General features: G+C 38.3%; 56 protein-coding genes, 7 tRNA genes, 3 rRNA genes, 5 pseudogenes and 1 riboswitch (1 of these 72 only partly in view). Of the genes and pseudogenes, 55 read left to right on the forward strand and 16 right to left on the reverse strand.

Annotated elements, in window-relative coordinates:
* Window positions 1–509 precede the first annotated feature (509 nt).
* The 8 genes and pseudogenes from MHH51_RS01800 to MHH51_RS01835 all read left to right on the forward strand — a co-directional run bounded on the left by MHH51_RS01800 (window position 510) and on the right by MHH51_RS01835 (window position 6554).
* Window positions 510–680, forward strand: coding sequence for a TnsA endonuclease N-terminal domain-containing protein (locus MHH51_RS01800; protein WP_260053236.1), 171 nt, complete (start codon window positions 510–512; stop codon window positions 678–680).
* Window positions 680–820 carry a hypothetical protein gene (locus tag MHH51_RS01805; RefSeq protein WP_260053237.1) on the forward strand — a complete coding sequence of 47 codons (141 nt, stop codon included), beginning with the start codon at window positions 680–682 and terminating at the stop codon, window positions 818–820. Before MHH51_RS01800 ends, MHH51_RS01805 begins: the two co-directional genes overlap by 1 nt.
* A 225-nt stretch (window positions 821–1045) precedes the next feature.
* A complete protein-coding gene (locus tag MHH51_RS01810; protein ID WP_339284167.1) occupies window positions 1046–1606 on the forward strand; it encodes a GNAT family N-acetyltransferase in 561 nt (186 codons plus the stop codon).
* 369 nt (window positions 1607–1975) lie between these two features.
* Window positions 1976–2497, forward strand: a complete 522-nt coding sequence (locus tag MHH51_RS01815; protein ID WP_339284169.1) for a GNAT family protein — start codon at window positions 1976–1978, stop codon at window positions 2495–2497.
* A 904-nt stretch (window positions 2498–3401) separates the two neighbouring features.
* Window positions 3402–3746: a DUF1428 family protein gene (locus tag MHH51_RS01820; protein WP_260053240.1), complete on the forward strand. Its 345-nt coding sequence runs from the start codon at window positions 3402–3404 to the stop codon at window positions 3744–3746.
* Window positions 3747–3874: 128 nt separating this feature from the next.
* Window positions 3875–4591, forward strand: a complete 717-nt coding sequence (locus MHH51_RS01825) for a DUF899 domain-containing protein (protein WP_339284170.1) — start codon at window positions 3875–3877, stop codon at window positions 4589–4591.
* 180 nt (window positions 4592–4771) lie between these two features.
* A pseudogene (locus MHH51_RS01830) lies at window positions 4772–5220 on the forward strand (DUF1569 domain-containing protein).
* Window positions 5221–5699: 479 nt separating this feature from the next.
* On the forward strand, window positions 5700–6554 hold the full coding sequence (locus MHH51_RS01835; RefSeq protein ID WP_339284171.1) for an aldo/keto reductase: 855 nt from the start codon (window positions 5700–5702) through the stop codon (window positions 6552–6554).
* A 177-nt stretch (window positions 6555–6731) separates the two neighbouring features.
* Here the strand turns inward: MHH51_RS01835 and MHH51_RS01840 are convergent, their stop codons facing one another.
* Window positions 6732–7583, reverse strand: a complete 852-nt coding sequence (locus tag MHH51_RS01840) for a LysR family transcriptional regulator (protein ID WP_339284173.1) — start codon at window positions 7581–7583, stop codon at window positions 6732–6734.
* Between the two features lie 124 nt (window positions 7584–7707).
* Between MHH51_RS01840 and MHH51_RS01845 the strand changes: the two genes are divergently transcribed.
* From MHH51_RS01845 to MHH51_RS01855, 3 genes are read left to right on the forward strand one after another with little or no spacing between them, the layout of a single operon-like run.
* Window positions 7708–8331 (forward strand): HAD family hydrolase, encoded by a 624-nt coding sequence (locus MHH51_RS01845; protein WP_339284175.1) that lies wholly within the window; start codon window positions 7708–7710, stop codon window positions 8329–8331.
* 44 nt (window positions 8332–8375) lie between these two features.
* Window positions 8376–9017, forward strand: a complete 642-nt coding sequence (locus MHH51_RS01850; protein ID WP_339284177.1) for an HD domain-containing protein — start codon at window positions 8376–8378, stop codon at window positions 9015–9017.
* A gap of 44 nt (window positions 9018–9061) precedes the next feature.
* Window positions 9062–9724, forward strand: coding sequence for an HAD family hydrolase (locus MHH51_RS01855; RefSeq protein ID WP_339284178.1), 663 nt, complete (start codon window positions 9062–9064; stop codon window positions 9722–9724).
* A 266-nt stretch (window positions 9725–9990) separates the two neighbouring features.
* Here MHH51_RS01855 and MHH51_RS01860 read toward each other — a convergent pair.
* Window positions 9991–10148 (reverse strand): annotated as a pseudogene (locus MHH51_RS01860) (NAD(+)--rifampin ADP-ribosyltransferase); the annotation flags it as partial.
* A gap of 211 nt (window positions 10149–10359) precedes the next feature.
* Here MHH51_RS01860 and MHH51_RS01865 point away from each other — a divergent pair.
* Window positions 10360–10923 carry a GNAT family N-acetyltransferase gene (locus tag MHH51_RS01865; protein WP_339284180.1) on the forward strand — a complete coding sequence of 188 codons (564 nt, stop codon included), beginning with the start codon at window positions 10360–10362 and terminating at the stop codon, window positions 10921–10923.
* 242 nt (window positions 10924–11165) lie between these two features.
* Here the strand turns inward: MHH51_RS01865 and MHH51_RS01870 are convergent, their stop codons facing one another.
* The 3 genes from MHH51_RS01870 to MHH51_RS01880 are packed head-to-tail and all read right to left on the reverse strand — an operon-like array spanning window position 11166 to window position 13815.
* Window positions 11166–12209 (reverse strand): hypothetical protein, encoded by a 1044-nt coding sequence (locus MHH51_RS01870; protein ID WP_339284182.1) that lies wholly within the window; start codon window positions 12207–12209, stop codon window positions 11166–11168.
* 54 nt (window positions 12210–12263) lie between these two features.
* Window positions 12264–12728: a CBO0543 family protein gene (locus tag MHH51_RS01875; protein WP_339284184.1), complete on the reverse strand. Its 465-nt coding sequence runs from the start codon at window positions 12726–12728 to the stop codon at window positions 12264–12266.
* Window positions 12649–13815, reverse strand: a complete 1167-nt coding sequence (locus MHH51_RS01880; RefSeq protein ID WP_339284186.1) for a DUF2515 domain-containing protein — start codon at window positions 13813–13815, stop codon at window positions 12649–12651. Before MHH51_RS01880 ends, MHH51_RS01875 begins: the two co-directional genes overlap by 80 nt.
* A gap of 83 nt (window positions 13816–13898) precedes the next feature.
* Between MHH51_RS01880 and shc the strand changes: the two genes are divergently transcribed.
* The 4 genes from shc to MHH51_RS01900 are packed head-to-tail and all read left to right on the forward strand — an operon-like array spanning window position 13899 to window position 17278.
* Window positions 13899–15776: a squalene--hopene cyclase gene (shc, locus tag MHH51_RS01885; RefSeq protein ID WP_339284188.1), complete on the forward strand. Its 1878-nt coding sequence runs from the start codon at window positions 13899–13901 to the stop codon at window positions 15774–15776.
* A 50-nt stretch (window positions 15777–15826) separates the two neighbouring features.
* Window positions 15827–16105, forward strand: a complete 279-nt coding sequence (locus MHH51_RS01890; RefSeq protein ID WP_339284189.1) for a LysM domain-containing protein — start codon at window positions 15827–15829, stop codon at window positions 16103–16105.
* Window positions 16056–16775: a hypothetical protein gene (locus MHH51_RS01895; RefSeq protein WP_339284191.1), complete on the forward strand. Its 720-nt coding sequence runs from the start codon at window positions 16056–16058 to the stop codon at window positions 16773–16775. Before MHH51_RS01890 ends, MHH51_RS01895 begins: the two co-directional genes overlap by 50 nt.
* A 41-nt stretch (window positions 16776–16816) precedes the next feature.
* Window positions 16817–17278, forward strand: coding sequence for a stage III sporulation protein AH (locus MHH51_RS01900; RefSeq protein WP_260053248.1), 462 nt, complete (start codon window positions 16817–16819; stop codon window positions 17276–17278).
* Between the two features lie 333 nt (window positions 17279–17611).
* Here the strand turns inward: MHH51_RS01900 and MHH51_RS01905 are convergent, their stop codons facing one another.
* Window positions 17612–18595, reverse strand: a complete 984-nt coding sequence (locus MHH51_RS01905; protein ID WP_339284193.1) for an NAD-dependent epimerase/dehydratase family protein — start codon at window positions 18593–18595, stop codon at window positions 17612–17614.
* Window positions 18596–18650: 55 nt separating this feature from the next.
* A complete protein-coding gene (locus tag MHH51_RS01910; protein ID WP_156989093.1) occupies window positions 18651–19310 on the reverse strand; it encodes a sigma-70 family RNA polymerase sigma factor in 660 nt (219 codons plus the stop codon).
* A gap of 285 nt (window positions 19311–19595) precedes the next feature.
* A riboswitch (guanidine-I (ykkC/yxkD leader) is annotated at window positions 19596–19695 on the forward strand.
* A gap of 79 nt (window positions 19696–19774) precedes the next feature.
* Between MHH51_RS01910 and MHH51_RS01915 the strand changes: the two genes are divergently transcribed.
* From MHH51_RS01915 to MHH51_RS02000, 18 genes are all read left to right on the forward strand, one after another.
* Window positions 19775–20116, forward strand: a complete 342-nt coding sequence (locus tag MHH51_RS01915) for a multidrug efflux SMR transporter (protein ID WP_339284194.1) — start codon at window positions 19775–19777, stop codon at window positions 20114–20116.
* Window positions 20116–20430 (forward strand): multidrug efflux SMR transporter, encoded by a 315-nt coding sequence (locus MHH51_RS01920; RefSeq protein ID WP_339284196.1) that lies wholly within the window; start codon window positions 20116–20118, stop codon window positions 20428–20430. The genes MHH51_RS01915 and MHH51_RS01920 overlap by 1 nt, the downstream gene beginning before the upstream one ends.
* A 732-nt stretch (window positions 20431–21162) precedes the next feature.
* Window positions 21163–21705 carry a hypothetical protein gene (locus MHH51_RS01925; protein ID WP_147212673.1) on the forward strand — a complete coding sequence of 181 codons (543 nt, stop codon included), beginning with the start codon at window positions 21163–21165 and terminating at the stop codon, window positions 21703–21705.
* Window positions 21706–21828: 123 nt separating this feature from the next.
* Window positions 21829–22116: a hypothetical protein gene (locus MHH51_RS01930; RefSeq protein WP_186813747.1), complete on the forward strand. Its 288-nt coding sequence runs from the start codon at window positions 21829–21831 to the stop codon at window positions 22114–22116.
* Window positions 22117–22457: 341 nt separating this feature from the next.
* Window positions 22458–22934, forward strand: coding sequence for a regulatory YrvL family protein (locus tag MHH51_RS01935; RefSeq protein ID WP_156989091.1), 477 nt, complete (start codon window positions 22458–22460; stop codon window positions 22932–22934).
* 2 nt (window positions 22935–22936) lie between these two features.
* Entirely contained in the window at window positions 22937–23077 is a 141-nt protein-coding gene (locus MHH51_RS01940) for a hypothetical protein (RefSeq protein WP_339284198.1), read from the forward strand.
* 694 nt (window positions 23078–23771) lie between these two features.
* Window positions 23772–25334 (forward strand): 16S ribosomal RNA (locus MHH51_RS01945).
* Between the two features lie 253 nt (window positions 25335–25587).
* A 23S ribosomal RNA gene (locus tag MHH51_RS01950) occupies window positions 25588–28508 on the forward strand.
* A 60-nt stretch (window positions 28509–28568) separates the two neighbouring features.
* Window positions 28569–28684 (forward strand): 5S ribosomal RNA (gene rrf, locus MHH51_RS01955).
* Together the 16S, 23S and 5S rRNA genes with 7 tRNA genes alongside form the textbook arrangement of a ribosomal RNA operon.
* A gap of 129 nt (window positions 28685–28813) precedes the next feature.
* Window positions 28814–28888 (forward strand) — tRNA-Glu (locus MHH51_RS01960).
* A 5-nt stretch (window positions 28889–28893) separates the two neighbouring features.
* Window positions 28894–28969 (forward strand) — tRNA-Val (locus MHH51_RS01965).
* Between the two features lie 22 nt (window positions 28970–28991).
* A tRNA-Met gene (locus tag MHH51_RS01970) sits at window positions 28992–29068 on the forward strand.
* A 4-nt stretch (window positions 29069–29072) separates the two neighbouring features.
* Window positions 29073–29149 (forward strand) — tRNA-Asp (locus MHH51_RS01975).
* A gap of 95 nt (window positions 29150–29244) precedes the next feature.
* Window positions 29245–29320, forward strand: a tRNA-Phe gene (locus MHH51_RS01980).
* A 10-nt stretch (window positions 29321–29330) separates the two neighbouring features.
* Window positions 29331–29404, forward strand: a tRNA-Gly gene (locus MHH51_RS01985).
* Between the two features lie 10 nt (window positions 29405–29414).
* Window positions 29415–29488, forward strand: a tRNA-Ile gene (locus MHH51_RS01990).
* Window positions 29489–29876: 388 nt separating this feature from the next.
* Window positions 29877–30110: a hypothetical protein gene (locus MHH51_RS01995; protein ID WP_339284200.1), complete on the forward strand. Its 234-nt coding sequence runs from the start codon at window positions 29877–29879 to the stop codon at window positions 30108–30110.
* Between the two features lie 228 nt (window positions 30111–30338).
* Window positions 30339–30929, forward strand: coding sequence for a DNA-binding protein (locus MHH51_RS02000; RefSeq protein ID WP_339284202.1), 591 nt, complete (start codon window positions 30339–30341; stop codon window positions 30927–30929).
* A gap of 193 nt (window positions 30930–31122) precedes the next feature.
* Here the strand turns inward: MHH51_RS02000 and MHH51_RS02005 are convergent, their stop codons facing one another.
* Together MHH51_RS02005 and MHH51_RS02010 are read right to left on the reverse strand one after the other, a co-directional pair.
* Window positions 31123–32058, reverse strand: a complete 936-nt coding sequence (locus tag MHH51_RS02005) for an aminoglycoside phosphotransferase family protein (RefSeq protein ID WP_339284204.1) — start codon at window positions 32056–32058, stop codon at window positions 31123–31125.
* The gene (locus MHH51_RS02010; RefSeq protein ID WP_339284206.1) at window positions 32055–32942 is read right to left on the reverse strand and encodes a nucleoside hydrolase; all 888 of its coding nucleotides are present in this window, start codon (window positions 32940–32942) and stop codon (window positions 32055–32057) included. Before MHH51_RS02010 ends, MHH51_RS02005 begins: the two co-directional genes overlap by 4 nt.
* Window positions 32943–33574: 632 nt before the next feature.
* Between MHH51_RS02010 and MHH51_RS02015 the strand changes: the two are divergent.
* From MHH51_RS02015 to MHH51_RS02025, 3 genes and pseudogenes are all read left to right on the forward strand, one after another.
* Window positions 33575–34467: pseudogene (locus MHH51_RS02015) on the forward strand (hypothetical protein).
* A gap of 15 nt (window positions 34468–34482) precedes the next feature.
* The gene (locus MHH51_RS02020) at window positions 34483–35133 is read left to right on the forward strand and encodes a Vat family streptogramin A O-acetyltransferase (protein ID WP_339284208.1); all 651 of its coding nucleotides are present in this window, start codon (window positions 34483–34485) and stop codon (window positions 35131–35133) included.
* Between the two features lie 359 nt (window positions 35134–35492).
* Window positions 35493–35764 (forward strand): annotated as a pseudogene (locus MHH51_RS02025) (CD3324 family protein).
* Window positions 35765–36717: 953 nt separating this feature from the next.
* Here the strand turns inward: MHH51_RS02025 and MHH51_RS02030 are convergent.
* Window positions 36718–37266 carry an MFS transporter gene (locus MHH51_RS02030; protein ID WP_339284209.1) on the reverse strand — a complete coding sequence of 183 codons (549 nt, stop codon included), beginning with the start codon at window positions 37264–37266 and terminating at the stop codon, window positions 36718–36720.
* A 442-nt stretch (window positions 37267–37708) separates the two neighbouring features.
* Here MHH51_RS02030 and MHH51_RS02035 point away from each other — a divergent pair, with 442 nt between their 5' ends.
* The 4 genes from MHH51_RS02035 to MHH51_RS02050 all read left to right on the forward strand — a co-directional run bounded on the left by MHH51_RS02035 (window position 37709) and on the right by MHH51_RS02050 (window position 41458).
* The gene (locus MHH51_RS02035) at window positions 37709–38620 is read left to right on the forward strand and encodes a PhzF family isomerase (protein ID WP_339284211.1); all 912 of its coding nucleotides are present in this window, start codon (window positions 37709–37711) and stop codon (window positions 38618–38620) included.
* Window positions 38621–38727: 107 nt separating this feature from the next.
* On the forward strand, window positions 38728–39096 hold the full coding sequence (locus MHH51_RS02040; RefSeq protein WP_339284212.1) for a hypothetical protein: 369 nt from the start codon (window positions 38728–38730) through the stop codon (window positions 39094–39096).
* Window positions 39097–39350: 254 nt separating this feature from the next.
* The gene (locus tag MHH51_RS02045) at window positions 39351–40595 is read left to right on the forward strand and encodes an MFS transporter (RefSeq protein ID WP_246145023.1); all 1245 of its coding nucleotides are present in this window, start codon (window positions 39351–39353) and stop codon (window positions 40593–40595) included.
* A 425-nt stretch (window positions 40596–41020) separates the two neighbouring features.
* A complete protein-coding gene (locus MHH51_RS02050; protein ID WP_339284214.1) occupies window positions 41021–41458 on the forward strand; it encodes a VOC family protein in 438 nt (145 codons plus the stop codon).
* A gap of 165 nt (window positions 41459–41623) precedes the next feature.
* On the opposite strand, the gene MHH51_RS02055 is transcribed toward MHH51_RS02050, so the two are convergent.
* The 3 genes from MHH51_RS02055 to MHH51_RS02065 all read right to left on the reverse strand — a co-directional run bounded on the left by MHH51_RS02055 (window position 41624) and on the right by MHH51_RS02065 (window position 44956).
* Window positions 41624–42094: a DinB family protein gene (locus MHH51_RS02055; protein ID WP_339284215.1), complete on the reverse strand. Its 471-nt coding sequence runs from the start codon at window positions 42092–42094 to the stop codon at window positions 41624–41626.
* A 96-nt stretch (window positions 42095–42190) separates the two neighbouring features.
* Window positions 42191–42865 (reverse strand): DUF899 domain-containing protein, encoded by a 675-nt coding sequence (locus MHH51_RS02060; protein ID WP_339284217.1) that lies wholly within the window; start codon window positions 42863–42865, stop codon window positions 42191–42193.
* 363 nt (window positions 42866–43228) lie between these two features.
* Window positions 43229–44956, reverse strand: coding sequence for an ABC transporter ATP-binding protein (locus MHH51_RS02065; RefSeq protein WP_339284218.1), 1728 nt, complete (start codon window positions 44954–44956; stop codon window positions 43229–43231).
* A gap of 378 nt (window positions 44957–45334) precedes the next feature.
* Here MHH51_RS02065 and MHH51_RS02070 point away from each other — a divergent pair, with 378 nt between their 5' ends.
* The 14 genes and pseudogenes from MHH51_RS02070 to MHH51_RS02135 all read left to right on the forward strand — a co-directional run bounded on the left by MHH51_RS02070 (window position 45335) and on the right by MHH51_RS02135 (window position 55335).
* Window positions 45335–45937, forward strand: a complete 603-nt coding sequence (locus MHH51_RS02070; protein ID WP_156985928.1) for a class I SAM-dependent methyltransferase — start codon at window positions 45335–45337, stop codon at window positions 45935–45937.
* Between the two features lie 118 nt (window positions 45938–46055).
* Window positions 46056–46151: pseudogene (locus tag MHH51_RS02075) on the forward strand (MerR family transcriptional regulator); the annotation flags it as partial.
* A gap of 171 nt (window positions 46152–46322) precedes the next feature.
* The gene (locus MHH51_RS02080; protein ID WP_339284220.1) at window positions 46323–47222 is read left to right on the forward strand and encodes an ABC transporter ATP-binding protein; all 900 of its coding nucleotides are present in this window, start codon (window positions 46323–46325) and stop codon (window positions 47220–47222) included.
* Between the two features lie 16 nt (window positions 47223–47238).
* Window positions 47239–47985 (forward strand): ABC transporter permease, encoded by a 747-nt coding sequence (locus MHH51_RS02085; RefSeq protein WP_339284222.1) that lies wholly within the window; start codon window positions 47239–47241, stop codon window positions 47983–47985.
* A gap of 33 nt (window positions 47986–48018) precedes the next feature.
* A complete protein-coding gene (locus tag MHH51_RS02090; protein ID WP_147208853.1) occupies window positions 48019–48468 on the forward strand; it encodes a LytTR family DNA-binding domain-containing protein in 450 nt (149 codons plus the stop codon).
* A 1-nt stretch (window position 48469) separates the two neighbouring features.
* Complete coding sequence (locus tag MHH51_RS02095; protein ID WP_147208855.1) at window positions 48470–48880, forward strand: DUF3021 family protein; 411 nt, start codon at window positions 48470–48472, stop codon at window positions 48878–48880.
* 135 nt (window positions 48881–49015) lie between these two features.
* Window positions 49016–49564 (forward strand): hypothetical protein, encoded by a 549-nt coding sequence (locus tag MHH51_RS02100; protein ID WP_339284224.1) that lies wholly within the window; start codon window positions 49016–49018, stop codon window positions 49562–49564.
* A gap of 1 nt (window position 49565) precedes the next feature.
* Entirely contained in the window at window positions 49566–50804 is a 1239-nt protein-coding gene (locus MHH51_RS02105; RefSeq protein WP_339284225.1) for a M3 family metallopeptidase, read from the forward strand.
* Between the two features lie 89 nt (window positions 50805–50893).
* Window positions 50894–51373 (forward strand): DinB family protein, encoded by a 480-nt coding sequence (locus MHH51_RS02110; protein WP_147208857.1) that lies wholly within the window; start codon window positions 50894–50896, stop codon window positions 51371–51373.
* Between the two features lie 73 nt (window positions 51374–51446).
* Window positions 51447–51908, forward strand: a complete 462-nt coding sequence (locus MHH51_RS02115) for a DinB family protein (protein WP_147208859.1) — start codon at window positions 51447–51449, stop codon at window positions 51906–51908.
* Window positions 51909–51995: 87 nt separating this feature from the next.
* Window positions 51996–52415, forward strand: a complete 420-nt coding sequence (locus MHH51_RS02120; protein ID WP_147208861.1) for a VOC family protein — start codon at window positions 51996–51998, stop codon at window positions 52413–52415.
* A gap of 241 nt (window positions 52416–52656) precedes the next feature.
* Window positions 52657–53640, forward strand: coding sequence for a tRNA-dihydrouridine synthase (locus tag MHH51_RS02125; protein ID WP_339284228.1), 984 nt, complete (start codon window positions 52657–52659; stop codon window positions 53638–53640).
* Between the two features lie 14 nt (window positions 53641–53654).
* Entirely contained in the window at window positions 53655–54005 is a 351-nt protein-coding gene (locus MHH51_RS02130) for a DUF2200 domain-containing protein (RefSeq protein ID WP_339284229.1), read from the forward strand.
* A 187-nt stretch (window positions 54006–54192) separates the two neighbouring features.
* The gene (locus tag MHH51_RS02135) at window positions 54193–55335 is read left to right on the forward strand and encodes a 5-methyltetrahydropteroyltriglutamate--homocysteine S-methyltransferase (protein ID WP_339284231.1); all 1143 of its coding nucleotides are present in this window, start codon (window positions 54193–54195) and stop codon (window positions 55333–55335) included.
* A gap of 327 nt (window positions 55336–55662) precedes the next feature.
* On the opposite strand, the gene MHH51_RS02140 is transcribed toward MHH51_RS02135, so the two are convergent.
* The 3 genes from MHH51_RS02140 to MHH51_RS02150 form a co-directional block, all read right to left on the reverse strand.
* Entirely contained in the window at window positions 55663–56643 is a 981-nt protein-coding gene (locus MHH51_RS02140) for an NAD-dependent epimerase/dehydratase family protein (RefSeq protein WP_339284232.1), read from the reverse strand.
* A gap of 199 nt (window positions 56644–56842) precedes the next feature.
* Complete coding sequence (locus MHH51_RS02145; protein ID WP_339284233.1) at window positions 56843–57526, reverse strand: DUF4956 domain-containing protein; 684 nt, start codon at window positions 57524–57526, stop codon at window positions 56843–56845.
* A 1-nt stretch (window position 57527) separates the two neighbouring features.
* On the reverse strand, window positions 57528–57671 hold the final stretch of the coding sequence (locus MHH51_RS02150) for a polyphosphate polymerase domain-containing protein (protein WP_156985922.1). 618 nt of this gene lie beyond the right edge of the window; only the last 144 of its 762 coding nucleotides appear in the window; its start codon lies off the right edge, out of view — the gene reads right to left on this strand; its stop codon occupies window positions 57528–57530.

A 57671-nucleotide genomic window follows, 5' to 3' on the forward strand; every position in this document is an offset into this window, starting at 1 on the left:
TCCGCTTTTGTTCCAAACTGCTTCAATCCCTCGTCATGCATGTGTTCAATATCACTTCCAATATTTTTGAAAGATCAATACCTTTCTTTGTTCATTTTCGGGTGAAAAACGAGTGGAAAATACCGGAGGTATTCCAATTGAAAAACCATCAGAAGGAACGTAATTTTTTTATACAAAAGGGTGAAAATTTGGTACACAAGTGGCTGAAAAGTGGCTAAAATGGAGAATGTAATTATTATATTGAAAAATTTGGAAATGAGAGGCGAGATCATGGGGGAGAAGCGGTTGAGAGGGATTTGGGAAGGGTGCTGGGTGGTAACGTTAATTTTCGATGGGTACAGTAGCTTTAAAAAAAGTTGCACTGTTTTCCCCCTTTGGATATGCTTATTTAAAGGGGCGTTTTTATGGTGAAAAGGAAGAGAAAATGAATTTTTATCAGACCTTGAGAAAAACCGCTTTATTTATCTGAATTTTCCAATCGCATTATAGATATTAGAGAGCAATTCCCTTTGTTGCCCATAGGAGAAACAATTTTAATTGCAGAAGAGTTGGGTATTGAACATCCGAATCACCCTCAAACCTGTGAAGATATTGTCACGACTACCGATTTTCTTCTTACTGTGAATAATGGGAACCAAGTTGTTGATGTAGCAAGCACCGTAAAAGCAAAGATGCCTTGATGGATAAACGTATTATTGAAATAGAAGATGATGCAGTGTTTTTAGTAGACATTGATGCGGCAAGCTCTATGCCGAAAAAAGAGCTAATTATGAATTTAATGTCGGAAATCCAACAATTTTATTCTGATCATTATAAATAGGACGGATTAGTAAAATACCGGATTTGGGATACAAATCGTGTACCTTCATAGTAACCAGTTTTACTATTGATTTTAAAAAATAGAATATTCAAAAAAGTATATTCAGTTCAGAAAAAGTGCTAAGGAATATGATTTAAAGTATCGCCCTTTGGTTAGTGATTCGAAGATGGAAACAAACGGGCCAGATTGTTGGGGAAATAAGGGCTGTATTTGGAGGGGATTTTAATGTATAACGTTGGAATAAGAAGACCACGAATTGAGGACAGTGAAGAGCTGAACCAACTTTTTAGTACAGTGATAAGGGATACATTTGCTAGAGAAGGTTTATCGGAATGGCATGATGATATAGAAAATGAAATAGAAGCCAAGAAGCAATACTTGAAGTATGACCTTGATAGCAACGGGAAGAGTCGCTATTTTTTAATTGCGTGTGATAAAAAAAGTAATAAGGTTATCGGTACAATTGAATACGGTCAAGCCAGTGAACTGATTAATATTTGTACAAATGGAGCTTTAAAAGGGATGTTTGAAATCGGGACTGTGTTTGTGCTCCCTGGTTATCAAAGCCGTGGTATAGGAACTTTGCTTTTAAATACAATGTTTTTGACCTTTCTTGGGAACGGGGTCCAAGAATTTTGTCTAGACAGTGGATATACCAATTCACAAAAAATATGGGAAAGGAAATTTGGCAAACCTGATTATTTACTAAAGGATTATTGGTCACAGGGAACAGACCATATGATTTGGAGGAGAAGTACTAAGGATATGACTATAATATTTAAGTAACACAATACATTAGTTAAGCCTATACAACAAACGAGCGATTGTGGTGCAAAGATTTGTCTTTTAAACGACCTTATTGATACTTCCATAAGCTCCCAGTTAGTAATTATACAAGAAATTAGACAACATTATTTTTACACCGTCCGAAAGTGTGTACGGCGCAATGCGTCTTTTTAGCTTCAAAATAAACAACTTAATTGTCACTCAACAGTAATTTAAAAAAGTAGCGAAGCTTTGCCCCTTTAGATGTAATTTTGTCTATAGGGGTTTTTTATGGTAAAAGTAAAATAAAGATTATACCGAAATCGGAACAAATTGTGTAGTATAATTATGTTAAAGTAGATGAAATTAAAACTTAAAGGGGAATGACCTATGAGTACTTATTTTGTGAAAGTAACTCAACCAACTTCAAAACTTGTAGATATTTTTAATCGCTGGGAGAATGATCCTGATTTGATTCCCCTGACACGGCGCAACTCAAACCAATCTGAATTGGAAAGTCGGCAAATCGTTACGTTGGAGAATCTGGCGCAGCGCTTAAAACGTCAATATCTATATCTTATATACGATGATAACCATTTAATTGGCGAAATGAACTACATGATTGATCCAAACCACCTTTACAAAAAGGAATCGGGAACTGCATGGATAGGGATAACGATTGGCGATTCTGAAGGTCGAGGCAGAGGAATAGGTTACGAAGGACTGCAATATTTGGAGGCAAAGATTAAGGAGAGCGGACTTAAGCGTATTGAATTAGGCGTGTTTGAGTTTAATATAGCAGGACAGAAGTTGTATCAGAAGCTTGGTTATAAAGAAATTGGAGGTATAAAAGATTTTACCTATTATCAAAATAAAATGTGGTCTGATATCCGTATGGAAAAGTATTTATAAAATAAACGCTTTCCCTGATGTAAAACGATCTGTCATTAACGGGCGTGTTTGCGGAAGATCAACAATAGAAAATGATCAATTTTTTTCAAAAACAGGCGCTTCCTTTGTAGTCAAATCAGGTTTTAAAGGCTCTTTTTGATTAAAAATTATTATAAATTAACAACTGTCGTTAAAAGGAAATAAAGTTATTCGAATAGCACTTATTTGTTAAAATGACAATAGGTGCTATTCAATTTGAAAAATAAAGTAAACGGTTACATCGGCTGATAAAAATGCACACTGTTAAGAATCAGAAATTATGATTTATGTTTTTTCAGTAAAGACAAAAGCCTATGTACAGGAGATAGGTTAGGTTAATTAATGGAATATTTTCCCACTTTTGACATTGAAGAGGCACTCCAACTCTTTTATGATAGGATGCAATAGGATTTATTAAGAAACCCAAACGGATAGGAAACGGTAAAATTGAACTATGTGGAAGAGAATTAGCTGGGGCGTTGCTTTATCATAAACTCATTGATCAATTAGTACCAAAGGTTAAACCCATTAGAGTCGGTGAAGATATTTCTCTATTGGAAAGCGTAAAGCCACGCCTTAATTTGAAATTAATGGATATGAAATAATACTCTAATGGAATTTTCAAACCAGCTTCCAATATTATTATTTACATTTAGGGATATCATGGAAAATCCTCTGTCTTTAATTAATTTTCAACAATAAAATTTCAATCAATTGTTCAATAAAAGGGTGCAGTACTGGAACAAAGGATCAGCGCCCAATATCCAAGAATCGGGTCATTTTGTGGAATAAAGAAGTTTAGCAACCAAGAAGAAATTGCTGACGGTTATGTGTGCTAAACTTTACTTTGACAATAACGTTAATAATTTTAATGAAAGGAGCAATCATGTATTTAGAAATTTATCTTTATCCAGTACTGGAAGAAAACAAGGAACAATTTTTAAAAATTAATCGAGAAGCTGAACGTATTTACAAAGAATATGGAGCAATCGACAGTGAAACATATACTGCTGCATCAATTTATCCGGAATATGGTTGTGCAGGGATGATATCGGCAGTTGAACTACGCGAAAGCGAGATTCTAATGTTAGAAGTTAATTGTTATTATAATAAGGATCATCATAATCAGGTTTTGGAGAAAGTTGATAATGATGAACAAATTGAAAGGTTATATAATCAAATGACAAAGGTAATCGATGTTAGTCGTACTGTCCGCGGTGAATTTGAATAGCTATAGCAGAAAATGAATTTGGACATAATACGATATGGCGCAATCGCGGAGAAATCGTAAGAAGTATACGGTGTTACGCCCCAGGGGGACCATAACAATAACATTTACCCAGGAAAGGAGACAGAACGATGTCGGAAAAGAATGTACCATCACCAAAAATTGTATCATGGGATGAGTGGCACGTTGAGCGTGAAAAACTGCTCGTTAAGGAGAAGGAGCAAACTCGTGCATTAGACGCATTAGCTGCCGAACGCCGCAGGCTTCCAATGGTTCAGATCGATAAAGAATATATTTTTGAATGGTCAAATGGAACAGCAAGTCTAATTGATTTATTCGATGGACGCCGTCAGCTCATTGTTTACCATTTTATGTTTGATCCTGATTGGTCAGAGGGATGTGATGGCTGTTCAATGGTAGTTGATAATATAGGGCATCCGGCTCATTTACATGCACGAGACACATCCTTAGCTTTGATTTCTCGTGCACCACTTAAGAAGATTGAACCGTTTAAGAAACGAATGGGATGGACAATACCCTGGTACTCCTCATTTGAAAATGATTTTAATTTTGATTTCGGGGCAACGACAAAAGATGGAGAAACACACCTCTGCAGTGTTTTTTTACGCGACGATGAGGATCGGATTTTTCTTACGTACTCCACTGGTGCCCGAGGGGTTGAATATTTGGGAACTAACTGGAGTTATCTTGATATAACACTGTTCGGGAGACAGGAAGATTGGGAAGATTCACCTGCATGGGTGCCGCAAACACAACCTTATCTGTGGATTCGTCTCCATGACAAATATGATAAATCTGAGGGAGAGAGCTCCTGTTGCAATTCTTAAGTTAACAGCTTGATAAACGATTTAAAGGGACGTTTTGCTTTCCAATAAAAGAATTAACATTTCCAACTCCGAAGGTTATTATATTATTGCTTTTGAGAAAATTGCTATCTACAGAAGTAAGACAGAATAAAATGTTTTAGTGTGGTGATGGAGGGTAACCTGGTAAAGGAAGATGCACAAATGAAAAATATATTTAACCCAGTTTTTATGCAGGAAATCTTAGAGCGTATCGATGAATTAAGCCCAGAGTCAAGAGGCCAATGGGGAAAGATGGATGTTGCTCAAATGTTAGCTCATTGCTCAGCGTTCCAAGACATTGCAATGGGGGATTCTTTCCCAAAGAGAGGATGGTTAGGAATAGTGGTAGGACGGTTTGCCAAACCAATTTTTTATAATGATAAACCGGTAGCTCACAATATGTCCACTATACCGACCATTTTGATTACAGAGGAAAAAGAATTTGAAACAGAAAGAGAAAAGCTGAAACAAAAAATTATAACGTTCCAAAAGAATGGACCCGAAAAGTGTACCACTCACCCGCATGCTTTTTTCGGTAAATTCACCCCGAGCAATGGGGGAAAGGAATTTACAAGCATCTTGACCATCATTTAACCCAGTTTGGAGTTTAGTTAGTATTTATATATATAAATAAAAAAGTTGACCAAAGAGAAAAGTAATAAATTGCATTATCGACTTAGAAATAAATAAATAACATAGACAAACCCGAAGGTCTTCCAAGTATATTTCCGCTGGACCTTCGGGTTTTCTATTGAAGTTACATTTGTTTAAATTTTCAAATCAAATAACATTCAAGATAGGATACAGCTAGCACTTTACTGGTCAGTGTAATCAAGAACTCGCAGGAATAGCCGACAGTTCCAGTTAGTGTAGGATTTTTAAAATTTGGGTATAGTAATTATGGACAACTTAATAAAAGATGAAAATATGAAATACTGGTAAAGTGACCTGAGTTTGATGATTGACCGGCATTTTTTTGCCGGAACCACTGTTAGACGAAGACGACCTGTTGATTTCATATTGGAAGACAGAAATTAACTTTTCTATCAAACTCAACTTACCTTATAAAGGTTTTAAAGGAGATGAGATTGTGACTGTTAATAATAATGGTTTTACTCTAAATGACGGTTCCGTGCTTCCTGCTGTAGGATTAGGCACGATTGGTATCGATGGTGACCAGGGAACATTTGAAATTTTAAATGCCTTAAACCTGGGCTACCGTTTAATCGATACGTCAACAAACTATAACAATGAAGGTATTGTCGGTGAGGCTGTGCGCCGATCCGCGCTTCCTAGAGAAGAAATTTTAATCAGTGCGAAATTGCCCGGCTCTCACCATGAATATGACAAGGCGTTTATCTTTATTCAAGAATCTTTACGCCGCACCGGACTAAAATATTTTGACAAGTATTTAATTCATTGGCCGAATCCCAAAGACGGCAAATATGTAGAAGCTTGGAAGGCTTTAGTGGATGCTCAAAAACAGGGATTAATCAGAACCATCGGTGTTTCGAATTTTGAACCAGAACATCTGGACAATATTATCGAAGAAACAGGTGTGACTCCTGCTACAAACCAGGTGGAGCGTCAGCCGTATTTTAATAATAACCGTATGGTTGAAGAAAATAAAAAACGGGGGATTCTTACGGAAGCTTGGAGTCCTTTTGGCCGGGGTTATCTGAATGATGTGCTGGAAAATGCCACAATTAAAGAAATTGCAGATAAATATGATAAGACTCCGGCACAGATTATTTTAAACTGGAATTATCAGCCCGGCGTATTTGCTATTCCTAAATCAAGTAATCCAATGCATCAAAAAGATAATATCAATAGTACCAGCTTTGAATTAGGTCCTGAGGATATGGAAAAAATGGATTCATTGGATAAAGGGGAAGCCGGCCGTGTAGAAGGGCAGGATCCCTATGAATATCACGAATATGTATAGACTGGAGACCGTATGAACATCGTATTGTGTTCGGTTTGAAGCTGAAAAATACACTACCTGAGTTAACTATTCTTGGGTAATAGATAAAAGGCAGATCTGTTTTAAGCAGACCTGTCTTTTATTTTTAAAATTTTTCCGTTCTTTTTGACCGTTCACACGTAATAAAAATTTTAAGGATTATTTCTTTAACAAATCCAATACTTCTTTCATAGTGGATTCTTTTTTTAGATTTTTTTGAGTGAATATATAAATATGATGAGCAGGCATTTCAAATTCACTTTCTAGGTAATACAGCTTTTTATTATTAATAAATGGCTGAACTATCTTAGAAGGCAGCAAAGTAAAATAATCTTGTTCTTCTATCATTTTTAACAAGATTGCAGTTTGATTCATTGATAGGGCAGGTAAGTGATTAATGCCGGTAAGCTCCATGAACCATTCAAAGAAAGCATCTCCCCAATTGTTTAATATAAACTTTTTACTGCTTAAATCATCAACTGTAATCGGTCTATGCAGCTGGAATCTGGAAACAAATTTAAAACGATCCTCAATGTGTTCATGTATCAGTAAATTTGGATGTGTTGGTTTTGTATAAGATATTCCAAGGTCTATAATGCCGTCTAACACTTTGCTAATGGTATTCTCTGATGAATGTGTTTTAAGTTCTAAGGATACATTTCTATTTTCCATGGCAAAAGTGGATAAGGCGTCTCTATAGATGTAGTTCCATGCTGACGAAGGCCCTCCCAATACTAATCGATCGATATACTGTCCATCTAAAGCAAGCTCTTTTTTACTTTCTGCAAATAATTCAATGATTCTTTTGGCGTAGGGTAAAAATATTAATCCTGAGGGAGTAAGCTCTACGCCTTTGTTTGTTCGTCTTAGCAGTGTTTTTCCCAATTCAAGCTCAAGACTTTTTAGCCTGGCTGAAACAGTTGATTGGGCCACATGTAACATTTCAGCACTTTTTGTAAAGTTTTTATAGTTTACTAATGATAAGAATGTGTCTAATTGTTCTTTATCCATGTCTCTCATTCTCCCGTCTACAATCGAAAAATACGATTATAGCAATCTAATATATTCGTTAAACAAATAATACTATATAGGATACAATTTAAACAAAGATATTATTTTACAGGAGTGATATAGTATGTTCCATTATTTAATTTTTGATGTGGACGGAACGATTTTAGATACCGAAGCAGCAATATTAAAATCTCTGCAAAAAGTGTTGGCGCGTGAAGGTGAAGAATATCAAATGGAGGAATTGAGATTTGCTTTAGGAATACCAGGGAAAGAAACACTACGAAGACTAAAATTGACTGATGTAGAACGCATTCATTTAGAGTGGGCGAAGGAAGTATTAGAATTTTCCGGAGAAGTAAAGGTATTTAAAGGGCTAAAAGAGATACTAAAAGTTCTAGCTGATAAATCTGTTAAAATGGGTATTGTTACTTCCAAAACACACCAAGAATTAAAGGATGAATTTGATCCATTCGGATTAAGCTCTTATTTTCAATACACAATTAATGCGAATGACACCGAGAAGCACAAACCACATCCCGATCCCTTGTTAGCTTGTTTAGAAGGTTTAGGTGCTACTCAACAAGATGCCATTTACATTGGGGACTCCATCTATGATATGCAATGTGCAAAGAGCGCCGGGGTGAAATTTGCTCTTGCCTTATGGGGAGCTAAGACGGTAGAACGATTTGAATCCGCAGACTATATATTAAAAGAGCCGAAAGATATTTTAACTTTAATAAATCATTAAAACTATAAAATATCAAAATTAATTAGAAGGGGAGAAAACTTTCCATGAAATATATATTGGATAGAGAGTATGCAAAAGAGCTAATGGAATGGGCATATGCACAGAACCCGGGGCCCTGGTATAAGCATTCGGTCAATGTTGCAAAAGCAACGGAAAATATCATAATGGAATTAAATAAAAATGGATATGAACTTGATGTTGATTTGGGTTATAATGCTGCTCTCTTGCACGATATCGGAAGGTACAAAGGATTTACTAAATCTGTTATTCATTCATATGACGGCTACATTTATTTTGAAAAATTAGGTTTCCCTAGTAATGCAAATGTTTGTGTCACATATTCATTTCCCAACAAAAATAAACATATAGAAATAGCAGCTGATTGGAGCCTTGTTCCTGAACATATGAAGTTGAAATTGGTTGAAATCCTGGATAAAAACAGGACATACGATATTTACAATAAAGTAATCACTTTATGTGATGCTCTTGCTGATTCGGAAGGATTTACTACGCTTGAAAGAAGATTGATATCAGTTGGTTTACGTCATGGAACCAATTCACATACTTCCCTTCATTGGAAGGGTTTTTATACAATTAAAAATGAGCTGGAAGAACTGCTCGATATGAGCATATACAAACTACTGCCCGGTGTAGAAGATTCAATTTATACTAAAGTAAATTATTAAAGATTTAGGACGTTTATAAAAATTTTAATAAAGGATGTGTAATTATGAAAGCAATTATTTTTGATTTTGATGGTACTCTTGCCGACACTTTGCCAATTTGTTTTTATGCATTTCAAGCTGTATTTAAGGAATTTGATAACATGGAAGTTACTTCAGATCAGATTAAGACGATGTTCGGTCCATCAGAGACGGGAATTATCAGAGAAAATCTTAAAAATTCCAATCATGAAAAAGCAATCGAATTATATTATGAGAAATATAGTGAAAAGCACAGAGAACTTGTTTTGGATAACAAGAAAATGAATGACTTACTTCTGCAATTAAAAAGCGAGGGTTATAAATTAGGAATTGTGACAGGGAAAGCAAGAAGAAGTCTGCTTATTTCTTTAGAATGCCTTTATATGAATGACCTATTTGATGTAATTATTACTGGTGATGATGTTGCTATACCTAAGCCTCATCCAGAGGGAGTAAATAAGGCTTTGGAACAGCTTAACATAAAAAATACTGAGGCTGTTTTCCTGGGAGATAGTGATGCTGACATTTTGGCTGGGAAACAAGCCAATGTACACACAATCGGAGTCCAATGGCTGCCAAACTACCAGACACCAGAGTTTCGTATGCAGCCTGACCAAATGTTTAGTAGTATAGACGATTTCATACAATACTTACAAACTATAGATAGGAACAACTGTGAATGTGAGTAAAGTTATGGACCTGGCTTTTTAGTTGTATTGACAAGGTCTTTAATGGGATATTCTTTCATGACCGGAAAGATTGGACTTGAGTATGCTGCACTGATTGTGTTGGTTGCGCTATAATCCCGTTGGGCAGGCTGATTTTAATTTTTTACAAACAGGTATTGCTGGCAAGACAAGTGCATAGCTTCATTTTTCATTGTACGCATGGGTTGGATATTATTTTGGATCAGATAATTGATGGAGATGCTTTATTTTTACTTTTGCTCATCCTATTTAACGGCATCCAATGTGCCGCTAGAATATCTATAGTTAGCTTTTTTACCTTGGTAATTTGATAATGTTTGCGGTTCTAATAGAACTCCGATTTTTAGCGCTGCTTTCGTACCATGAAAAAAGGCCCTTCACCTAAGGTTTCTTTATTATCATTCATACAGATACACCTCTTATATTTTTAGATTTGTATATAACAGTATAGTCGGAATTGTAGAAAGGATGGTCTATAAACGGTTTATAAATAATGGTATAATTTACTTAATTTAAATGAAAGGTGTGATGGCTTATGGTATATAAACCAAATTTTATTAACGTAGCGATTGATACATTGGCCACTGGAAAAAACTATGCTAAGGAGGCATCACACATTGGAAACAGAAGGGAAAAAACTTCAATCAGAAACGGAAAGATTGGTATTAAGACCTTTACAAAATGAGGATTATAATCGTTGGTTTGAGGGTTGTCGTGACAGGCTTCCTTCCCAGTATAAATACGACAATAATAAAATAGATTTGAGCGGATGGACGCAACAGAAATTCAATGAGGAAGTAGTTTCAAAGTTTAAAGGGTATGCTGATCGGGACAAAGTGTATGTATTTGGTGTATTTCGAAAGTCAGATCAAAAACAAGTTGGTAAGGTTGAAATCGAGACGATTATAAGAGATGAATTTCAGTGGGGGCTTTTAGGATATACTATTCACAACCAATTTTGGCGGAATGGTTATGGAAAAGAAGCGGTAAAAGAGGCGCTTAATATCGCTTTTAAAAACCTTGAATTCCATCGCGTTGAGGCTCATATCAATATTGACAACGAACCTTCCTTAAAACTTGCAAAGAGCGTAGGTATGGAATTTGAATGTATTAGAAAAGGGTTTATATTTGAATTTGACGAATGGACCGATAATATCGTGTATTTTATGAATTCCAAATAAGCGGTTAGTACAGACGTAATTCAATTTATTTGAATTACGTCTGTTTTATGCTTGGAGAGGGATACAAGTAAATAACTCCATCAATATATTCTAAAATTTCATCGGTTTGCTGTTGTTTCTCTTCGAATTCTTCATAGGTGTTGAAATTTTATTTGTTAAACACAATTCAATCACTATCTTTATTAAAAATAAACTGATACACCTATTAGTTTACCCCCGAATAAAAGAATTTATTTTGAACCTTACTTTCCAGGCATTTTTTTAATCAATAGCCACAACAGAAAGAACAACCCCATATAGCCAAACAATGGATACAATACCGACAGTAATTTTCCGTATCCCACCTGACTGATTAAAAAGATGGCAGACAGGATCAGCAAGACAGCATGCTGATAACGAAGATGGAATGCCGACTGCAGCTGCCGTGTTATGCCAAACACATTTCCGACAACCGTATTGAAAATCTCACCGTAAATAACAATTAAGAACAGAACGTGAATAAGCGTTCCAAAATGCTGAACGATCTCCGCCATTGGAATTTCATAAAGAAATGTTTCCGGGAAGACAGATAATAAAAAATGAATTGCTACCAGGAGAAAAAATAAAACCAATCCACCCAAAAATCCGCCCCAGCGCAGGATATGCTCATCCTGGATTTCCTTCCCAAGCGGTACAAGGACAACTTGAGCTGTCATCAGATTAAATGCTGCATAGGCAAAAGGGGAGCCTGCCCACGAAAGGTTGTCCGATAACTGAACAGGGAGAAGCTTTTCTGCCAGCAGATGTGGATGCTCGCCCGCAATGGAACCAGCTACAAACAGGACGAAAAGAATCATTAATGGCACAATGTAGGAGTTGATGGCAAATAATCCATTCAATCCTTTCATTACAACGATATAAGAAAGAATGAGTGTAAGGATAATTCCCATTTGAAACGGAAGGCCAAGCTGTTCATGAAATACAGCGCCCGCTCCTGAAAGCATGACAGAAGTGACACCAATAACGACGATAAAAATAAAAAGGTTAACTACTCTGGCAATGCTTTTTCCGAATAAATATTCATTTAGTTCTTGATAAGAATAGGCCTGGATTCGGGCAGATATAATCATTATTTTTGTTCCAATCAGAATAAACAATATTCCACTGATTGCAATGCCGATGGTCCCTAAAGCTCCATAGACACTAAAAAATGTAACAATTTCTTTCCCGGAAGAAAATCCTGCCCCAATAACCGTTCCAACGTATGTAGCCGCTAACAGCAATATAGAAATTTTTCGATTCCGCATCACGCCACCTCCTCATCATTTGTATGATAAGGAGGACGAGTAAATACCAGCTTTTCAAATTTTCGCCTGAAAAAAGCGAAAAATGCTCCAGACGAGGACGAAAAATAGTATATACCCAAAAAAAGAATAAGTATGATTCCAATCGGTATGATGGATAAACCATCCCAGATGTTCCGAGGCTTTTTCGATAAAAACCACAGCTATACCAATACCAAGAATCATGATGCACCGTGAAAGAAATCTCATCCGATCAGCCATATACAAAAATAGAACGGCAGAGACAGGAAGAACTAGCAGGGTAAATACAATATTAACCGAAAATATTTCTGGAAAGAGCCTCATAGGAAAGTGATACATGCCGATGCCAACAAAAAATAAGTCTAAGTAAGTTCCAATAAGGGAAGAAAAGAGAGCAGATATGATATACGCCTGCCGTTCTTTATTCCTGTCTGAGAAAGATTGCTTTTTTTGCAAGGATGACAAGCTCGATTTTTTCCATTGCTTTGCAGTATTTTTCATGAATTTCCCCACCTGTATTTTTTTCGTCCTTTACTAAATAATCAATCACACTTAGATCGTCAAACCAGTCACCTTCTTCAGCCGGTGCGTGATCAACATCTTTCCATGCATATTTCAACGGAGGACTATAAATTCGGGGAGCGCCTTTTTTACGTTCACAATGCTTTGTCCTTCGCCGGTATACCGTACCCGGAGCAGATTCATTCACAGAGTGGAACAAATCCTCCCAATAATCTGCTCTGGAGCCTGTATGAGGATGCTTTCCTGCCCATAACAGAATATCTTTTAAGACAGATGTTTGTTGAAAAAGGATGGCATATAAACGTTTCCCTAACATGATCCGCTCATGGAGAGAGCTGAAATGGTACAGTGTATCGCCAATCAATGCAGGTTTCTTTTCTATTTTTCCATGCTGATAAAGCGGGAAAATAATATGGTTAAAGCGCAAAAAGTCATACAGTTTAAAACCTAATGTATCTAATACGGTTTCTTTAAAATGGGGATGATGCACCACTCTTTCTTCCAGATAGCTTTGTTCATTAATAATGGTTGCGATGGCTAACAGATAGCGGTCATCATACTCCCAGAAATGGTTCCATATCACTTCCATAAATACAGAGACGTTCAAAAAAGGAAGAAGATGAAAAAGATTTCGATTTATTTTTACACTTTGCTGATACAGCAATAATTGCGGATAAACATCCTGAAATATTAACCAATTACCCCGCTCTAAAAATAAATAGAAGTTATTTTGTTCTTTTTCAGACAACAATCTCGCCAGGAGATCACCCTTCAAATCAGTCATATTCCAGCCGCCGTTTCTTGATACCATATGTCCTAATAAAGCCCAATGGATTTCAGGATGCTGTATATAAAAATCGAAGTAAGCCTGTGTTCGGGTTACGTTATTTTTATTCCATTTATTTGTTATTTGATGAATGCTGTGAATTAACATTCTTTCACCTTTTGGCAGCATGTATAAGGATAGGCCGTTTGCTTTTTGGTTCCTTTTCTTTTTCAGCTTTTTTTTTATATCAAGAATGGATCTTCCGAACGCTTTCTTCTTTTTGAAACAGCCAATCGTCATCCAGTCGCCTCCTTATCTAAGGAATATGCTTACACCGTGTGGCATATGTATAGAAAAATAGTTTCTATAAGAGAGGTTTTCTGATGAAAGAAAAGGTGGATGCAGAAATAAATCAACTGGTTGACAGGCTTATAGAAGAACAGACACTTGACGGATCCTGGACGTATCCCTTTGAAACGGGGATATCAACAGATTGTTATATGATTATTCTCCTACGTACATTGGAAATGGATGATGAGGACCTCATCGATGCGCTGGTAAGCAGAGTTCTTCGTAAACAAGGTAAAAATGGTGCATGGAAAATATTCCACGATGAAGCGGAAGGGAGTCTCACGGCGACGGTAGAGGCCTGTTATGCGCTCCTGTACTCCGGCCGACGAAAAAAGGAAGACAAGGAGATTCGTTTAGCAACAAGATTTATCCAGCGGCACGGCGGCTTAAAAGAAATTAATATGTTTGCAAAAGTTATGCTGGCTCTGACAGGGCAGTACAAATGGCCGCGTTATCTTCCTGTTCCGGTTAAAATCATTCTTTTTCCGGTTTTCTTTCCTCTCAATATATTTGACTTATCTCTGTACGCAAGGTCAAATTTGATCCCTATATTAATTACAGCAGATTATAAATTCAGCCGGAAAACAAAGCGTTCGCCCGATTTGTCTGATTTATTCCTGCAGCGGGGAGATGATGGCGATTGGGAAAAGGAGTTAAACAGCTGGCGTTCCTTTGAAACTCCATTTCAACGGGGGATTAGCAGTCTGATAGGGTTGCCGGAACAACTCCATGAATTGGCCTTGCAGCGTGCGGAGGAGTATATGCTAAATCGGACAGAGTCAGACGGCACGTTTTACAGCTATTTCAGTTCGACGTTTTTGATGATATTTGCTCTGATGGCCAGAGGTTATTCGAAACAGGATCCTATTATTATCAAAGCTGTAGAGGGCCTGAAGTCGTTTAAAACCAACATTGGAAAACAAACGCATATGCAGTATACGACCGCAAACGTCTGGAATACTGCTTTGATTAGTCATGCTTTGCAAAAGGCTGGCTTATCCCCGTCCACAAAGGTAATTGACAAAGCAAATCAATATTTGCTGAAGAGACAACAGATGAAATACGGCGATTGGTTGATCCATAATCAAGACGTGATACCTGGAGGATGGGGGTTCTCCGATATTAATACGATTAACCCCGATTTGGATGATACAACAGCTGCATTAAGATCTATTCGTTCTTTCGCCGGTGAAAATACCGTTTACCGCCAAGCTTGGGACCGTGGGACCCGTTGGGCAGTTTCTATGCAGAATGATGATGGAGGCTGGCCTGCCTTTGAGAAAAATGTGGATAATACATTGCTTTCCTGGCTGCCGATTGAAGGAGGGGGCTCGATGCTGCTGGATCCTTCAACGGCGGATTTAACGGGGAGGACATTGGAGTTTTTCGGAAATGATACCCATACAGATACGTATCAGCCCTTTATTAAACGAGGAGTGAAGTGGCTGCTGCAAAATCAGGAAAAGGACGGCTCCTGGTATGGCAGATGGGGAATCTGCTATATATACGGAACTTGGGCAGCTGTTACAGGATTAGCGGCAGTTAAAACAAATAGCGATCACCCGCAGATTCAAAAAGCAATTAAATGGTTGTATGCCATTCAAAATCAGGATGGCGGCTGGGGAGAATCTTGTAAAAGTGATATAGAGAAAAAGTATGTTCCACTGAAGGTGAGTACGCGTACACATACAGCCTGGGCAATAGATACATTGATCGCTGCAGAAGAAAAAGCAACGCCTGAGATTGAGCGGGGGATTTCGTATTTGCTGGAGAGTTCTGAGAAAGATGATTGGACGACAGCCTATCCGAAGGGGCAGGGGCTGCCGGGAGGATTTTATATTCACTACCATAGCTATGAATTTCTGTTTCCGTTGCTTGCTTTGGCAAATTATCGGGAGAAGTTTTGTTGAAGTAAGCATGCGGATGTGCAATAACGATAGAAATGTGTGAGGTGCTGGATATGATTCATACAGTTAAAACAGGGGAAACACTCCACCAAATAGTAAGGGATTATCGTATATCAATACAGGCGATCATAAACGCTAATCCAACCGTAAATCCAAATGTCATTTATATTGATACAGCGCTATATACCAATGCTAATGCTATAATAATATTAAACGTTTTTCTCATTATTTTCTATCTACTGAATTTAATTATGATATCGTCCAGGATAGGAGAGCTGTCAAATGACAAATTACTATTACTTAGCATCAGATCAAAAGATGGGACAAGGTAATGGCACGCTTGATTTTATAGAAATCAATGAAGTTATTCCAGGGTTTGATTATCCAGTTCAAATCGAAATATATGATGGTTTGGAAAAAGAGTGGGAGCTCCGGGCGTTAGTACAATATATCCGCAATCACACAGAATCTTATAAAGTTTGTACAGTGCAAATAGCACATTTAATCAGCTCAAATCATTTTGAGTTGAAGGCGCGGAGAAAATCAAAAGTACTGTTACATGAAATTGCTGATCCGATACAATTGCTGCTGCAGGAAGGGGATTTATTGACGATCAAAAAAGTCCCGGCAGAAAGATCACTATCCTTAAGTTATTGTTGTGAAAATAAAGAACCCGACGATTTAAAGATGGAAGGAGATATGGGCGCAGATCCATTTTGGTGTAACAGGTGCGGCAGTAATCTCGATATAAAAGATATTCCGATTTCAAGTCAATTAGAAGAAGAATTACTATCTTGGGCAGCGAAGTATGGAGAATGGATAGATTGGGATACTGATAAATTACTTCCTGACGAGATTGAAATGGAAGATAAATTCAACCGCAGAGGCTTTGCTTTAATGAAAAAAGTGAAGCAAGAAATGGGAAGCAGTTATAATATAAGCTTTATACCATCTGTCAGTGCAAGGTTTTATGATCAAAGCGAAAATGATTTTTCAAAATAAGGGGACAACTTTGGATAAAGATTATAAGAAGGAGTATTAAAATGATAGTATTACAAAAAGACGCAAAGGGAACAACGTATCAAGATTTAATAGATGTATGCTTTGATATATGTGATCAATTTCATCTTGTTCTAAGAAAGGATATGGGTCCTTTAAAGAGCTTTGATACGTTTTTAAAAACAATTGATTCTGCTTTAATTACCATGAAAGAAGAGTCCGAGTGGGCAAGTACGATTTTAGGCGATGGGCAAACAGCTAAGGTTTATTACTACCATACAAAGGATGAAAAGGTTAAAAGAATTATTAAAGAAAAAGTTACATCTCTATATGAGTGGGAGATGCCGGAGCATCCTGAAGACTTATCGTTTTTCAAAAATGGGGAAGTCTGGCTTGCCACAACCAGTCATGAAGAAGAGTGTTATATTTTCCCTGGAAGTGAAGAAGAGACTAATAGAATAATGAATATAAAAGGAATAGCTGCTGCGATTGAAGAAGATGAATGATGAAAAGACAGGCCAGACATTCGGACATTAAGAAAAGGAGCTGCCGTCAAAAGTATATCATTCGTTTTGCGGGACTTCTGTAATTTTATTTTTTAACTTCCGGATGCTGTTAAGTGAAATTATATGTGAAAATATAGATGAAATGAATATATTTACAAATGAGGTGTGGCATTTCAACATCAAACCCTATGGCGAATAGCGTGTTCTAATATCGGTGTTGGCTGAGTGCGGAGGCCTTTCTTAGTTAAAGAACCCATTTTGATTATTGTTTCAAAATGGGTTCTTTTCATTGGAAGTATAATACGACTTTGCGAAAAGAATTTGATCAATACCTTAACCAGCGTTATTTCCCGCAGCTTCCAGCACACGTTTCTCCTTCTCGCTCTCAAGCCCTGCTTTCCAGTTTCCATTCCGCTCATGTAAGCTCCATTCGAGTGTATCCAAAATCGTTTCCTGCATTGGACGAAAGCTTAATCCTGCTTCTATAGCCCTCTCATTGTTCACATCCATCATCCCATTCATATTTAAAGAGTCAGGAAGCCAAAAAGGAAGTTCTACCCAGGGCTGCACCTGATTTTCTTGTAAAACAGATTCCTCTGCCCAGCAAAGCTCTGTATTTGCTGGTGAAACTAATTTTTTGCAAGTTAAAATAAAGGCTTTATACCCCAAATTCTCTCTCGGACCAGTTGCATTAAATGTTCCTTTTACTCCTTGTTCAATAGCCTTAATAATCCATGATGCCAAATCACGCACATCAATAAACTGAACTTTTTTATTATCACTGACATTTGGGACGAGTATTCTCCCGCCCTGATTTATTCTCCATGGCCAATAGGTAAAGCGATCTGTCGGGTCGTCTGGTCCAACAATAAGACCTGGCCGGACAATAAGTGAGTTATCATAAAACTCCCTGTTTACAATGACCTCGCAAGTAACCTTATTGCTGCCGTAGTCGCCTTTATCCAGTTCATTGAGTGCATCGGTTTCACACACAGGTCCTTTATTCAGATGCTTATATGCGTTGATGCTGGAGATGTAAATATAAGTATTGCAACGATCCTTTAATTGATTTACCGAGCGTTCTACATCATTTGGATCTGTACCTGGATCAATCACCACGTCCCAGTGATCTGTAAGTTTTTCGATATCGTCTGTACTGCGATCACCAGCAAGATGCGTGACACCTGGTACATCTTTTAGAAATTCCGGGTTTGTTTTTCCACGATTGAATAATGTGATATCCATTCCTTTATTCAAAGCCTGTTCTGCGATATGTTTTCCTAAAAATAATGTGCCGCCCAGAAGTAGTACCCTCATTCGTCTAATTCCTCCCCCTGAAAGACAGTGTCTGTAACCAGCTGTTTTTCAGTAATTAAGCCGTCATTTGGCAATCTAAAGTATTAGTGACTTGCTGCTGTTGAACATATAAGGCTGGAATGCACGCATTGTCAGTAAGAAGATTGGCAATAAGCTGGGTATCCCCATTTTGCAAAGCTTGGCTGTACAGTTGTACGCGAAGTGCTTCTTCTTCATCTACAGAGTGGAGCTCTTCTATATTGTCGCGAACTTCATTTATTACCTTCTGTCTTGCCCGAAAAAGAGCTGCCTTCACAGCTCCAACACTCATATTCGTCAAAAATGCTATTTCTTTCAGACTGCATCTGCATACATCAGATAAAAGAAATAATACTTGCTGGTTTATGGTTAGTCTGGTGACAAGTATATTTAAAACATGTGTGAAATTTAAGGAAGTTTCTAATTCAGTAGAGTCTCCGAACTGCTGATAGTTGTCTTCATATGGAATGGTTGGCAGTTTCCGTTTGCGAGTCTCATCAATCCATGTATTTTTTGCAATGGTGGTAAAGTATGCCCTTGATAGTGATTTAGGCTTCTTTCGCCAACTTATGTAGGCTTTTATCCAGGTTGTCTGCATAAGGTCCTCTGCATCGTGGGGATTGCTGGTAAAATGCAGACAAGCCTTCCATATCGAAGAAGCATAGTCTTCCCAAGCCTGATTAAACTTTTGATTCATGATTTACACTCCTTTTCAAGCGCTCCTTTCAATCCTTTTAACGATAAACAGAAAGAAAAGGATACGATTTGGGGTAAAATATTTGAATACGAAAAAGTTCTGGTGATTATTAATTATATTATCAATATTATTGCGGATATATGTAACATTCACAAGTGATATAGAGCAAGGATGTAAATTTAGTCTGTTACGCTCTTTTATTCGTTACATTTTGTTAAAGTCTGAGAAACTTGAATCATTTTAAAATCTGTGTATAATGATAAGAAATTAAAGGAATAGAGTTAAGCAAATGTTTTCTAGGGTTCCGCAATTCTAATATTGGTCTGGACCGAGAGAAAACACACAGTGAACTGCTGTGTCACGGAGGGATAAAAGCCCGGGAGAAACTGTATCTACAGTTATCTCTCAGGGCTTTTTTGTTTTTTTAGTCTTTTTTGGTAAGAATAAAATTGGAGGTGTTTTCGTTGAGTCGAAACTGGATTAAAGTGTTTATTGCCGCCTTTTTGGAGATTTTTTGGGTGATTGGATTGACCCATTCTTATGATTTTTGGACCTGGACTGGAACAATAATCGCTATTATTGTCAGCAATTATTTAATGATTACAGCAGCACAGGTGCTTCCGGCTGGAACGGTATATGCCGTTTTTGTAGGATTAGGAACAGCAGGTACTGTTATTGCGGGGATTCTTTTCTTTGGAGAAGCATTCCAATGGATGAAAATTCTTTTGATAGCAGTACTATTAACTGGAGTGATGGGCTTGAAATTAGTTACACCTGATAAGGAAAAGAAAGGAGCTGAATCCTGATGGCCTGGTTTACTTTGATTATAGCGGGATTACTGGAGACATTTGGTGTTGCAATGATCAATCAGCTTTCTGTAAAGCGAAACTTGCAAACCGTTGTTTTACTCATTTTAGGGTTTGGTTCTAGTCTTGCTTTACTCAGTTATTCATTGCAATTCATTCCTATGGGAACTGGTTATGCCATTTGGACAGGAATTGGTGTAGTCGGTGGGGCGCTTATTGGTATGATATTTTATGGCGAATCAAAGGATTGGAAGAGGCTGGTTTTTATAACAATGGTTTTATGCTCAGTGATTGGGCTTAAACTTATTTCGTAATATTATGAGAGATATAAACAAAAGATTCGTTTTTTGAGGATCTGAAATAGAAGAAACTGGGGTTATATGTTCGTGAGCCTGTTTTGAATGATTTTTTCAAATACAGGCTCTTATTTTTGGAATGATACCTTGATAAGTTCATTTTTGATTAAACTTTATTTTAAGCAGACAGCTGTTTAGTGTAAACTGAATTTATAGAAATATTAGAAACAATATATGGATGAGTAAGTAACTAGGTGTTGGAAAGAGGTTGAGGATAACATATCGTTCTTTTTAAATTAGGGAATGAGATAGAGAGGGGGAATTGATTTATGTATAATAATCAGGATAAAAATTTTCATTGTGACCATTGCGATAAGATTATAGAAACAGGTGAAAAGTGCTGGATAAAATGGAATTTTCCTCCCAGCCATTTGAAGACCCAGACTATGCCCAGGAAGAGCTTTGAATGGGAGAATGTTCCTGTAATCTGCAGCCAATGCTCGAATAAGGATATTAAAATGTCTGATTATTAAACTGTATCTTTTAGTAAGTTTTTATTGATCACATAGCATGGCTGAAATTAATTAACATGATATTGCAGTCGCCGTAACATTTTGCATTGGATTGTTACGTGGACTGGTGGAATTATTGAAGAGGGCAATCTTTTTCAGTACAACAAGAAGTTTTTTCGATAAAGCTGAAACTAAATGGGACTGCATTCGTCTATTTAATTAAAAAGGAGGGCGATTCATGAAAAAACGATTACTTTTTATTTTACTCTTACTTTTTCTAAATGCATGCAGCCAATCTGATGAAACAAATGAAAACAAGCCGACTCAAGTTGATCCTTCTGTAAGAATGCCAGAGAATATGCCGGATGACTTTGATTTCTCTATTCAATTTGGTGTAGGAAAAAATAATGAAATTAACACTTTTGAAGGTACAGTGACAAAGGATTTAATAGCAGATGGAACAGCAACTGCAGAGGTGACCTTAACAGAGGAAGAAATGAAAGCTATTTATGGGAAAATGAAAGAAATCAATATTGTTGAAACGAAAGAATTTATACCTGAGCCTGTAAACGAAACGATGTGCAATATAGAGCCACACGAAGATGACAAGTGGGAAATTATTATTAATGGTGAAACAATAACACATTCTGTTTCAGGAGCCTACTGTGAACCAACTGACGATACAGAGCAGCTAATTGGATTACGCAATTATGTATTTAGCATTATCAGAGGGAAGGAAGCGTATAAAGAGCTGCCGGAATCCAGCGGAGGTTATGAGTAAAAATTATTCCTGTAACTGATTCAATGATGAAAGAACAAGAGTCTGAAGTCAATTATATAATAAAATGAATAACATCTATCAGTTTCAGATTTTTTATAAGGGTATAATTTTTGGGGGAATGGAATGAAGCAAATAAGACTAATGAAGTGGTTGTTAGAAGTTGACCTGTATAAAACAGAGAAATTCTATACAAAGGATATAGAGATATGTGATTGTTTATATTGCAGGAATTTTATAGAAGCAAGTAAACATTTTAACCCAGCAATAATAGAAGTATTTACTGGACTAGGAATTAATCTTTCCAAACCAAGCCATTTATCTGAGTTTGGTGAACAGGAGGATGGTTTACGGCTTATACTCGGGGAGCTATCATCTAAGTGGGAAATTAGTAGAAGGAGAATATTGTGCTGATTCAGACTGGAATGATACTAATACAGTTAGCGCTGGGAATTTCACCATTGGTTTTGGGAAAGAATTAACGTTTTTAAAGTATGAATCTCCTCGGCCAAGCTCTGCAATTAGAATTTGAAGCTCGTATGCCCTGGGTGTTAACTGAAAACCCTGAGGATTAAATATAATTGCAAAAGGTAAAGGACTATTAAAGTTTCAGAAATATATACTGCCAGCTCTGAATTTAGTATAATTGCTTCAAAAAGATGTAAATTATCTAAAAACAAAAGTATATATTACTATAGAGCGTAACTATTATCCTGCTAGATCGCAGAATACGAACAGGGGGAAGAAATAGACGTATGTCAGAAAATGAAAATGATTCCTTTCGTGATAAGAACGTAAAGGAAAAAATAATAGCAATTATAGGAATAACACTGCTTATTGTTTTGGCAGTGGGCTTTGTATTTGGGCTTTATTTTTTTGGCCTGGCAGGAGTTTTTAAAATGCTCGGCGTTCAGTATGACTCAATTTGGTCCTTGGTTATTTTTGTTATCTGCATGTTTGGCGTAGGTCTCATACTTGAATTGGTTACTAAATCAATTTTCGTGTTGTCTACCCGAAATATGACGGAAAAAACAAAGATACTTTTTATCCGGATTATTATTGAATTCACATCGAATTGGCTTGTCCTGTTTACCGTGGATGAGTTGATGAATAGTATTACGCTTTCTGTGCAAACAGAGGTTGTGATTGCAGCATTGCTTACCGCAATCGAAATTATTTTTGATGATGACGACAAAGAGAATGAAGAAACAATAAATGAAACGAGGAACTAAATATGATCGGTTTACTTAATATTGGCAGTCTCATGCTTGGACTGATTGTGTGGATACTTCCTGCTCTTGGCTGCTTATTATTTATGCTGACTAAGTTATTTAAAAAATTTGATGACATTACAGTTAAAAACAAAATAATATAATCCATTCCTGCTTTTATTATAACGGTATTCTTTCTGGGGATTATATTATCGAGTTTTGATATACAATGATTTTCTAAACTGGAGGAGCATTCGAATGAACTATAAAAAAAGAATCTAGTTTATTAATGTATTTATAAGTCTATACAAGAAATATGTAGTCTTTAATTAATCGAGATTCAAGATAATGCCAGCATACATTCGAATAAGGAAATTCAAAGCCAATTAAAGCAATGGGTGGCTGATTCCTCTAATTTTATATACCTGTTTTAATGTGCGAAAGTAAGTTGTTATATGTTATTTAATTAAGCTGCAAACTATACTGGTACCATTATCTGCGTAATATTAACAGAGTGAAAAAGGAATTTAATTAGTTATAAAAGAATGCTGCGATAATTAGCTATTTGATAGAGTGGATTAAAAAAATTAAAAAAATGATTGCTTTTTAGTTTGATAGTGTGGTATGATTCTTTTTGTGCTTTTGAAAAGGCGATAACAACTAAAGAAAACTTTAAAAAAGTTATTGACAATAAATTCAATGCATGATATATTAATTTGGTCGCTGTTTTTAAAAGCGACAAAGAAATTGCTCTTTGAAAACTGAACAAAACAACCAGTACGAAAGAAGAAAAACACCTCGTTTTTCTTGAATATTTAAGTCAGAAGTTGACTTCTGAAAGCTAAAGAAACAAACACTTTTATGGAGAGTTTGATCTTGGCTCAGGACGAACGCTGGCGGCGTGCCTAATACATGCAAGTCGAGCGCGGGAAGCGGACAGAACTCTTCGGAGGGACGTTCGTGGAACGAGCGGCGGACGGGTGAGTAACACGTAGGCAACCTGCCTGTAAGACTGGGATAACTCGCGGAAACGCGAGCTAATACCGGATAATACTTATCATCTCCTGATGGTAAGTTGAAAGGCGGCTTTTGCTGTCACTTACAGATGGGCCTGCGGCGCATTAGCTAGTTGGTGGGGTAATGGCTCACCAAGGCGACGATGCGTAGCCGACCTGAGAGGGTGATCGGCCACACTGGGACTGAGACACGGCCCAGACTCCTACGGGAGGCAGCAGTAGGGAATCTTCCGCAATGGACGAAAGTCTGACGGAGCAACGCCGCGTGAGTGATGAAGGTTTTCGGATCGTAAAACTCTGTTGTCGGGGAAGAACAAGTATGATAGTAACTGATCGTACCTTGACGGTACCCGACCAGAAAGCCACGGCTAACTACGTGCCAGCAGCCGCGGTAATACGTAGGTGGCAAGCGTTGTCCGGAATTATTGGGCGTAAAGCGCTCGCAGGCGGTTCTTTAAGTCTGATGTGAAATCTTGCGGCTCAACCGTAAACGTGCATTGGAAACTGGAGGACTTGAGTGCAGAAGAGGAGAGTGGAATTCCACGTGTAGCGGTGAAATGCGTAGAGATGTGGAGGAACACCAGTGGCGAAGGCGACTCTCTGGTCTGTAACTGACGCTGAGGAGCGAAAGCGTGGGGAGCGAACAGGATTAGATACCCTGGTAGTCCACGCCGTAAACGATGAGTGCTAGGTGTTAGGGGGTTTCCGCCCCTTAGTGCTGAAGTTAACGCATTAAGCACTCCGCCTGGGGAGTACGGCCGCAAGGCTGAAACTCAAAAGAATTGACGGGGACCCGCACAAGCGGTGGAGCATGTGGTTTAATTCGAAGCAACGCGAAGAACCTTACCAGGTCTTGACATCCTTTGACCGCTCTGGAGACAGAGTTTTCCCTTCGGGGACAAAGTGACAGGTGGTGCATGGTTGTCGTCAGCTCGTGTCGTGAGATGTTGGGTTAAGTCCCGCAACGAGCGCAACCCTTGATCTTAGTTGCCAGCATTTAGTTGGGCACTCTAAGGTGACTGCCGGTGACAAACCGGAGGAAGGTGGGGATGACGTCAAATCATCATGCCCCTTATGACCTGGGCTACACACGTGCTACAATGGACGGAACAAAGGGAAGCAAGCCCGCGAGGTCAAGCAAATCCCATAAAACCGTTCTCAGTTCGGATTGTAGGCTGCAACTCGCCTACATGAAGCCGGAATCGCTAGTAATCGCGGATCAGCATGCCGCGGTGAATACGTTCCCGGGTCTTGTACACACCGCCCGTCACACCACGAGAGTTCGTAACACCCGAAGTCGGTGAGGTAACCTTTTTGGAGCCAGCCGCCGAAGGTGGGACGAATGATTGGGGTGAAGTCGTAACAAGGTAGCCGTATCGGAAGGTGCGGCTGGATCACCTCCTTTCTAAGGATATATAACGGAATTTTGTACTTGGTTGTTTGGTTCAGTTTTGAGAGAGCAATCTCTCAAGGAACTTCTGTTAAAACCGTCACGTCCATGTGACAACACAGAAGTCACCACATCCGTGTGGAAGCTTGTACCTTGAAAACTAAATAAGAGTAACAACGACATCAAACTTTAGAAATAAGGCAAAAAAGCTATTGATATAGCAACACAACTGATTACGAAGTAATCAGCAAACTTATTCCAAAACTTTAGTTAAGTGAATAAGGGCGCACGGTGGATGCCTTGGCACTAGGAGCCGATGAAGGACGGGACTAACACCGATATGCCTCGGGGAGTTGTAAGTAAACTTTGATCCGGGGATTTCCGAATGGGGGAACCCACTGTTCGTAATGGGACAGGACATCTATCTGAATACATAGGGTAGATGAGGCAGACCCGGGGAACTGAAACATCTCAGTACCTGGAGGAAGAGAAAGAAAAATCGATTTCCTGAGTAGCGGCGAGCGAAACGGAAAGAGCCCAAACCAAGAAGCTTGCTTCTTGGGGTTGTAGGACACTCCATTGGAGTTACAAAGAAATTCTTTAAACGAATCGACTTGGAAAGGTCAGCCGAAGAAGGTAACAGCCCTGTAGTTGAAAAGGAATTTCCTCCGGAGTGTATCCTGAGTACGGCGGAACACGTGGAATTCCGTCGGAATCCGGGAGGACCATCTCCCAAGGCTAAATACTACCTAGTGACCGATAGTGAACCAGTACCGTGAGGGAAAGGTGAAAAGCACCCCGGAAGGGGAGTGAAATAGAACCTGAAACCGTGTGCCTACAAGTAGTCGGAGCCCGTTAATGGGTGACGGCGTACCTTTTGTAGAATGGACCGGCGAGTTACGATTGTATGCAAGGTTAAGTGGAAGACACGGAGCCGTAGCGAAAGCGAGTCTGAATAGGGCGAATGAGTATGCGGTCGTAGACCCGAAACCGTGTGATCTACCCATGTCCAGGGTGAAGGTCAGGTAACACTGACTGGAGGCCCGAACCCACGTATGTTGAAAAATGCGGGGATGAGGTGTGGGTAGCGGTGAAATTCCAATCGAACACGGAGATAGCTGGTTCTCTCCGAAATAGCTTTAGGGCTAGCCTCAAGATCGTGAGTACTGGAGGTAGAGCACTGATTGGACTAGGGGCCCCTACCGGGTTACCGAATTCAGTCAAACTCCGAATGCCAGTTACTTCAACTTGGGAGTCAGACTATGGGTGATAAGGTTCATAGTCGAAAGGGAAACAGCCCAGACCGCCAGCTAAGGTCCCAAAGTATACGTTAAGTGGAAAAGGATGTGGCGTTGCACAGACAACCAGGATGTTGGCTTAGAAGCAGCCATCATTGAAAGAGTGCGTAATAGCTCACTGGTCGAGTGACGCTGCGCCGAAAATGTACCGGGGCTAAACGTATCACCGAAGCTGCGGATTGTTCTTACGAACAATGGTAGGAGAGCGTTCAAAGTGCAGAGAAGTCAGACCGTGAGGACTGGTGGAGCGCTTTGAAGTGAGAATGCCGGTATGAGTAGCGAAAAAAGAGTGAGAATCTCTTTCACCGAATGCCTAAGGTTTCCTGAGGAAGGCTCGTCCTCTCAGGGTTAGTCGGGACCTAAGCCGAGGCCGACAGGCGTAGGCGATGGACAACAGGTTGATATTCCTGTACCACCTCATGATTGTTTGAACAATGGGGGGACGCAGGAGGATAAGGAGTGCGCACTGATGGATGTGCGTCCAAGCATGCGAGGAAGTCAGATAGGCAAATCCGTCTGACATATTTCTGAGCTGTGATGGGGAGGGAAATATAGTACCGAAGTTCCTGATTTCACACTGCCAAGAAAAGCCTCTAGTTAGATCATAGGTGCCCGTACCGCAAACCGACACAGGTAGGCGAGGAGAGAATCCTAAGGTGAGCGGGAGAACTCTCGTTAAGGAACTCGGCAAAATGACCCCGTAACTTCGGGAGAAGGGGTGCTCACTTGTGAGTGAGCCGCAGTGAATAGGCCCAAGCGACTGTTTAGCAAAAACACAGGTCTCTGCGAAGCCGAAAGGCGAAGTATAGGGGCTGACACCTGCCCGGTGCTGGAAGGTTAAGGGGAAGAGTTAGCTCTTCGGAGCGAAGCTTTGAACCGAAGCCCCAGTAAACGGCGGCCGTAACTATAACGGTCCTAAGGTAGCGAAATTCCTTGTCGGGTAAGTTCCGACCCGCACGAAAGGTGCAACGACTTGGGCACTGTCTCAACGAGAGACCCGGTGAAATTATACTATGCGTGAAGATGCGCATTACCCGCGACAGGACGGAAAGACCCCGTGGAGCTTTACTGTAGCCTGATATGGAATGTTTGTGCAGTTTGTACAGGATAGGTGGGAGCCTTTGAAGCGTGAGCGCCAGCTTACGTGGAGGCACCCGTGGGATACCACCCTAACTGTATGACCATTCTAACCCAGGACCGTAATCCGGTTCGGAGACAGTGTCAGGCGGGCAGTTTGACTGGGGCGGTCGCCTCCTAAAAGGTAACGGAGGCGCCCAAAGGTTCCCTCAGAATGGTTGGAAATCATTCGTAGAGTGTAAAGGCAGAAGGGAGCTTGACTGCGAGACCTACAAGTCGAGCAGGGACGAAAGTCGGGCTTAGTGATCCGGTGGTTCCGCATGGAAGGGCCATCGCTCAACGGATAAAAGCTACCCCGGGGATAACAGGCTTATCTCCCCCAAGAGTTCACATCGACGGGGAGGTTTGGCACCTCGATGTCGGCTCATCGCATCCTGGGGCTGTAGTCGGTCCCAAGGGTTGGGCTGTTCGCCCATTAAAGCGGTACGCGAGCTGGGTTCAGAACGTCGTGAGACAGTTCGGTCCCTATCCGTCGTGGGCGTTGGAAGTTTGAGAGGAGCTGTCCTTAGTACGAGAGGACCGGGATGGACACACCGCTGGTGTACCAGTTGTTCCGCCAGGAGCATAGCTGGGTAGCTACGTGTGGAAAGGATAAGTGCTGAAAGCATCTAAGCATGAAGCCCCCCTCAAGATGAAACTTCCCATCACTTCAAGTGAGTAAAATCCCTCAGAGACGATGAGGTTGATAGGTCCGAGGTGGAAGCGTGGCGACACGTGCAGCTGACGGATACTAATCGATTGAGGACTTATCTAAGTTTTTTGATGTCACATTACTCTTATTTAGTTTTCAGGGTGCAAATCCTAAATAAATAAGTCTGGTAGCGATAGCGAAGAGGTCACACCTGTTTCCATGCCGAACACAGAAGTTAAGTTCTTCAGCGCCAATGGTAGTTGGGGGCTTCCCCCTGCAAGAGTAGGACGCCGCCAGGCAATCCTTATTTCACAGTACCTTAATGGTAGAACTTCGGTTAATAACCGACTGGTCGTAGATTTGAAGTTTAACTTTTAAAATCTGCCTGTGAAATTATTTATTTTCCTATTAACTGGAAAATAATACCTGGCCCGTTGGTCAAGCGGTTAAGACACCGCCCTTTCACGGCGGTAACACGGGTTCGAATCCCGTACGGGTCACCAATAATGGAGGATTAGCTCAGCTGGGAGAGCACCTGCCTTACAAGCAGGGGGTCGCAGGTTCGAGCCCTGCATCCTCCACCATATAAGACTTATAAATTCATATCGCGGGGTGGAGCAGTCTGGCAGCTCGTTGGGCTCATAACCCAAAGGTCGCAGGTTCAAATCCTGCCCCCGCAACCAAAATGGTCCGGTAGTTCAGCTGGTTAGAATGCCTGCCTGTCACGCAGGAGGTCGCGGGTTCGAGTCCCGTCCGGACCGCCATATACCACCTTGGATCAACTGATAGAACCGCTGACTTGTAATTAGAGAGTCACAGGTTCGAATCCCTTTAATTCTTCCATACATAATAGTTAATTGGCTTGGTAGCTCAGTCGGTAGAGCAGAGGACTGAAAATCCTTGTGTCGGCGGTTCGATTCCGTCCCGAGCCACCATCTTAAATATGCGGGTGTAGTTTAGTGGTAAAACCTCAGCCTTCCAAGCTGATGATGAGGGTTCGATTCCCTTCACCCGCTCCATTATTAAAGTGGGCCTGTAGCTCAGCTGGTTAGAGCGCACGCCTGATAAGCGTGAGGTCGGTGGTTCGAGTCCACTCAGGCCCATTACTTATATATATTTATGATGCAAATCTCATACATTTGTATGTTAATATAAGAATTATCATGATGACCTTAACTCATGCCCAACAGCCTTCTAAGCTGCGGGTCAATGATTTAAACCCTCTCTATGAGGTCTTTTTTTAGGAAAATTACTCGATGACTGGAAGCTACTCCCGTAAAGAAGACAAGTTGTGAGAGAGTTTTTTTTTTGCATACATATTTATAACTTTCCCTCTTTGTTTGCTCCATTTTTCTCTTCAAAATCCTTTTTGCCGTATATAGCACATTCAATCGAAATTTATTTCAAAATAAAATTAGCCCTCAGCTTCAAACTAAATTATGAGGATGCTATAATTGGTTTTTCAAACTATCTTTAAAGGGAGAAATATACATGCAATTATACGACAAACCAATGAGAGCGTATTTACATAATGATTTAGCAGCCTTTGAATCAGAGGAAAATGACAAACATCTTATTTATTTTTTTGAAAAGGGTTACGTAACAGTTCTTGGTGAGTTTGATTCTGATAAGCATGCTGGAGGAAAAGCCTGTATTATTTTTAATCAGGATGATGTGATATCTGTTGAAAAAGGAATGCTGCGTTTTATTGATGTTAAGAGTTAATGAAAATAATAATAGAGCTAATGTTGAAAAATGAGCTTATTTGTGCTGTTAAAACTGCATTGCAGCTAGATGGGATGATCAAGTAGCCATTAGAAGAAACATCTTTTAGTTCGGCATTCAAAAATGTGACAGATAAGTTTATCGTGCCCCTTTCAATAGTAACGGAAGACCAAAATAAATGTTAAACTGGAATAATATATTTATTTCCCGGAAGGAGTTTAGTTACCCATGAGTAGTCCACTTCCTAAAATCGGTAAGCCTGCAATGAATGCCCTTCATCATATAAATATTAAAACAATTGAAGATGCTGCTAGGCTTGATGAAACAACACTGCTTAAAATTCATGGTGTCGGACCAAAAGCAGTCAGCATATTAAGGGATACACTAACAGAAAAAGGATTAAAGTTTGCGGAGAGTAATCAGCTCTCATTCACTCCTGACTTTGCAGTTCTTGGTGATTTAAAATGTGACAATGCCCCCAAAAGAAGAATTATTCGTGATTTTATTATAGGGCGTGCCGCCGGCAAGGAAGAAATATTAAAAGATGTCTTAACGGAGGACGTTATATGGTGTGTGATTAATAGGGAGGAGATTCATGGATTTCTGAACTTTTCTCAAAAAGTATCTGAAACAGATTACCCTGTCAGCAGCGTGGAAATAGCTATGAATCTTACCCATGGTAAAGAAGGAGCTTCACATACAACCATGACGTTAAATGATGGCAGACAGATTTATATTGCAGATTTTTTTGGGTTTGCCAGCAATAAAAAAGACGCTAAGATTAAAATGATTACAACTTATTTTGCGGGCCAATATTAATTCGGTTTCATGATCGACAATGCTTTTTGGATTAATTTGTGTGGAAGTCAAGAAAACCGGTGTTTCGTATAAAAATCCGGTTTTCTTGACTATTAAAAAGTTATTTGTATCGTTTAATTGACAAAGAGCATCTAAAGTTTTTTAAGATAGACTCTTGCCCTAATTTGTAATAGTAATCTAAAAGAATAAACAGCTACCTTTTATCTGACCAAGCCTCTGCAACTGCTAACAAATCTTTACCGGATTTATTGTCAATTGCCAGCAATAATAATCCAGTGGAGACACACTGAAGGAAGCCCCATTCCCAAATGGCTTGTTTGTCCACACCTGTTAGCATACTCAAATGGGCACACCGTTCCATACCTTTTTCTACAGGATGGTGCTTGTATTCTTCAGTCCATTCTCTCATCAAAACACCTAAATCATAAGCTTTTTCGTAGATTATGCCATCTGGATCAATCAATTTAAACTGATTTTCTTTGGATGTATCTTGTAAAATATTCGTGTTATGGGCATCCCCGTGAACGAGTACATGATTTTTCGGATTCTCTTCCTTATGTCTTGAGTGGAGAAAACGATAGGCAAATGCAATCGTCCCCTCTGAGCATGGGTAATTTAACGATTTCCAGGTGCTTTCAATAAACCCGCTAAACCAAGAAAAAACCTCTTTGTTGCTTTGCAATGTGGAATGCTGGAAAGGAACAGTCCATGTTTTTTGTAAGGTTGAGCAAATAATGTTAATCTGCTCAAGAACTGGTTTGCCAGTCTCTTTTAAAGGTTTCCCGAGGCGTCCTAATAAAGAAGCCTTTTTATCGTAATCATAGGCAAATAATTTTACATATCCATTGCCGTTTGCCAGCTCTAAAGCTTTTATCGCATTAGAAAAATCAACTTGCCAGACACTATCAGGCATTTCCATTTTTATTACATACTCGTTTCCTTGCCCGTTTACTGCATTTGCTACAAAAGCAGTTGAACCGCCAAATAAGGTTTGTCCAACTTTAATTTTCCATTGGTTTTCAAGTTCTAAAATAACATCGTTCAGTTTCTCCAGCCATTTTTTCCCGGCTTCACCATTGGCAGTGGCTCTGCTGATTACAAGTGGTGGAATTTCTCTTTCATACTTCATATAACTTTATTTAATGTAGATAATAAGATGTGGTAGAAAGCTTCTTTATCTACCGTTCTTGCAATGTCTACATTTCCATTTTTATTTGTTGTAAAGAATGTGGAACCCATCGATGATTCCTCATTTGTTTCAACGGCGACAAAGCCTTTTTCAAATTGGCATATTTCCGGGTGGAAAATGGAAACGGGCACTAAAGGATCATGTAACGTTAATTGATTGGAGCTTTCTAACCAGGCATTCCCAAAGTCGAGAACTGCTTTGGTTAAACTTGAATTTGTGTGAAACAATTCATTTGCCCGTGCTGCTTCAATAGTAAGCCTCCCCGTAACCTCAAGTGGAATAGCTTTATGGGCTTTTACGTTGGAAGCAAACACGATTTTTGATGCCAGTGGATCTGCCCAGGAGTTCCAATTATACCAAGGCTCAGGCAATGGTTCTTTTGCAAAATATCCATTCATCAGATATAGACCTTTTAATAGACCGGGAGCGTCCGGATAGTCACGAAATAGAGCAGCAATATTCGTCATATTGCCAATACCGATTAGAGTAATGTCATGTGGATGGTCTTTAATCTGTTGATACATGAACGCTGGAGCATCCGCTTTTTTATAGGTATTATGCTTCCAATTAGATAATGCCGAAGCACCGTCCGGCGTTGGATATACCGGTACAGGTTGCAGTGTTGTATCCAGGCCTGCAACAATTGAGATTTCCCGGCCAGCTGCTTTGCAGATCGCATCAGCAACAGCGGCTCTTTTTTCTGGTTCACCGCATACGGTTGTAATCCCCATTAAACTGCATTGAGGTTCATTTAATAAGTATGCCAGGCACACTGCATCGTCAATATCGCCGCCAATATCTGTATCAAGTAATATTTTTTTCATAATAAATACCTCCTGTAATAATAGAAATTCTTAATACAAGAGTTCTTTGCAAATCCCCATGCTGCACCTCCTTTTTCATGATTGTATCATACGTAACAAATGATGTTTAGAGCCAGTGAGGTTAATTTTAGGCATTCTTTGGGATACAAAATTCATAAACGTTCAGTTGGTGGAGGTATTTTTATATGAAAACTTATATTATTTGCTAACAGATGTAATAATAGCTTGATTTTTATAAACCACTATGTTTAAACTTAAAGCAGATAAACGTTGAAAGGGTGAAAAGAGTACATGATTTATTAATCCTATTTATAAGAAAAACATTCGTTATAGGTCACGAAACGTTTTCTGGATAGGATAAGTCTGTGCTTTTTTACTCCAATAATACGAAACAGAAAAATATTGGTACATCATCCTCCTATTCAGAAACCTGACATTTATAACATTGCATTTTCCGAATAGGATTCATCATGTACTTCATAATAATCAAAAGGTATTTTCTTTTTGTTATTTATGATTACCTCCTGTTCAGAATATGAATTGGGGGTTTTTAATATGTCTATCTCTATAATAGCTGGATAATACGTTTAAGAAGCTCGTTAAAAAATCTAATGGTTAAATGGAGGAATAGGATGAAAATGAATATAACAGAATTTACAATCGCTAAAGCTGATTCCGGTCCTTATGGTATTGCTGCAGCAAAAGACGGAAATATTTGGTTTACCCAATATAAAGCAAACCAAATAAGCTGCATCAATAAGAATGGGGAAATAAAAGAGTATGAAGTACCCACTCCAAACGCAAAGCTGATGTGCTTAACTGTCTCATCCAGCGGTGATATCTGGTTTACAGAAAATGCTGCCAATAAAATAGGGAAACTGACAACAGCAGGTAATTTTACAGAATACTTATTGCCGTATCCTGATTCAGAACCGTATGGAATAGCAGAGGGACTAAATGGTGATATATGGTTTACGCAAATGAAGGGAGCCCGTATAGGAAAGCTGAACGCTGATGGTATGATTCATGAATATGATTTGCCCAATAAGGAATCCTATCCTGCTTTCATTACTTTGGGTTCAGACAACGCACTTTGGTTCACTGAAAATTAAAATAATGTCATTGGAAGGATTACAGATGCAGGGGAGCTAACAGAGTATCCTATACCAACAGCATCATCAGGCCCGGTCGGTATTACTACTGGTTCAGATGATGCTGTCTGGTTTGTCGAAATCATTGGAAATAAAATAGGGCGAATCACGACAGATGGGAAAATTACAGAATTTGATATACCAGCTTCAAATGCACGTCCGCATACGATTGCTCCAGGAACAAATAATGATATATGGTTTACGGAGTGGGGACAAATAAAATTGGTCAGATTTCGCTTACAAATGGAAAGATAAATGAATATGACATTCCAACATCAACCTCAGAACCTCATGGCATCACATGCAATGAAGATGGAGAGATATGGTTTGCGTTAGAGTGTAATAAAATAGGCTGTATTAGAAAAAATTCATAAAAAGGGCGTGAATATATGACAGAAATAATAAAAGGGCCGGATCCAAATCAAATATATCCGATAGCTGGAAATAAAAATGTTCAGTTTATCAAACCATTGCTGACAAAAAAGAATATCGAAGCTGGTGAATACACGTATTATGACAGTAAGAATGGAGAGTCTTTTGAAGATCAAGTTTTATATCTTTATGAATTAATAGGGGATAGATTGATTATCGGAAAGTTTTCTTCGATAGGGCCTGGAGTTACTTTTATCATGAATGGAGCGAATCATCGCATGGATGGTTCTACTTACCCTTTTAATATATTCGGAAATGGCTGGGAAAAGCATACACCCTCGCTGGATATGCTGCCTCTAAAGGGAGATACAATTATTGGTAATGATGTCTGGATCGGTATGGATGCTATGATTATGCCTGGTGTAACCATAGGGGATGGAGCGATTATTGGAGCCGGCTCAATCGTAGCAAAAGATGTTGAACCATATACCATTGTGGGAGGAAATCCTGCTAATCAAATCAAAAAAAGATTTTCTGAATCTAAAATAAAAGAGTTGTTACAGATAAGGTGGTGGGATTTAGATATTCAGGTTATTAACAATCATATGGATGCTATTCTTGGTTTAGATATGGAAGTGCTTAGGAAGGTTTCTAAGGGCGGTTATTAAATAAATTTATGTTCATTTTATAATTCCGAAAGATGTATATGATTTACAGGAGAGATCAACCCTGTAACGGCTTTGGAAACAATTCTGTTTTCAATACCATGTTAAAAGTATCTAAAGCGGTTTTTTAAAGTTAAACAATTATATATGGTAAGTGAAAAAAGGAGATGATTCCAGTGAGTTCGAGAGTTCCAATGATTGGTATGGTACTTGTTAAACTCCACGCAAAGTCTATATTATGAACAATAGTGGTACTTTGTGTGGAGTAAAATAATAACCGCCTAACTGGCCTGATAGGAACAGTTTATAGTATAAACTTTGCTGCTTTAAAATTAATTACATTTTTAAGAGGCGGAGTTAGAATGAGATATATAAAAGCTGATTATGTTTTCCCAGAAGAGTTACTTAAAGAAATACAGAGATATGTACACGGCGAGTTAATTTATATTCCGAAAATGCGGGAGGAAAGAAAAAATGGGGAGAAAAAACAGGGGCCAGAGAATATCTGGATCAAAGAAACGCTGAAATTAGCAGGAAATTCAGTGCTGGAATATCTATTGATAAACTCTCAGAAACTTTTTGTCTTTCCTATGATAGTATTAAAAAAATTGTTTACTCAAAAAATACAAAATAACAAAGGGCTTGAGGAGAAAATCATCCTCAGGTCTTTTTTGTGCATACTTGATTATAAATTATTTTATATATAGATGAAGTATAAAAGCTGTTATACAGCTCACCCCTCGCCCTTATTAGTATGGGAGCCAGTTATTTTATCATTGCATTTGAATGATCTTTCCTCCATTTTATGTGCCCAGACTAAGTACAGATAAGCTATAGACGAGGATAACATTGTCAACAGCAGGAAATACAAGATAGCTATTTTAGATTCGAAAAAATGTAACATGATAGAAACAATCATAATCCCGATAATACTGCCCATTTGACGAAGTAGATTAACCAAAGAAGAAATTTCATTGTGGTACATTTTGCTCGTCGTCAAAAATGCTGTATTCATTAGTACCGGTGCTATTGCCCCGGAGAAACCTAAAAGAATGAAACTAATTAAAATGAAACTGGGCACACCCGAAATTCCAAAATAAATGCACAATATGGAACTGCCGCAAATAATTGCAAATAAACACAGCTGTTGTGTAAATGTTTGCCCAATCCTGTTAACTAATATTAGTGATAAAAATGAGGATATCAACATGGCTGATACGGTTAAGGGCAGAAATTTAATACCTGTCTCCAGTGAAGATAGATATAGGTTATCTTGGAAATAAATAGACAGAAAATACATTATCCCATATATCGAAAAATTGTATGTGAATCCATTTAATAAACTGGAAATGTTTAGCCTTGAAAACATTTGTCGTTGTATAACATGCGTAAGGTTTTGTTGAAACTTCCTGCTATAAATACTTCCCAAAATCAGCAGCAAAAGAATTCCTGCTATCAATAAAAACGGGGTCTCATACATTCTTTTGTATTCATGAGTAATATATACAAATGTCAACATCAACAGAACAATCATTATCTGTTCCTTCATAAATAGCGATGTTTGTTCCTTTTTTACGTCTTTGATAGCTATGATGCGGTTAAAATAACGATCAAAGAAAAAGGAATATTGATTAAAAAGACACTCTGCCATCCCCACAGCTCATTTAAAAATCCGCCGACCATTGGTGAAAATGCGAATGCCATACCTGAAGTACCTGACCATACGCCAAAAGCAATAGCTCGTTTTTTAGGCTCTGTTACGGTAGATGATAAAAGCTTTGTTGCGATAGGTGCGAACAAAGCAGCACCAATTCCTTGAATAATACGAGCAATGACTAGCTCTACATAGACATCTGATAAACCACATAATATGGAGCCAATCATAAAAATAGTAATTCCAAAAATAAATGCATTTTTTGCACCTATTCGCTTACTGATTCTGGCGAATAATAATATCAACGAAGCGAATGCCAGAACATAGCTATTGACGATCCATGATGTTTGGGAGATTGTTAAATCCATTTCTCTTCGTAATTCAGGAATAAGAATGTTTACAATGTTTGTATCCAAGATAATTAAAAAAGTGCCAATACAAATACTTACTAAACTAATCAGCTCTTGCTGTGAATATTTCATAGAAATCAACTCATTTCAAATATATTTGAAATGTCAAGAGAAAAAGATTATAATAAAGCTATGAATAATATTAAAGTAACAGACGTCTTTAAAGTACTTCAGGATCCAATACGTGTTCGGATAATTGAGATGTTGCGATTTGATCAGGAAAGGAGAGTTTTTTTACCGGATACACTCGAATCAAAAGATGGGTTTTGTCCAGAGGATATATTGAATATTTTACAAGCAGAGGAGGTCCAAATTTCAAATACTAAATTGTCTTATCATCTCAAAGAACTGAGAAAAAATGAAATAATTTTTTTAGCCAAGGAGGGAAAAAGGAATTTTTATCTTTTTAACCAAAATGGGTTAAGACCAATTCTAAATTGGATGAATCTTATCCATAAATAAATGTAAAATCAAAGTAATTAAATAATGATTTATCGCCTTATAGGAGGTTATTGTGAAAAGATATCAAATTTATCAAGTAGATGTTTTTACGCAAGAAAAGTTTCAGGGAAACCCTGCTGGAGTAGTTCTGGACGCAGAAGGTTTAGATGTTAATCAAATGCAAAATATCGCCCGGGAAATTAATTGTTCGGAGACGGCTTTTATTTTTCCTCCAGAATCATCTAATCATGATTTTAGGGTACGGTATTTTACGCCAACTACCGAAGTTCCTGTTTGTGGACATGCCACCATAGCTGCTCTCTATGTATGTGCGCATCACAATAATATGACTGATTTTTCAAGAATCAAAATTAAAACGGAAGCCGGAATATTACCTATAGAGATTACAGAAAAAAATAATGATTATCAAATCGTTATAACGCAAGAGAAAATTGAATTTGGACCGATCATTAAAGGAATTGATAAAGAACGACTGCTTTCTGCCTTTGATCTTACACCGGATGCACTTCATAATCAGTGTCCGATTCAAATCGTTTCGACTGGACACTCGAAAGTACTGATTGGTATTAAATCAAGAGATAAGCTTAATCAATTATCTCCTAATATGAATTTGCTTGTTAAGCTTAGTAAACATATTCAGTGTAATGGATACTTTGTTTTTACACTTGATTCAAAAGATACCAATATATTAACTTACGGAAGAATGTTTGCACCGGCTATCGGAATAAATGAAGATCCTGTTACCGGAAATGCCCATGGTCCTGCAGGTGCTTATCTAGTTCAACATCAGTTGATGCCATTAAAAGGGAGAATGTTTCATTTCTCAGGAGTACAAGGTGAAGCAATAAAACGTACAGGGATAGTGGATGTTACCGTTCATTGTAATAATCAAAAACCGGTACAAGTTCAAATTGGAGGTTATGCAGTTATCGTTTTTCAAGCAGAAATCACGATTGGAAATTAGTTCTGCAGCCAATTCATATAATATATTATTGTGTAGAGGAGCAATCCAAAAGAAGTGGAGAGAACCAGCAAATGGTATAGTAAAGAAAAATAACGGAGGTATCCTGTATGAAAATGACAAAAGGAGAATTTGGTGGTGGAAATAACATAGCTTTAAAAATTCCTAAATTTAAATACAACGAGACAGTGCATTTTTATAAGGAGGTAATAAAACTGCCGTACTTGGGTTTCATGTCGGATTCACATGCCTTTCAGTTAGGCGAAGCTACATTGTGGCTGGATTGTATGGATAATTATTCTCAACAGGATGTATGGCTAGAGCTTCAGACAGACGATGTTAAGCACGCAGCAGAGTACTTACAGGAGAATCATGTTGATAGAAGAGATGAAGTGGAATTATACGAGAACTCAGATGGTTATTGGATTTCGGATCCTTGTGGAACAATCCTTAGAGTCAATTTACGAAAACAGAATTAAAATAATCCAGGTATGTAAGTTTATGCGGCCGCAATTGAGCTGATTGAATCGGGTGTTATAAGCTTAATTTTTTGATTTTTATAATAAAATTGCACTGTTTTGCCTCTTTGGTTATGATTTTACCTAAAGGGGGATGAAAAAATATCTAAAATTGATATGTTGGTTAAAGAAGGAAGAGCATCTGGAAGTAAGGTAGACGGTTATTTATGGCCGAGAATTCAAAATGTTTCCCAGCTTGAAAGGAGAAGCCTCTTATGATGAAACTCAGAGAACATAAAAGCTTTGTTCGTTTTTGGGTAGCTTCGGCCAGTTCGACCTTTGGTATGTTTATTTTGACTCTGGCTCTTCAGGTATTGGTAGTGGTTAATATGGGAGGAAGCGCTGTAGATGTTGGCTGGGTATCAGCATCCAGGTGGATTCCTTATATACTACTTGGATTACTGGCAGGGGTTTTGATTGACCGTTTCCATCGAAAGACTGTGCTGGTAGTCACTAATATTGGGCGTGGCATGCTGCTGGTTATGATTTGCCTGCTGGCAGTCACGGAGGTAATCAATATTGGCTGGTTAATGATCATGCTGATTCTATTTGGTGTCATGTCGCTATTTAATGATGCTGCGTACCAGTCCTTTGTGCCACAATTAGTTCCTCGTCCCTTGCTAATACGGGCTAATGCACGGCTGGAGCAAGTTTCAGCTGTTGCCGAAACGAGCGGGCCAGCAATTGCCGGTGGACTCGTCTCTTGGATTGGTGCTCCGTTTACTATTCTAGTAAACGCTGTTTCGTATTTATTTTCAGGAGTTCTAATGGCAACAATAAAGCATAAGCCTTTAGAAAAGTCTGCAACGGATGGCCGAATTGGCAAACAAATTAAAGAAGGTCTGCAATGGATGTACCGGCACCAATACCTTCGAACGCTTGCTTTAAATACGCATGCTTGGTTCTTATTTCATAGCATGATGATTACCATATTCGTGACATTTATTTTAATCGAACTGGGTTTTAAGGAATCCCTTCTTGGATTTTTACTTGCAGCAGGAGGAGTTGGTGCTGTAATTGGTACCTCCTTATCCAATCGAGCTGGCATGCGCTTCGGTGTTGGAAAGTCTATGGCTTTTTCCCGGATTCTTTATGGGCCGGCAGTGATTCTGATGGTACTTTCCCCGGCAGCGAATGACTCTGATACGCAGATTATTGCACTTATATTTGTGATCTTAGGTCAGCTTTTTTATGGTTTTGCTATGGGAATTGAAGGACCGCTTGAAATGGGATATCGCCAATCTGTTACTCCTTTGCACTTACAAGGCCGTATGAATGCCACTTTAAGATCGATCAATCGTAGTATGGTGGTAATTGGTGCACCATTAGGTGGTGCAATTGCTGACGGGATAGGTTTTCGACAGGCTTTGTGGATTTCGATTGTTGGACTTATATTATGTGGGCTATGGTTCGCGCTATCATCAATGCGGAAAGCTCAGTTTAAAGAAGATGATGAGTAATATTTTCGATTTATGATATGATATTTGTAAAGTATTCGTGGAAAGGAATGATTATAATGCCCATTCCAAATAAAAAAAATATTCGTATGCTGATTATCTGACCTGGGATGAAGGGGGAAGACTTGAATTAATTGATGGCGATATTTCAATATGTCACCTGCCCCTTCACGCAGGCGTCAGCAGGTTCTCAGAGAGCTATCTACTGCTTTTTCTGTTTTCTTAAGAGAAAAGGAATGTGAAGTATTTTTTGCTCCTTTTGATGTGCGGTTATTAGTGGATAATAAGCAAGACAATGATATAAATAATGTTGTTCAACCTGATTTATCTATTGTATGTGATCAAGAAAAACTGGATGACAAGAGGTGTAACGGATCACTAGATATTTTTATGTGATAAGCTTTAGGGGAAAAATAGGAGGAAAATATATGAAGGTTCAACGAATAGATCATATAGGTATCATTGTAAATGATCTTCCTGCTGCTAAAGCCTTTTTTCTTGAGCTTGGACTTAGAGAGCTTGGGGAGGCGGAAGTGGAAGGAGAATGGGTGGAACAGATTATTGGGCTTCCTGATGTGAAAGAAACGGTAGCTATGTTAGAAGCACCCGGTGGGGAAGCAAAGATAGAACTGGTTAAATTCCATTCACCATTAGACGAATATGATGTTCAGCATCCACTGCCAAATACACTGGGACTCAGGCATATTGCTTTTGCTGTTGAGAATATAGAAGCTATTGTTGCCAAATTGGAAAAGGCAGGCGCAGAAATCTTTGGTGAGATACAAAACTATGAAAATGTTTATAAATTATGCTACATTCGCGGGCCGGAGGGAATTATATTAGAATTGGTGGAGGAAATTGGATAAAATAATGAAAGATAATAGAACAACAGGTGACCAGCTGAGCAGGATATATTTCTGAAAATAAGGAAAAGCCTTTTTCACGAATATATCCTGCTTCTTTTTAGGAGTAAAGTGAATGAATTTTCATAGTTGCAAAATCCACAAATATGGATTTCTACCTTCATCAGGTTAGCTTTTAAATGCCTGAAATTCTATCACACGTTTCATTTCTTCTATTTTTCCGATATGAATGGCCTCATGAACATTTACAAAACCAGCTAACTCTCCAAAGGTTTCCAGTCCAAAGAAAGGTTTTTCAATTCTTTCCTGTAATTGTCTGGGAGGAATTTGTTTGAGACGCTGTAATTGATCCTTCAGCTGAGCAATCAGTGTATTTACATCCGGTATATCTCCATTCCAATCAGCGGGCTTTGTACCTGTTTCAAATAATGCAACATAGTTGTCAGGAAGGTTGTTCATTTTTTCGGGAAAGTCAAATATTAATTGTTCACAGGCCGTTAAAACATGACCTATATGCCAATGGATATTATTATTAAAAACATCTGGCTGTATATTTGCTATTTCTTGAGGAATGGATTCTGCAACCTTAATAAACCAGCCTCTGGTCATTTCAAATTTCTTAAAAACTAATTCAGTCATATGATTATCTCCTCTTTAAAAAATATCGACCTTATCGCAATCTTCCCGAAGATATCAGGTAATAAAAATCATATAATCCATTTTGGAGTATGCCTATTAATTATCATATTTATGATGAAGGCGCCACCACTGATATGGCTTTGTTTTTGGCCATCCATCCGGTGAGTTTTCCCAGGTTTCCTGGCGTCCAAAAGGTGTCAGGTCCAGGAATGTCCAGTTACTGCCGAGCGTCTCGATACCGCGCCAGGATGTAAAGTAGGTTTGGTAAATACTGCTGCCGGCACGAAGGAAAACACTCAGACCGAAGCCTGATCCAGCACCGCTATCTGTGTTAAAATCCTTATGACCAAACGTGGAGTACCATGGAATTGTCCACTCCATTTGCTTCTTTACCTGGCCAATTTCAGCATATGGTGCGCGAGATATAAGCGCGAAGGAAGTGTCACGGGCATGCAGGTGGGCAAGGTGGCCAATATTGTCTACAAACATCGAGCATCCAGAACAGGGTGCTTCATCTCCTGGTTCCAACATAAAGTGATAGGTGAGAAGCTGACGACGTCCTGCAAATAGATCTAATAAACGGATTGTACCGTTCGGACCTTCAAGCATGTATTCTTTCTCCAAAGGGACCATTGGCAGCCTGCGGCGTTCTGCAGCTAACGCATCTCGAGCACGAGTGGCTTCCTTTTCTTTTTTTAGCAATTCCTTGCGTGCAGTATGCCATTCATCACGGGAGACAATCTCGGGCAATGCTGTGTTCTTTTCTGGCATGACGAATCTCTCCTTTCATAAGTAAATGATATGTTGCTTTGTATAGATATGGACTGTTTTGATGCTTCTTCTTTATCTTAGCATTCTTCGTTTTTATATAATTCTTCTCAATTGCTATGTTCCTGCTTGTTTTGGATCAAATCATTGTTATTCAGTGCGGTGACTGCTAAGACGATGTCTCATTTAATTTTTTCCACATACATAATGAATGGAAGATGGAATGCGTTTGCCAAAAAAATTCTAAAACAAAAAAATCGCTATTAATTTCCTGTTAATAGCGATTTTTTTATTTCAAAATAAGTTATATTCATAAAACTTACTAAAAAACACATGTAGCATTTTTTCTGACCATTTAAAAAAATATTAATCTGTACTGGATGTTTCCAAATACATCCTCCTGTAATATCCGCGGTTTTTCATCAATTGTTCATGCGTGCCAATTTCCTCAATCCCTTTATTAGAAAAAACGTATATCCTATCCGCATTTCTAATCGTTGAAAGGCGATGAGCAATGACAATCGTCGTGCGGTTCTCAGACAATCGTTCTAATGAATTTTGTACGATTCTCTCACTCCTATTATCCAATGAACTCGTAGCCTCATCAAAGATGACTATTTTTGGGTTCTTTAAAAAGACTCTAGCAATACTAAGTCTTTGCTTTTGCCCACCGGATAATTTAGCTCCTTTTTCACCAATTAATGTTTGATAGCCATGGGGCAGCTGCATTATAAAATCATGTGCATTGGCTTGTTTTGCTGCCTCTATAACACTTTTCTCATCTGCATTTGGTTTCCCGTATTTTATATTATCTATTATTGTACCGGAATACATATAAACATCTTGCTGAACGATACCAACCTGCTTCCTTAATGCAGTTAATTCCAAATCTTTAATATCCATACCATCTATTTGTATCTGCCCATATTGTATATCATAAAATCTTGGTATTAACGAGGCTATCGTCGATTTCCCTATTCCGGACGGTCCAACGAAAGCAATGTACTCACCCGCATTGATTTTGAGATTTAAATGATTAATTATATTTTTCTCGTTATAACGGAAGGTAACATTTTTAAATTCTATATTACCACGTATATTGTCTAATTGTTGTGGTTTCGCTGAGTTTTTAATAGCTGGATCGATTTGTAAAATCTCATAAAATCGATTAAAACCGGATATTCCTTCTCTATATTGAACAGTCAGCTTAACAAACACTTGAATTGGTGTTGTGATATAAGCTATATATAAAATAAACGTTAATAAGTCAGTAATTGTAATGTCGTCCTGTAAAATTAATAAGGAACCGGTTACGATTATGATGATCGGAAGTGCTTGTGTGAGCGAATTTATTGATTCACTATAAAATGCTTCATTTTTGTGAACCAGCTTTTTAATTTCAATAAGCTGTTTATTATAAACTTTATACTGTTCCAATTCACTTTTTTCATTTGTAAATGCCTTTGTAACCTTGCTTCCGTTTAATGAATTCTCCAGAAAACCGCTAATTTCTCCCGTCATTTCTTTGTCAGACTTATAAACATGGAAAAGCTTTCTTTGGAAATACCATGTGATGCCCAAAAAAATGGGGACGAAGAGAAGCAGTACGAGTGTCAGCTTCATACTTATAAAGGAAAGTATGATAATAGCCCCGAAAAATCTTAATATATACATTAACAAATCTTCCGGACCATGATGATATAATTCGGATAAATTATATAAGTCATGCGTTAATCTGGATAATAAATTACCTGTACTGTTAGTATCAAAAAACGAATGTGGCTGCCGGTGTATATGGTGAAACAGTTCTTCACTCATATCCTTTTCCATTCTGTTCCCCATAACATGCCCATAATAATCAACAAAAATATGAGCAAGAAATTGGATCAGGATTAGCGCAATCATGGATGCCCCTAACAAATAGATAAAAGATACATTTTCCTGAGAAAAGTTATTTATCAGGTTATCCGTCATATATTTTATGATTAGCGGAATCGAGAGCGTAATAATTGTGACTAATAATGACGCAAACAAAGTACCAGCAAAAATCTTCTTATATGGCCTGTAATAAGATATAAATTTTTTAATTTTCATTAATGTCTCCTTAATATGTTTGGTAATGATTTACCAATAAATTAAGGATGTTTATTTTATTGGTAAATCAACATCGTAAACACTCCAAAAAAGTTCCGTATATGCGATCAATCACTGTGTTTGTTTTATTTAGCCTCATTTTATTTCCTCCCAACTCTCATTAATTGCATTTATTATAACAGGGTAAAAATAATAGTCAATTCCGTAAATTCTTATAATTATTATGGCTAGGTACTGTGAAAAGGATTGCTCTGAAAGGTGAAATACAATAAATTTAACTTAATAGATAAAAAGATACTGTAAAAAAGATTGAACCCTTCAAGAATTACGATTGAGATTACATAAAAAGACTTGAATAAAAAAGAATTGAGGGATGATATGGATCGCAAAGCACTCATTAAAAAGTTTGATAAGCAGGCCGGAAAATATGATAAAAGACGAAAGAATGACCAATGGTCCAGGTTTCGCCAACGAATTTTTCAGGAAGCAGAGGGAAAAGTGCTGGAGGTTGCTATTGGATCAGGTCTTAATTTCCCTTTTTATCGCAGTGATATTGAATTGACAGGGGTGGACTTTAGTTATGAAATGTTGATAATGGCAGAGCGTGCGGCAACAGATTACCCTTTTCCATCTACATTTATACAAAAAGATGTTGAAACGATGGCGTTTAACGATAATAGCTTTGATACAATTATATCCTCCACCAGCTTTTGTGCTTACCAGAAGCCTGTCGATGTCCTGAATCGGTTTCAAAAGTGGTGTAAACCAGAAGGTAAAATACTGATGCTGGAGCATGGTATTAGTACAAATAAAATCCTGGCAGGGATACAAAAACTGATAGATCCTTTGGCGGTAAAGGTTGAAGGATGTCATCAGAACAGAAATATTTCTGATATTGTAGATAGCTCTGACGTAAAGCTTATCAAGGAAGAGCGTTACTTGGCAGGTGCTTTATATCTGATATGGGCAAAACCAAGTTGATAAATAAAAACACATTTTTTTAGCATCATGACTGGAAACCTTGTTGTGCAGCGCGCATAGTTTTGACTGCAAATGTGATTCGGTTTAGAAAAGCAAGAAGAGATACGAGGAGTGTTTAATGTATGCCATTGGACAAGTAGCTAAATTTTTAGGTGGACCCAGAGATACCTTAAAGTTTTATGAAGAAAAGGAGTTAGTAAATCTTGAGCAGGATACATGAGATGAGTTTGCTTATAGTTGCAACACGTACTAGGCTAATCACTAACCCGCATATATTTTATGCGGGTAATTCAACATGTCATACATATAACTCTGCATGTTATACCATACTCTTCCGCACCATCCCGTTCCTTTGTCATAATAGAGTTGAAAGGAGATGGTGACCATGCTGACAATTAATAACGTAACAAAGCATTACGATAAAACAGAGGCTTTAAAACATGTTTCCATTACCATTCCTGGAGGAGCCTGCTATGGGCTGGTCGGCCCCAACGGTGCAGGTAAATCCACATTAATTAAAATGATTACATCTATTATTCGCGACTACGAAGGAAAAATCGAATTTAATGAAAAACGAATCACTGACAAAACAAAGCAGAAATTAGGCTATGTTCCACAGGATATTATTTTAGAAGAGGACATCTCAGCATTCAGTAATTTACAGCTGTTTGGCAGGTTATACAATTTAAAAGGAAACAGTCTGAATCAGCGGATAAAAGAAGTGCTGGCACTAATTGGCCTCAGTGAGAGGGGGAAAGATAAAGTATTTGCGTTTTCAGGAGGGATGAAGCGCAGGCTAAATATTGGGTGTGCACTGATGCATAACCCAGATCTGATTATCATGGATGAACCGACTGTCGGCATAGATCCTCAATCAAGAAAATATATTTTTAAAATGATTGAAGATCTGAAAACAGCTGGAAAGACAGTAATCTATGCCAGTCATTATATGGAAGAGGTTGAAAAGCTCTGTGATTACGTAGCATTTCTTGATCGCGGAGAAATGATTGAAAACGGCGCAATAAGTGAATTACTCCAGCAATATGCTGTTCCCTCCATTTATGTAAAAGGAAGCGGCATTCCTCAGGACAAATTAGAACAATATGGGACCGTATCGCAGGAAGATGGAGCATTTATACTTTATACAGAAAAAGCCCTGGAGGCAATGGAGCATATTATTTCCTACTGCAGGGAGAATCGTCTGGATGTAGAAAGAATGGAGCTTGTTCATCCCCGGCTGGAAGATGTTTTTTTCAGATTAACTGGAAGTAACTTGAGAGACTAAATAAGGAGGTGTTACAATGAGTGCAATTATGATCGTTGAATTAAAGAAGCATTTGCAGGATAAAGGGCTTGCTTTTTGGATGCTGATTCTGCCTATTTTATTTACTGTTTTATTTATTTCTGTATTTACAACAGGTGATAATGAAGTAGTCAATCAGGAAATTATTCAGTCCATTGTGCCGGGATATATCGTGATGTTTGTATTTTTTATTATGATTTCGATGGTGCAGGTGTTTATTAAAGATAGGAATAGAGGGATGACAGCCAGGCTTGCAAGCACACCGCTCAAAAGCTATTATTATCTGCTTGGAAAATGGCTTCCATTTACTTTTATTGTGATTATTCAGATTGTTGTGTTATTTTTATTCGGAAAAGTAGTTTATGATGTTTCATTGGGGCAGCCAATCATTTTGTTGATTTTGTCCTTGTTCATTACGTTTACAGTGACAGCAATTGGGCTCGCAATGGCGCTTACTGTAAATACAGAAAATATGGGAATTGCACTCACACAGATCATTGCTCTGGGTGGAGCGATGCTGAGCGGATTATGGATGCCGCTTGAAATGATGCCGGACTTTATGCAGACAATCGCTCACTTTCTGCCTCAGTACTGGGCACACCAGTCTTTTCAGGATGCTATGGCAGGAACGACTCAGGTACCGGAGCTTCTCCAAACTTTGGTTGTATTATTTGCAATCGGGGCAGCAGCATTTATTATTGCCATCATCCGCTATCCCTATTTTCTGAAAAGAGCCGTAAAATAGCGGGAGATATGGAGCATATATGGGGGAGATGGAATGAAAATAAACATCGATATCGATGATAGCCATGAAGAGACGCGGATAACCATTCAAGCGAAGGAATGGACACAGGAGCTGCAGGAGCTCGTAAATATGATCAATAAGAAAAAACAGCAGCGTTTACCAGGTGTAAATCAGGAACAAACGGTGCTTTTGGAGCCAAAGGAAATTGATTACATTTATGCCGAGAAAAGAAAAATATATGCTGTGTCCAAGAGTTCGCATATTGAAGTGAAAATGAAGCTCTATGAAGTGGAGGAATTCCTGATTTCCTATGATTTTATGCGCTTTTCAAAGTCTGTTATCGGAAATATTCATCGTATTGAAAAATTTGAAGCCTCCTTTAACGGAAATTTATGTGTTTATTTTCAGTCCGGAAGCAAGGAATATATTACACGGAAATATGTAAATGCCATTAAAGAAAAATTAATTCAAGGAGGGCAGTAAAATGATACTCGAAGCTTTAAAGCGGTCTGTTGTTGGAATAGCTTTTGGAGGTATATTAACGTTTATTGCCCTCACTATTATGAAATTTAATGAATACGAAGCCAACGTTTCAGAAATTTGGATGCATATGGGAGCCAGTATGCTATTAGGAGTATACTTTGGTGTCTCCTCGCTTATTTTTGGAGACAGCGGCAGCAATCTCGTTAAAAAGTCCATTATTCATTTTATTCTCTCTTATAGTGTCTGGCTTATTATTGCCAGTATGGTTGGCTGGATACCTCTTAATGCACCAGTTATCTTAGGAAGCAGTCTGTCATTTAGCTTATTATATCTGCTAAACTGGTTTGGATGGTTCCTTTACTTTAAGAAAGTGGAAACAACTTTAAATAATTATCTGACAAAAAATAAATAAACAGAGTTACACTTCTTATGAAAGAACTCATCCTGAAAAAACATTTTCAGAAAGGGTTCTTTTTATTTTCTGGTGTGTTAATATAAGAATATACGTTCTGATTAGCCGGTTGTTTAAATATGAGGGAGGATAAGTATGACTGAAACAAAGTATAAAAAAGTGTGGAATCTGGATAATTTGTTTCCAGGTGGAAGTGAGTCGCCATCATTTAATAACTATGTAAAACAATTAGAATTGGAAATCACTAAAATGGAAGAAAAATTAAGTCTCTTTGATAATCTCTTAGAGATAAATCAATCACTAGGAATTGAATCAGTCATAAAGAACATAGGAGATATTCAGGAAAAGTTATCTCAAGCTAATTCTTTTATAACCTGTCTTACCGCGCAAAATACAAAAGACCAGGGTGCTGTAGTACTTAGAGGGGTTATCTCTGCGATGAATGCCCGTTTTGAATCAGTTATCAAAAAATTTCAACATATTATTTTGGAAACAAATGAAGATCTGTGGATCGAAATAATAGAAACAAAAGCTTTAAATGAATATAAATTTATTCTTACAATGTGGCGGGAAAAAGCAAAGATGTTACGAGAAGGAGGAAAGACTGGTTTCAGACCTGATGATGGATGGGTACCATGCTTGGCGGCAGTTTTACAATTCACTGATAGGAAGAATAAAGATTAACGTGCCATTCGGAGAAGAATCCAGGGAGCTATCTATCGGTCAAACCTTTAATTTACGGTCTCATCCCGACGAGGATATCCGTAAAGCAGCTCATATTGCTTTAGAGGATGCTTTGCAGGAAAAAGAAGAGCTGTTTGCACAAATATTAAATAACATAGCAGGTTTCCGGCTACAGGTGTATAAAAACAGAAAACTCCCTCATATATTAACAGAGCCTTTAATAGAAAATCGTTTGAAAGCGGAAACATTAAATGCGATGTGGTCGGCTATAAATAAATATAAAAAACCATTTACCAATTATTTAGAGGGAAAGGCAAAAATGTTCGGTGATACAAAAATGCAATCGTATAACTTTTGGGCACCGGTTGGAGAGAGTAAGCAAAGGATGAGCTATGGTGAAGCAGTGAGTTTTATTTTGGAAAGCTTCAGCCATTTTGGAAATGAGTTGGGGGACTTTGCCTGGAAAGCCTTTGAAAAGGAGTGGGTAGAGGCCGAAAACCGTGCAAATAAATCGACTGCAGGATTTTGCGCGAGCTTTCCACGTACTGGTGAATCAAGGATTTTTTTGACATATGAAGAAGGGATTACAAGTGTACTAACTTTGGCACATGAATTGGGTCATGCTTTCCATAACGATGCGATGAAAACAGTGGATGGAAGCAATAGACAATATCCATTAAGTATTGCGGAAACGGCTTCCTTTTTTGCAGAACAGGTCATACTAGATGCCGTATTAGAAAAGGCAGAATCGAAGGAAGAAAAATTGTTTTTACTTGATGAAAAATTAAAACGAAGCGTGATGAATTTTATGAATATCCATTCCCGCTTTCTGTTTGAAAAGAATTTTTATGAAGAGCGCAAAAAAGGAAGGCTTTCGGTCGAGCGTTTAAATGAACTTATGAAGGAAGCCTTTAATATGGCTTATGACAGGTCATTTGATAATCCTTCATTGCGCTCTTGGATATGGACACCGCATTATTATATTACAACATCGCCGTTTTACAATTTCCCCTATACATTTGGATATTTATTCGCACTCAGTCTCTATGCAAAATCGAAAGAAATAGGAAAGTCATTTGAAAAGGAGTATATCGCATTACTTCGGGATTCGGGAAGTATGTCATTAGAAAATTTAGCCATGAAGCATTTGGGAGAGGATATTACTACTGAGGATTTTTGGGGAAAGGGGATAAAGTTATGTGTGAAGGATGTTGAGGAGTTTATGAGCCTTATATCCTGATGAACGATATCGTATGAGTGGTTAATGAAAGTTCAGGTTTAAAAGCAAATATTATAATACAAAATGATTCTGAAATGGAGGACTTTATCATGTTAAAACTGTTTCAATATAACTGGCAGGTTCGTGACGATTGGTTTAAGTGGTGTGAGAGTGTCTCTGAAGAAGAATTATTAAAGGAGCGGGCGGGAGGAGTGGGAAGTATCCTCTACACGTTGTTTCATATTATAGACGTGGAATACAGCTGGATTTTAGAATTAAAAGGTGAGCCCTGTCCTGAGGAGCCGCCGTTTGAATCTTATGCAAGTCTAGCAAAAGTGAAGGAATTTTCAAGGATGTGTCATCAGGAGATTGAACCTTTTGTTATTTCCTGGACCAGCGAAATGGAGCATCAAATCCTTTCAGAAACGGATTCCAGCGGGAAGACAATTTGTTTTAAGTATGGAGAAATTATGCGTCATGTCATTGCACATGAAATACATCATATTGGTCAGCTGTCTGTATGGTCACGTGAACTGGGGAGATCACCGGTAACAGCGAATTTGATAAGAAGAGGGTTATTTGATGAGTAGGATTCCTTTATATTAATTATCCGGCATGAATCATTACCCAGAATAATATGTTTTTGACAGGAGAGAAAATGCGATGAAGGAAGAACAATTATTTCAACAAATGAAATTATGGCGTAACTGGACTGTGGAGTTTCTTCTTACCATTCCTGAAAAATTAGCTGATCAGGTGCCGGAGGGGCATAATAATAGTATTCGATGGAATGCCGGCCATATTTTAACAGGATGGGATAATACAATGTTTCCAGGCGTTAATAAGGAGAGACAGCTCCACCTGTCTTATCATTTGCTGTTTCCGAGAGGCAGTAAACCAGCGCATTGGACAGAACAGCCTCCGTCAATGAAGGAGATAATAATGCAGCTTGAAAAGCAGCCGGCTGTTATTGAACAGGCATGTAAAGGGCACCTGAATGATCCATTGAAAGAGCCTTTTCTGGGCATGGAAACATTAGGTGAGATGTTTGTTTTTCATATGAATCACGAAAATCTGCACATGGGTATTATAAAAAGTATGAAGCAATTACTTTTAGAAGGATAACTATCTGCCGGATCCAGTGTTAATACCTTATTTGATATTAAAAAAAGTAAATGAAATAAATATCAGGAGTGAGAAAGGGGATTTTAAATGAGCGAACAATTATTAAGAGTTGGAACTGCTTATATTCCGGTAACAAATGTAGAGAAATCATCTGAATGGTATGTGGATAAATTAGGTGCAGATGTATCATATAAAGATGAGGATAAAGCTATATTAAACCTGGCAAATCAAAGTATTTTTCTGGTGAAATCAGCCAAAGATCAAACCTCGAATTTTACTGATATTTATGGTGAAGAACGCTTTTTCTTAACATTTGAAGTAGACGGGTTGGAATCTTTGCAAGCATTGCATGAAGAGTTGACAGCCAGTGAGGTTAGAATTGGAGAGGTTGAAAACAGAGGACATGCAGGAAGGAATTTTGTTTTCTATGATTTAGATGGTAATAAATTTGATGTGTGGAGCGAGCTTAGTCCGCAGTTCAAGGAAAAATATTTAGAAGAAAGATAGCAATGATTTAACGGGAACGCGTAGAAAAGAGTATTCAAAAAGATTGGCTTTAAAACTCCAAAGCTCTTTTTTGATTGAATGCGTGCAAATCGTAATCAAGTCTTTTTGTACACACCAACCCTCTTGTGATAATATAATCATGGACAAAATAAAAAAGAAGCAGAGTCTATTACTGCTTTACCACATTGGATAAGTGCATAATTTATTATCCAATGATAAATGAGAGGATTGAAATTAAGAAATGGCAAATAATTTTTGGCGTGATTTACCACGACCGTTTTTTATATTGGCGCCGATGGAAGATGTAACAGATGTTGTTTTCCGTCATGTTGTAGCTGAAGCAGGCCGCCCAGATGTATTTTTTACAGAGTTTACGAATACGGAGAGTTATTGTCACCCTGAAGGAATTTATAGTGTGCGGGGACGTTTGACCTTTACGGAGGATGAACAGCCGATGGTAGCCCATATTTGGGGAGACAAACCAGATAATTTTCGGGAAATGAGTATTGGTATGGCGGAAATGGGGTACAAAGGGATAGATCTTAATATGGGATGTCCTGTTCCTAATGTTGCTTCCAAAGGAAAGGGAAGTGGCCTGATCCTTCGTCCGGAAGTGGCAGCAGAAATTATTCAGGCCGCAAAAGCCGGCGGAATTCCTGTCAGTGTTAAGACAAGGCTGGGTTATTCGAATATAGACGAATGGCGTGACTGGCTGCAGCATGTATTTAAGCAGGACATAGCGAATCTTTCCATTCATTTGCGTACGAGAAGAGAAATGAGTAAAGTCGATGCGCATTGGGAACTAATCGGAGAGATTAAAAAGCTCCGTGATGAGATTGCTCCTGATACGATGTTAACGATCAATGGAGATATTCCGGATCGGGAAACAGGACTGAAGCTTGTAGAAGAGTTTGGTGTAGATGGTGTGATGATTGGACGCGGTATTTTTAAGAATCCATTCGCATTTGAAAAAGAGCCGCGGGAGCACAGCAGTGAGGAGCTGTTAGACCTGTTAAGATTACAGCTAGATCTCCATGATAAGTATTCAGAGCTGGAGCCTCGTGCTTTCAAGCCATTACGGCGATTCTTTAAAATTTATGTCCGCGGGTTCCGAGGAGCTAGTGAATTAAGACATCAATTGATGAGTACAGAAACTACGGATGAAGTTCGCGAGTTATTGGATACATTTCATTTGGAAACAGAAGATGTAGTAACTGAACCGTAAAAGGAGGCTATGCCATGGTAAAACATCGTATTTACACAATGACTTTCGCTAGCGTTTATCCTCATTATGTGAACAAAGCGGAGAGGAAAGACCGTACAAAAGAAGAAGTCGATGAAATCATCACTTGGCTGACAGGTTATAGCCAGGAAGAACTGGAAACTCAAATTGAAAATGAAGTGACCTTTGAGTCATTTTTTGATGAGGCTCCCCAGATGAATGATTCACGCTCCTTGGTTAAAGGTGTGGTTTGCGGGGTGCGGGTAGAAGATATTGAAGCCCCGCTGATGAGGGAGATTCGTTATTTGGATAAGCTGATTGATGAGTTGGCGAAGGGTAAGGCGATGGAGAAGATATTAAGGAAATAATTATGAACGTAAAGAGATACTGGTTCGGTATAAAAGAATCAGTGTCTCTTTATTCATAGAATCAAAAATCATTTGATATAGCTTGAAGCTATGATAACAGATAGATTTTTAGTGTTAGGATATATCAAAGCATCCTTGTATACTTACTTATAATTAAGAAAACGAATTTGAAGGAGGAGCGTATATTATGACAAGTAAATTACCTTTAAAAGCAGATCATGTGGGGAGTTTTTTAAGAACTGATCCTGTCAAACAGGCGAGAGCAAGCTATGCGAACGGAGAAATTAATCGAGCGGCGTTAAGAGAGGTAGAGGATCAGGAGATTGAAAAGCTTGTTAAGAAGCAGATTGATGTAGGGTTAAAAGCAATTACAGATGGAGATTTTAGACGAAGCTTTTGGCACCTGGATTTCTTTGTCAGTTTAAAAGGAATAGAAAAGGTAGAAATAGATCGTGGCTTACAGTTTGCTGATGGTATTGAAGTTCGCAGAGTGAGCTATGAAATTAAGGATAAAATTGAATTTGATGAAAATAATGCCCTTATTAATGATTTCTTATATCTTAATGACCTAGTGAAGAAATATGGTGATGGGACACAAGTTGCTAAAGTTACTATTCCGGCTCCGGGTGTTATATTTTACCGGAATGTAACTGAAGATGAGAAGAAAGTATATGCTGATGCACGTGCATTATTCCGTGACTTAGGGAAAGCATATCGTGAGGTTATTCGGCAATTATATAATGCTGGCTGCAGATACATTCAATTCGATGAAACAACATTGACTACTTTTGCTGATGAGAACTTTGTATCTTTGATGACAGGAATTACTGATTTATCAAAAGAAGAAGTACTTCAACTGATTATTGATGCAACTAATTATGCTTTAGAGGATAAACCGGCAGACCTTCTTGTTTCCGTTCATATGTGCCGGGGCAACTTTAAATCAAAGCATATTCACGCTGATGGCGGCTATGATTATGTTGCACCATCCTTTGATAAACTGAAGTATGATGCATTTTTCTTAGAGTATGATAATGAGCGGAGTGGTGATTTTAAACCATTGGAGAATATTCAACGCCGTAATGCTGAAGTAGTGCTTGGCGTGTTTACATCTAAGTTTCCAGAGCTGGAGGATGAGGATGTAATTAATAGAAGAATTAAAGAAGCTAGTCAATATATTCCTTTGGAAAATATAGCATTAAGCCCGCAATGTGGATTTGCCAGTACGGAGGAAGGGAATATTTTAACGGAAGAAGAGCAGTGGAACAAGGTGAAGCATATTATTCAAATAGCTGAGAATGTTTGGGATAAAGCATCTATTGATAAATGAACGCAAGCTTAACACGTTGTCCTTATAGTTATTGTTTGCAGGTTACCTCTTTAAAATTAAAATAAAACTGCATCTTTTAACCCTTTGGATAGGATGAATCCAAAGGGTATTTTTATGGAAAAGAATAATATAATTCCAGTTTCTTTGTAGTTAGGTGAAGAATATGTGGGATAAATGTTGAAGTGGGGAATTAGATATTCAGTTTATCAGTATAAAAGAAAAGTGAGCGAAGGAAGCATTATGAGGAACCTCGTAAAAAATCCGAACGAGTCCAGATTTTGATGGAACGTTCGGATGTGAAGAAGAAAGATAACTCATGTTTACATATTAATTTTTCGTACCCTCAAGACAACGCTCAATTGTCTCGACAATTGCCTGGCGGATATCTGCTTTATTATATTTTAAGAGCGGCATTGTATCATTTGGATCTATATATGCATCACGATTTTGAATTTCCGCAGCAACAGCTTGATGAATTCCGTGTTCTTTTCCTTCAGCAGCTGTTTTTTTATCATATTGTGCCATAGCAGGCTTCATTTGTTCGAGTGGAACGACTTGGATTACGGTATCGTTTTGTCCGAGTTCATCAGCAATCATTTGGAAGAAATCTTTATGTTTCATATTTGTATCTGAGATGGCATAGTGCTCGCCGTGCCTGCCGTATTCTAAAGCTCCGATAGTTGCTTCAGCCACCTGCTGTACAGTAACCATAGCTGTTCCTCCGCCAAGTACCGGTACAACTTCTTTTCCTTGAATTTGCGGGAGAAACATTGCCCACAGCGGAGTGCGTCCCGGCATTGTTCCAAAAATATATGGAAGGCGTAGAGACATAACATCCATTTGGCCTTCTCCTTCCATGAAGGCTATTTCTTCCTGCAATAGTCTTGTTCTTGGATAGGCCTGTTTTTTCAGATTAAGCTCTGGCCATTCTTCCGCAAAATGCGCAAAGTAAGAACCGTAAATGACGAGTTTTTTTACTCCGGCAGTTCTTGCGAGACGAGCTAAACGCTGTGTTGGAAGCACGTTTGCTTCGTAGAAAAAATGAGTCGCTGGTATTTCAGGAACCATTCGTTCATCTGCTCCTGCAGCGTAAATAAACATATCCTTACCAGCTAATATATCTAAAATTTGTTCATCGGTCATTTCGTTGATATCTCCAAGATGACACTCAACTTCTGGCGGTAACAATTCTGGCGCCGGCATTGGAGGCAGTGCGACCGTAGATACTTTGTACTCCCGTTTCAGTAATTCCCGGACGGTATGGTACCCGAGTAATCCTGTACCTCCTAAAATAAAAACGTTTTTCATATGTGAACTCCTCCTTGTTTGTGAATGTTTGATCAATGTTTCTATCTTTAGTATAGCAGGTATAAATGGGTGTGAATGTGCAGGTTATGGCATATTTGTGAAATTATTCACAAATACATGTAGGAATATAATTTAGAAGTGAAACCTCAACTGAATGAGGTTTCACTTTACGTAAAGTATTTTGCTATATCTAACTTACCTATCCATCTGTATTTTCTATATAAGTAATGGACACTTTTAAATTAGCATTTTTTTCGCGAATATGATCCAGCAATTCTTTATCAGCGACTTCATTTTTCATGCGGATAGCATAAGTGTACAAAATCATTGTTCCAAGGTTAGTAGTTTCTACCTGGCGCAAAGAAGAACTTAGTGTATATTCAGCAAGCACGTCATGCATCAAATTTTCATAATTCAAGTTTTCCGGTACAGTTACCTTCAAAATTTGTGTATCTTTCCCTTTTCCATATTCAAATTTATAAAGCAAATAAAGAACTAAACAAGCAAATAAAGTGAGTATGATTGCTAAATCGAATCGAAAAAGTCCGCATGTCATGCCGGCACAAAGACCAAAGAAAATATACGCAATATCTTTAACATTGGTGACAGCGCTTCTGAATCGAATCAGTGAAAAAATAGCAAATAAGCCAAATGCAACGCCGGCATTGTCACTAACCACATTCATAATCACAGAGACAATAATACTCAAAATAATAATGGTGTGTACGAATGATTGTGCATAACGTTCGCCTGTAAATGTGATTATGTATATCTTCGTAATAATCAAACTCAATAAGGTTGCCATGACTAATGCAAGTAATATCATATAAACGCTAGATGGCTCACTAGCTTGTAAATCGAATATTTTATTAATAAAATCCATTTTATATACCTCCTATTGATACGTATTCTCTTTCAACATCACCCGGGAGCTGATTTCTCTGTAACAATTCCATGCTGGTACAGTATTTAGAGGCACTTCGCTGTTCGCATTGAAGCGCCTGCAAAATGCGGGTTAACCATAATGG

Origin of the sequence: Oceanobacillus sp. FSL K6-3682 (genome assembly GCF_037976165.1) — a bacterium.
Lineage (GTDB): Bacteria > Bacillota > Bacilli > Bacillales > Amphibacillaceae > Oceanobacillus > Oceanobacillus sojae.

Coding starts and splice junctions, on each gene's coding strand:
- MHH51_RS01805 (WP_260053237.1), top strand. CDS start 680: ATGGATAAACGTATTATTGAAATAGAAGATGATGCAGTGTTTTTAGTA.
- MHH51_RS01810 (WP_339284167.1), top strand. CDS start 1,046: ATGTATAACGTTGGAATAAGAAGACCACGAATTGAGGACAGTGAAGAG.
- MHH51_RS01815 (WP_339284169.1), top strand. CDS start 1,976: ATGAGTACTTATTTTGTGAAAGTAACTCAACCAACTTCAAAACTTGTA.
- MHH51_RS01820 (WP_260053240.1), top strand. CDS start 3,402: ATGTATTTAGAAATTTATCTTTATCCAGTACTGGAAGAAAACAAGGAA.
- MHH51_RS01825 (WP_339284170.1), top strand. CDS start 3,875: ATGTCGGAAAAGAATGTACCATCACCAAAAATTGTATCATGGGATGAG.
- MHH51_RS01840 (WP_339284173.1), bottom strand. CDS start 7,583: ATGGATAAAGAACAATTAGACACATTCTTATCATTAGTAAACTATAAA.
- MHH51_RS01845 (WP_339284175.1), top strand. CDS start 7,708: ATGTTCCATTATTTAATTTTTGATGTGGACGGAACGATTTTAGATACC.
- MHH51_RS01850 (WP_339284177.1), top strand. CDS start 8,376: ATGAAATATATATTGGATAGAGAGTATGCAAAAGAGCTAATGGAATGG.
- MHH51_RS01855 (WP_339284178.1), top strand. CDS start 9,062: ATGAAAGCAATTATTTTTGATTTTGATGGTACTCTTGCCGACACTTTG.
- MHH51_RS01870 (WP_339284182.1), bottom strand. CDS start 12,209: ATGCGGAATCGAAAAATTTCTATATTGCTGTTAGCGGCTACATACGTT.
- MHH51_RS01875 (WP_339284184.1), bottom strand. CDS start 12,728: ATGAAAAATACTGCAAAGCAATGGAAAAAATCGAGCTTGTCATCCTTG.
- MHH51_RS01880 (WP_339284186.1), bottom strand. CDS start 13,815: ATGACGATTGGCTGTTTCAAAAAGAAGAAAGCGTTCGGAAGATCCATT.
- shc (WP_339284188.1), top strand. CDS start 13,899: ATGAAAGAAAAGGTGGATGCAGAAATAAATCAACTGGTTGACAGGCTT.
- MHH51_RS01890 (WP_339284189.1), top strand. CDS start 15,827: ATGATTCATACAGTTAAAACAGGGGAAACACTCCACCAAATAGTAAGG.
- MHH51_RS01895 (WP_339284191.1), top strand. CDS start 16,056: ATGACAAATTACTATTACTTAGCATCAGATCAAAAGATGGGACAAGGT.
- MHH51_RS01900 (WP_260053248.1), top strand. CDS start 16,817: ATGATAGTATTACAAAAAGACGCAAAGGGAACAACGTATCAAGATTTA.
- MHH51_RS01905 (WP_339284193.1), bottom strand. CDS start 18,595: ATGAGGGTACTACTTCTGGGCGGCACATTATTTTTAGGAAAACATATC.
- MHH51_RS01910 (WP_156989093.1), bottom strand. CDS start 19,310: ATGAATCAAAAGTTTAATCAGGCTTGGGAAGACTATGCTTCTTCGATA.
- MHH51_RS01920 (WP_339284196.1), top strand. CDS start 20,116: ATGGCCTGGTTTACTTTGATTATAGCGGGATTACTGGAGACATTTGGT.
- MHH51_RS01925 (WP_147212673.1), top strand. CDS start 21,163: ATGAAAAAACGATTACTTTTTATTTTACTCTTACTTTTTCTAAATGCA.
- MHH51_RS01930 (WP_186813747.1), top strand. CDS start 21,829: ATGAAGCAAATAAGACTAATGAAGTGGTTGTTAGAAGTTGACCTGTAT.
- MHH51_RS01935 (WP_156989091.1), top strand. CDS start 22,458: ATGTCAGAAAATGAAAATGATTCCTTTCGTGATAAGAACGTAAAGGAA.
- MHH51_RS01940 (WP_339284198.1), top strand. CDS start 22,937: ATGATCGGTTTACTTAATATTGGCAGTCTCATGCTTGGACTGATTGTG.
- MHH51_RS01995 (WP_339284200.1), top strand. CDS start 29,877: ATGCAATTATACGACAAACCAATGAGAGCGTATTTACATAATGATTTA.
- MHH51_RS02000 (WP_339284202.1), top strand. CDS start 30,339: ATGAGTAGTCCACTTCCTAAAATCGGTAAGCCTGCAATGAATGCCCTT.
- MHH51_RS02005 (WP_339284204.1), bottom strand. CDS start 32,058: ATGAAGTATGAAAGAGAAATTCCACCACTTGTAATCAGCAGAGCCACT.
- MHH51_RS02010 (WP_339284206.1), bottom strand. CDS start 32,942: ATGAAAAAAATATTACTTGATACAGATATTGGCGGCGATATTGACGAT.
- MHH51_RS02020 (WP_339284208.1), top strand. CDS start 34,483: ATGACAGAAATAATAAAAGGGCCGGATCCAAATCAAATATATCCGATA.
- MHH51_RS02030 (WP_339284209.1), bottom strand. CDS start 37,266: ATGAAATATTCACAGCAAGAGCTGATTAGTTTAGTAAGTATTTGTATT.
- MHH51_RS02040 (WP_339284212.1), top strand. CDS start 38,728: ATGAAAATGACAAAAGGAGAATTTGGTGGTGGAAATAACATAGCTTTA.
- MHH51_RS02045 (WP_246145023.1), top strand. CDS start 39,351: ATGATGAAACTCAGAGAACATAAAAGCTTTGTTCGTTTTTGGGTAGCT.
- MHH51_RS02050 (WP_339284214.1), top strand. CDS start 41,021: ATGAAGGTTCAACGAATAGATCATATAGGTATCATTGTAAATGATCTT.
- MHH51_RS02055 (WP_339284215.1), bottom strand. CDS start 42,094: ATGACTGAATTAGTTTTTAAGAAATTTGAAATGACCAGAGGCTGGTTT.
- MHH51_RS02060 (WP_339284217.1), bottom strand. CDS start 42,865: ATGCCAGAAAAGAACACAGCATTGCCCGAGATTGTCTCCCGTGATGAA.
- MHH51_RS02065 (WP_339284218.1), bottom strand. CDS start 44,956: ATGAAAATTAAAAAATTTATATCTTATTACAGGCCATATAAGAAGATT.
- MHH51_RS02070 (WP_156985928.1), top strand. CDS start 45,335: ATGGATCGCAAAGCACTCATTAAAAAGTTTGATAAGCAGGCCGGAAAA.
- MHH51_RS02080 (WP_339284220.1), top strand. CDS start 46,323: ATGCTGACAATTAATAACGTAACAAAGCATTACGATAAAACAGAGGCT.
- MHH51_RS02085 (WP_339284222.1), top strand. CDS start 47,239: ATGAGTGCAATTATGATCGTTGAATTAAAGAAGCATTTGCAGGATAAA.
- MHH51_RS02090 (WP_147208853.1), top strand. CDS start 48,019: ATGAAAATAAACATCGATATCGATGATAGCCATGAAGAGACGCGGATA.
- MHH51_RS02095 (WP_147208855.1), top strand. CDS start 48,470: ATGATACTCGAAGCTTTAAAGCGGTCTGTTGTTGGAATAGCTTTTGGA.
- MHH51_RS02100 (WP_339284224.1), top strand. CDS start 49,016: ATGACTGAAACAAAGTATAAAAAAGTGTGGAATCTGGATAATTTGTTT.
- MHH51_RS02110 (WP_147208857.1), top strand. CDS start 50,894: ATGTTAAAACTGTTTCAATATAACTGGCAGGTTCGTGACGATTGGTTT.
- MHH51_RS02115 (WP_147208859.1), top strand. CDS start 51,447: ATGAAGGAAGAACAATTATTTCAACAAATGAAATTATGGCGTAACTGG.
- MHH51_RS02120 (WP_147208861.1), top strand. CDS start 51,996: ATGAGCGAACAATTATTAAGAGTTGGAACTGCTTATATTCCGGTAACA.
- MHH51_RS02125 (WP_339284228.1), top strand. CDS start 52,657: ATGGCAAATAATTTTTGGCGTGATTTACCACGACCGTTTTTTATATTG.
- MHH51_RS02130 (WP_339284229.1), top strand. CDS start 53,655: ATGGTAAAACATCGTATTTACACAATGACTTTCGCTAGCGTTTATCCT.
- MHH51_RS02135 (WP_339284231.1), top strand. CDS start 54,193: ATGACAAGTAAATTACCTTTAAAAGCAGATCATGTGGGGAGTTTTTTA.
- MHH51_RS02140 (WP_339284232.1), bottom strand. CDS start 56,643: ATGAAAAACGTTTTTATTTTAGGAGGTACAGGATTACTCGGGTACCAT.
- MHH51_RS02145 (WP_339284233.1), bottom strand. CDS start 57,526: ATGGATTTTATTAATAAAATATTCGATTTACAAGCTAGTGAGCCATCT.